Genomic DNA, 57551 nt, shown 5'->3' on the forward strand with positions numbered 1-57551 from the left:
GACCCCGCCTGGCCTGCCCTGACCACCACCCTCGCCCGCGCCGAAACTGCCGGCCACAACCCCCGCCACCTCCTCACCGAAGTAGCCGCCCGACGAGAACTCGACACAGCCGAGCGCCCCGCCGAAGTCCTCAACTGGCGCATCACCGCCCAGCCGAACAGGCGCGTACAGGCAGCACGCAGGCAAAGCGTCCGCAGCACCCGGCCCATCGCGCAGGCACCGCAGCTCGCGCCTACGACGGTGGGCGAACCGTCTGCGGAACGCGGCCGACGCCGATAGCGATCATGGGCCTGCTCAGCGCTGCCTGGTCGCGGACAGAGGCGTCACGAGCCTTCCCAGATCTCCGGTGTAGACGATCACTTCTTCGTCGTCTTCCGGAGGGTCGAAGCGGGCGAAGAAGTCGTCGAGGGCCTCCGGTGTAACAGTGAGGGCGTTGGCGTCCCCGCGCTGGTTGCGTTCGGCGAGGCGCCGCAACAGTTCCTCCCGGTCGACCGGTAGGTAGATCACGAGGGGGTGGCCGCCCGCTTCGCGGGCGGCCCGCCTCCAGGCGTCACGCTCGTCACGGCGCCACAGGCCGTGATCCAGAACGACGTCGTGTCCGGCTTCCAGCTCCTTGACGAACCGTTCCCGGATCGCCTCGACCACGGGGCGCTCGCGCTCGAAGTAGGTGTGCTCGGGATAGTCGACGCCGTAGCGGCCGTGGAGGCGGTGGACCTCCTCGTCCACAGAGAGGCGGATCATGCCGCGTGCGGCCAGGGCCTGGGCGACGGTGGTCTTGCCGGAGCCGGTGATGCCGACCAGCAGCACGGCCAGCGGTGCGGCGGTGTTCACGTTCGGTCCCTTCCTGCCGGTGCCCAGGTGCCCAGGTGCCCAGGTGCCCATTCTGTCCGATCTGGCGGAGCTACCGGTGGCTGGTTGCGGCATGAGGGCGCCAGCGGGTGGCGATGGTGCGGGCTTCGGCCGTCCAGCCGGTCGGCAGTCGGTCGAGGCTGACGCGGCGGAAGGCCAGGCGGGGGTCGGCCACGTCGATGCGGCCGTGGTGCCGGTCGATGTGATCGAGCAGGCGGTCGGCCTCCTCCCGCACGGCCGGGGTGTGCTCGGCCCAGTCGCCGGAGGTGAACTTCTCCACCCGCCGCTGGAGGTCGTCCAGGACGCCCATGCGCCACTTGAAGTGGTGGACGCAGGCCAGTGCGTCCGGGTCCGGCTTGTGGCTGGGAGCCCGGTGGTTGCCGGAGGCCACCGGCACCTCGGATCGGGCGAGGACGATCTTGCGGGGGTCGCCGTGCAGGAGGCGGTGGGTGAGGTGGCCGCCGAGCGGGAAGGCGCGGTCCAGGCCGGTCTCGGGCCGCCAGTGGGCCAGGCGGCCATCCGCGGCGACGCGGTCGAGCATCAACCCGCCCACCACCTGCCGCCCAGCCTCTTCGGCGGCCGCGATCACCTCCGGGAGCGGGGCGGGGTAACTGTGGAACTCGTCGGCGTCGGCGAGCAGGTGCCAGCCGGGCCCCGCCTGCTCCCGCAGGGCATCGCGGAGCTGGGTGTTGGTGTGCTCGTGCCAGGGGCCGGTGCTGATCTTCGCGGGGACGATGCCGAGGCCGCGGATAGTGGCCAGGAGCTGGTGCTGCCAGGCATAGGGGACGTGGTCGGGGAAGTGGAAGGCGAGGTGGAAGTCCTCGACGCCGAGTGCGCGGTAGTGAGTGGTCCAAGCGGTCAGCAGGGCCGGTTCCACGGGACCGACGATGGCGATCAGAGCAGGAGGCGTGCTCAGCATGGGGACTCCTTCGTATGCAGTGACGCGAAGGCGTGGGTGAGGAAGTCGGCTTGCCCGGCGGCGGTCCGCATTCCCAGCAGGCGGGGCGCCTCGGGACCGGGCTGTGGGGGTGGCTGACGGACGACGGCGTGCAGGGCGTCGGCGAGGCCGTCGGAGTCGCCGACGGGGAAGGAGATGGCCCAGGGCTGGCCGCGAAGACGGGCGGTGAGGGCGGGGTCGTGATCGGAGACGATCAGGGCGACGCCGAGGCGGGCGGCGTCCATCACGAGCCCGGATTCCTTGCCGACACCGGGCTGCCGGGCAACCAGGGCAGCGTCGGCGGCGGCGTACACCAGGCGCAGCACCGATTCGGCGACGGGACCGGGCACGGTATGCAGGCGGAGAGCTGGCAGTGCTTGCCACCGGTCCAGCACGGCCTCGTCGAGCGGGGCGCCTACGACTATGAGGTGCAGCGGCTCCTTCAAGCGGGCCAGGGCGGCGTCGACGGTGGCGATGTCCTTGTACGGCCACCAGCCGCCCACCAGGCACACCACGGCTTCGGCTGTGGGGATGCCGAAGGCCGCCCGGCCGCCTTCGCGTTCGGCGTCGGTGAGACGGTGGCCGTCGTCGACCGCGAAGGCACGTACCACCGCAGGCAGGTGAGGGAAGGCCGCGGCGAACTCATCGGCGACAGCCGGTGTCGGGTAGACCGCGAGGACGCGGCGCTCGCCCCGGCGGGCCAGTCGGCCGAGTAGCCGCACCACGGCGTCCTCGGTGGTGACCTGTTCGTGGATGAACCGTAGGTGCGGCTGGCCACCAAGGAGGGCGGCGGCCCCATGCAGGGCCTCGCTCGCGGTCAGGATCACCACCGCCTCGGCTCCGGGCTCCAGACGGCGGGCGGTCCGCAGCGCGGACGCCTCCGCAAGGCACCGGGCTACCAGGGTGACCTGGTGCGGCAGCCGCCGCAGGACGCGGGGCCAGCGGCCTGAGCGGAACACCAGCTGCCCGGCCCTGGAGAGTCCGGCCGCAAGGTGGGAGGCGGCCAGCAGCACGGCCCCCGGCCACCCGGACGGTGCGGTCACCAACCGGGCGCCGGCCTTGCGCAGCGCCGTTACCGTCTCGCGGGCGGCCCCGTGCGGGGTGATGACGAGACTGCCCGGCCGGGCCTGGGCGAGCGCGACCAGTGTTCGCTGGTGGTGCCCGCCCAAGCGGTCGGCATACGGCTCGATGAGCACGAGCGAGCCGGTCATCCGGACACCGCCTGATCGCCGTGGCTGGCGGTGAACCGGGCCCGCAGCCAGGACGGGTCGTTGAGATGGTCGAACCGCTTCGCATCGCGGGCTGCCTCGTGGGCGAAGGCGACGCCCTCACGGGCCCCGGCGGCGGCATACGGGGCGAACTCCCCGTCCCGGCTGGCTGTCCACGCCGCCACCCGCTGGCGGGCATCGTCGTCGGCCATCCCGTACTCGCTGCCGCGGGCGAGCATCGCGCACTCCCGAAAACCCGCCTTCCAGGCATGGAAGGGGCTCTGGTTGAAGCGCGTGATCCCGGCGGTCTGGTCGGCGAATTCGATGCGGCCGGGCAGTGCCGCGAGCATGTCCACGGCCTCGCCCATCTCGCGCAGAGCACTGCGGCGGATCAGCTTCAGCCCGCCGTAGCCGTAGGACAGGCCGTTGACTGGGTTGACCGCCCGCCACACCCGCATGGACACCCCCTCGTCCAGCGGTTCGACGGCGGCCGGGTCGAAGCCGGTGTCGATGGCGAAGTCGCCATCGGCGAGGAAGAACTGCTCGCGGTCGACGACCTCGGCGCACAGCCGGTAAGCCCGGCGCATCCCGTGCACGCCGTGCAGGCGCTTGACCGACCCGCCGAGCGTTCGCTGTGTGCGGGCGTGGAGGGAGTTGGCCATCGGCTCGTCGTAGGAGAGGAAGACCGCGTCGTACTCGGTCACGAGATGGCCTCCAGGTAGCGGGCCGCCACGAGGGCGGGGGCGAACTCGGCGGTGGAGGCATGGGCGCGCTTGGCGTGCACGGCGTGGAACTCGTCGTCCGTGGCCAGCCGCTCGGCCAAGGCCACGGCCTCGGCCGAGGTGGTGAAGCACAGCTCTGGATCGATGTGCTCGGCGAGCCAGCCCAGGCGCGGGGAGATGACCGGCAGGCCCATGCCCTGGCAGTCGATCACGCTCATGGACCAGGGGCAGCCGGGCCTGAACGGGGCGATGCCGAAGCGGGCGCCGACCAGCAGCTTCTTGTAGCGGACGCGGTCGCCTCGGTCGGAGACGACCTGGACGTGCGGCAGGGCGGCGAGCCGGTCGCGCATCTTCTCGGGGCTGTCGTCTAGGCCCGTGCGCTCGGCCCTGCGCGTGCCGAACAAGTCCATGACCCGCAGCCGGACAACGCTGGAGGCCACCAGCTCGCGGGCGAGATGCACGAACTGCTCGGTGCCGTAGTGCGCGTACAGCCGGTGGTTGTAGACCCCGATCGCCCCGGCCTCGGGCCCGCTGCGAACGGTGGCGGGGTCGCGCACTAGGCGCTCGTCCCGTGGGGCTGGCACCACGCGCAGACGGTCGCCGAACTCCACAGTCATGCGAGCGGCGGCAGCCGACACCCAGGAGGCGGCCGTGGAGGAGTGGACCATCACCCGGTCGCACGCAGCCAGCCCGGCAGCGAACGCCAGTAGCACCGGCCTCCCCAGCCCCGCGTCGTCAAGGGACGGGTCGAGCACGAGCTGACCGCCGTCAGCGAGCGAGAACGGCAGGTAGTGGCAGAACCCGGCCAGCAGCGCGTCCGATCCGGCCTCCAGCAAGGCGGTGCGGACAGCCGGAGCCTCCTCGATCTGATTGGCCACAACCGCGTCCGGCTGCTCGGCCTGGATCAGCGCCACCAGCTCGTCAATGTCCGTCGAGAACCGGGCCCGGTACTTCGTCCCCGGCACCTTCGTCCGGTGGAAGCCACAGCGGGCGTCCCTGGCCGGAGCCGGAGCCGCGATGGTCACCTCCGCCCCGGCGTCCGCCAAGGCCGGGGCGAGCAAGTCCGCGAAGATCCACCCGGAGTCCGCAGACAGCCGATCGGGGTTGGAGATGTTCAGCAGGTACAGCACCCGCATGGCGCGTCGCCTCCCTCATCTGCCCGGACGGGTCGATCCGGGTCGGTGAGGGAAGGAAAGCGGCGACGCCGACCGTGACGGGATGATGAACTGGGATCACTCACGGTTCATTCATGCTCACCAACGATGACGCGGGGCGGGGCTTCGATGGGCACGCAGGACGAGGAGATCACCGCCGAGCAGGCGGCAGAGCACTTCGCCGCCGAAGTGTCGCGGTGGCGGGAAGTACGCGGCATGTCCAAGCGCGCGCTGGCGCGAGCCATGGGCTTCGACCCGTCGTACGTCAGCCACATGGAGTCTGGCCGCCATAAGCCCAGCGAGGAGTTCGCACGGCTCGCCGACGATGCCCTGAACGCCGGGAAGGCGATCTGGCGACGCTGGTGCGACTACGAGCAAGCCAAGGCCAGGGAAACGCGGGTCCGGCGCCCTCCCGTAGCCCCGCCGACCCCGCGCAGGCCCGAACAGCCGTATGCGACCGGCTCCGCCCTCGTCGTCGAACACGACGCCGCCCGGCTCCAGTACGACGGCCGCTCGTACCGGCTCACCATGCGGCGGCTGCTGCGGAACACTGGCCAGGAGCCGGTGACCCGCTACCTGATCCGAATCTCCGTCGACCGCTACCCCGGCGACCCCGAGCGGTCCAACGCGCACTACCGGGCCCACCCGCTGACCTGGGCCGAACTCGACCTCACCGCCACCTGCCGGGGCGAGACAATGTGCTGGCAGGCCAAGCACGACCGCGACGCCTTCAAGGAAGTCTGGCTGCTGTTCGACAACGAACACGGACGCTTCCCGCTCTACCCGGGCGAGTCCGTGTGGATCGAGTACGCCTACACCGTCGGCGACGACAAGTGGGGCAACTGGTTCCAGCGGGCCGTCCGCCTGCCCACCGAACAACTGGAAGTCCAACTCGTCTTTCCCGCTGCCCTCGACCCGGTCGTGTGGGGAACCGAGACCTCCATGACCGCCGAAGCTTCTCCGCTGCGGACCCCTCCGGTACGCGGCGACGACGGCGAGCTCCGGCAATTCACGTGGATCACGACCACGCCCGCCCTGCACGCTCGGTACCGTCTGGAATGGCGGTTTCGAGCACGGCCCGAACGCGACACGGATCAAGAGGAGTTCAGGTGATTGACGTGCGGCCCAGCCAGCAGATGCGAGACCTTGGCGTCGTCCAGTACGGCGCCGGCATCCTCGCCGAACCCGCCCGTGCCTTCGACCTTCCCTCCGAACGCGACGAGGCCGAGCGCATCACGGACGAGCTGTTCGCCGCGATGGAGCGGATCGGCCAGGTCCACCCCTTCGCTAAGGGCATGGGCATCGCGGCCCCGCAGATCGGCATCGGGCGAGCCGCCGCCGTCGTCCAGCCGCCCGGCGATGCCCCCGCCATCATCCTGCTCAACCCGCGGATCACCACCAGCTCCGATGAGACCGACGAACAGTACGAGGGCTGCTTGAGCTTCTTCGACGTCCGCGGCGTCGTCCCCCGCCCGCTGAAGATCACGGTCGAGACGACGACCCCGACCGGCGAGACCGTGACCACCGTGTACGACCGCGGCCTCGCCCGCCTGATCCACCACGAGATCGACCACCTCGACGGGCTGCTTTACACCGCCCGCATGAGGACCGGCGTCGCACCGATCCCCGTGGAGGAGTATCGCCAGACTGGCAGCGTATGGGCATACGAGTAGGCACCGCAGTCTGTCCCGGGCACACCGGCAATGGACGTGATCCCGCGGTTGTTCGCTTGCGGTCCAGGCTATCCAAGGGGAAGGACTTCAACTAACTCCGTGAAGTCAGTGGGAGGTTAGCAAGCACCGCTCCCCAAGAGGGGGACATCAATCCAGTATGGATGCATCAACAGCGGGCTCGACGCCCGCCCCGGGAGGATCTCCACATGCTCGACGCAGCAGCCATAGCCATCACTACCGGCGCCGCCAGCAACGTCGTCGCCTACCTACTCCAAGGGCGTGCAGATGCCCTTCGCACCCGGCTCGGCGCGATCTTTCGGCGTGGAACCGCACAGCAGCAGTCCGACGCCCTGCGCACGCTGGACGAGGACGCTGCTGCACTGGCACAGCACACAGTCACCCAGGCAGACGTCACCGCACGGTGGACTGGCTTCCTGACCGCCTTCCTCGCAGCTTGTCCCGATGCTCGGGCAGATATAGAGGCCCTGGCCTCAGCGACGCCTTCTGGCACGAAGACGGTCAACATCGGTTCCCAGCACAACCATGGGTCCGGCACATTCATCGGCGGTGACAACCACGGCGGCGTTACTGTCAACGGCGGGGATAACTAGTGGCGGGTTCCGACTCCAAAGGGGAGACCCCTCGCGGGCAGCACAACCATGGGTCCGGGACATTCATCGGCGGCGACAACCATGGTGGCATCCACTTCGAGATGGTCGATGCCAAGACCAAAGCTCTGCTGGCGAAGATGACCAAACAGAACCCTGCCCTCGCGAGGCTGCTCACCAAGGCTCTCGAAGACGGCGTGATTTCCCCGGATGTCGCGGCCTCGCTCGGGAGGGCGGCCCGAAACATCAACGAGGACGTTGCCTATGAGCTGGGGCGCGCGGGCCGCAACATCAATGCGGATGTCGCCAGCTCGCTCATGTCTGCTGGCGAGAGCATCAACCCAACCGTCGCGCGCCAGCTGACTGATGCGGCCGAGACCCTGAGCGAAGCAGCCAAGCGGCTGGACTTTGATGATTTACGCAGACTTGTCGATCGGTTCGAGGGCGTCCATAGCTCCCTGGCGGGAGTGACTGGGCACATGGACCGGCTGCAGAGCAGGGGCCCCTTCAGCCGGTTGGACCACATCACAGACGCGCTGAACAGTGCAGCGGAGCGCGTCGAGCGCACAGTGGCACCGCCACCACCAAAGATCATTATTGACCGGAAGGCGCAGTGGCACTCGTTCCTGTGGGGAGCCGGAGCGGGAGCGGCACTTGTGGCCTACCTCGTGGGGCGCTAGGTCTGGAGCTCCGAACGGGATCGCGCTGCCCCGCCGCCTGCTCGCCGATCAGACAGCGCTCCTTCCCGAAGGGCATCATCGAGGGTGAGGGGACAGTTGCACCGCGCTGTTCTCCACCGAAGCAAGTACCTGACCGGCGGATCCGGGTAGGCGCCTGGACGCAACCTACGCCTGACGTCTCTTTACGGCGGCCCGGGCCGACTTTGCGTTGGAGTCTGCATTGAGACGGGCGATGCGAGCGCGCCGTGAGACTTCGCCTCCGAAAGAGCGCCAGCCGTAGAGAGATGCAAGTACCTCGGCAATGACGGCTACCGTGGCGGACAGAGTCGCCGCGGTCCTGGCCATGAGTGCGGGTGGCCGGGCGACCCATCGGCCTCTGCTCTGCGTGGCGGTAATGGCGCACTGCTCGGACCACAGTTCAAAGACCTGGGCGAGACGAGCGAAGAAAGTGGCTACGGCAGCCAAAAAGAGGTATAGGAAAATTAACCCACCGATGGCGCGTTCAGCAATACCTGGAGGCGATGCGCCGTCGGACCAGGGCCAGCCCATCGCTTCGTGCACAGTGGCTTGACCGCTCATAGCGGCGGCTAACGCAGAGCCGATCAGAGGGCTCTTGAGATCCTCGTAGTCATCCGTCTCCTCATCGCTCCGTGGAGGCTGTCGCTGGGTCGGCGGTTGATCACTGGACTGCTTCTTGCCGTAGGGCGGGAGAAAGATATGCCATATCCCGCCGTGGACGTTGCCACCCACGAACGTGCCGGACCCGTGGTTGTGCTGTTCCCGATTCTCAACGTCCACCATCTGGAGTCCCGCCGTAGTTAAAGGCTACGCCACTGTGAACGTCACCACCGATGAACGTCCTTGCACCGGTGGCGCCTTTGAGGTGCGTCTTCTCGGCGCTGCACGTGGTAATGGCGGCAACGAGCGTGCCAGCTGGGCCGGTTGTCACTGCCATGAGTTGGGTTACGTACATGATCGAGATGCTCTCCCCCGTTCGTGCCACACGCCCCAGCAGAGCCTACAGCCGCCACCAACACCCCGGGGTTTGTCCGACGAGCCACAGTCAGATGGATTCGACGCTGCCGTCGGCGTCGCGCCCAGAGCCGACCTGGCGGATTCGGCCTGGGCCCGCATCCGAAGCCATGACAATGTGCGCATGGTTGACGACTGGAAGCGACGTCTTGATGCCCTTCACGCAGAGTTGGTCCGCCGCGACGACCCTGTCGCTTGGGTGGTTGAGGCCGATGCGGTGAACGCCTCGCGACGGTACCCATATGTGGCCTTGCGGGGGCCCGTCTTCGGTGTCGCCGTGCAGGACCCCGCCGTCGGTCCGGACTGGCGTCTTCTGCTGCCGGTCGTGAACGGGACGCCTCAACAGGCGCGGGACGAGCTGAACTCGCACCTGTGGTTCAAGGCCAGGGGCGACACTGACGACCCCGCCGTACGGCGCGAGCTGTTGGCGGCCGTGGCCGTGCTGGAACGCGAGCCGGTCAACGAGGTGGAGGTCCTCGGCGTGCGCTACCGGGTGGTGCGCGGCGATGCGTTCGCGCGCAGCGGGGAGGGCGGGCTGGAGCCACCCCGCCCCAGTGACCGGGAACCGGCCGACAGAACATGGGGCGCGCACCACACGACGCCCTCGCCTGACGTGGGCTTCGTCCTCGACCCCGGCCAGGACGACGGCCTGTTCGCAGGCGCGATGAAGCTGGGCCTGCGCGATTTCGCCTACACCGGCTCCCACTTCCCCGTCGACGTACGCGCGGACTCGCAGCGGGCGGCAGCAGCCTGTCCGGAGATTGTCCTGCTCCCCGTCGGCTTCGGCGTTGTGGAAGGCAACGGGGAGGGGTGGCGGCCGCGTGGCGCCATGATGGCCACCCCGCACGATGCACGGGATCTGTTGCACGGCGCGATGACCGAGACCTGGTGGCCTGAGCTCCGCCAGCTCGATGAGCATGAGAAAGCCGCGTGCATCAAGGCGGCCGAGGAGTTCAAGGCCGCCGGTCACGCCAATGAAGTGCGCGTCGGCGACTACCTGTACCGAATCTGCCGTGTCGAACGGCTGGTCCGCTGCGGCCCGGATGGGCCGGAGCCGCCGCGTCGCACAGACGTTGACGAATACGGCCCTTCACAGATGCATCCGACGATGGACGAGGACGGCGGCCTCCACTACGACTGATCTCCCGGTCCGCAGGGGTCTTGCAGCGAATTCACAGGTCAGCCCACACCCTCCATCATTTGATCCTCTTGTGGTGGTCGATGAGCAGGGTGCTCGCCTCGGAGTGGATCAAGCCGTGAAGGCCACTACCCCGGATGCCGGGTAGTGGCCTTCACTGTCATTCCTGACATCAAGTCAGAGAATTGGCCGGCGGTGCACACGCGGTGCACAAGAGGGTGGAAAGTCAGTGGTAACAGCGAGAACTACTGAGACGAGTTTTCGCAGGTCACAGCCTGATTCCAGGGCTTCCGCCCAGGTCACCCGGCCCCGCTCTTTAGATGTCGAAGTACAGCTCGAACTCGTGCGGGTGCGGCCGCAGCTGGATTGGGGCGATCTCGTTCGTGCGCTTGTAGTCGATCCAGGTCTCGATCAGGTCGGAGGTGAAGACACCGCCGGCCTGGAGGTACTCGTTGTCCTCCTCCAGGGCGTCGAGCACCGAGGAGAGGTTGGTCGGGACCTGCGGGACGCCCGCGTGCTCCTCGGGGGCGAGCTCGTAGAGGTCCTTGTCGATCGGCTCGGCCGGCTCGATCTTGTTCTTGATGCCGTCGAGGCCCGCGAGGAGGAGGGCGGAGAAGGCGAGGTACGGGTTCGAGGACGGGTCCGGGGCGCGGAACTCGACGCGCTTGGCCTTCGGGTTGGAGCCCGTGATCGGGATGCGCATCGCGGCGGAGCGGTTGCGCTGCGAGTAGACCAGGTTGACCGGGGCCTCGAAGCCGGGGACCAGGCGGTGGTAGGAGTTCACCGTCGGGTTGGTGAAGGCCAGCAGCGACGGGGCGTGCTTGAGGATGCCGCCGATGTAGTAGCGGGCGGTGTCGGAGAGGCCCGCGTAGCCCTGCTCGTCGTAGAAGAGGGGCTCGCCGCCGGTCCACAGGGACTGGTGGACGTGCATGCCGGAGCCGTTGTCACCGAAGATCGGCTTGGGCATGAAGGTGGCGGTCTTGCCGTTGCGCCAGGCGACGTTCTTCACGATGTACTTGAAGAGCATCAGGTCGTCGGCCGCGGCCAGCAGGGTGTTGAACTTGTAGTTGATCTCCGCCTGGCCGGCGGTGCCGACCTCGTGGTGCTGGCGCTCGACCTTGAGGCCGGCCTTGTTCAGCTCCAGGGAGATCTCGGCGCGCAGGTCGGCGAAGTGGTCGACCGGCGGGGCCGGGAAGTAGCCGCCCTTGTAGCGGACCTTGTAACCGCGGTTGTCCTCCAGCGCGCCGGTGTTCCAGGCGCCGGCCTCGGAGTCGATCTCGTAGATCGAGCGGTTCGCGGTGGTCTCGAAGCGCACCGAGTCGAAGACGTAGAACTCCGCCTCGGGGCCGAAGTACGCGGTGTCCGCGATGCCGGTGGAGGCGAGGTAGGCCTCGGCCTTCTTGGCGATGTTCCGCGGGTCACGGCTGTACTGCTCGCCGGTGATCGGGTCGTGGATGAAGAAGTTGATGTTGAGCGTCTTGTCCCGGCGGAACGGGTCGACACGCGCGGTCGACATGTCCGCACGCAGCGCCATGTCCGACTCGTGGATGGCCTGGAAGCCGCGGATCGACGAGCCGTCGAAGGCCAGCTCCTCGTCCGGGTCGAATGCCTCCGCCGGAACCGTGAAGTGCTGCATGACGCCGGGAAGGTCGCAGAAACGGACGTCGACGAACTTGACGTCCTCGTCCTTGATGAACTTCCGAGCTTCGTCAGCGTTCTGGAACATCCAACTCCTCCTAGCCCGGCCGCAGGGGACGGGGATTGCTTCGGCGGCGCATTCCATCTGCGGGGGTCGCGCTGTCGCCGACCATAGGGAGCCGGGATTTCTCAAGCATGACCCATTTGTTTCGCCGAGGTTAACCGGCAGGCAGCAGATGTGTGACGTCTCCGTGAGGCTGTATGCAGGTCTTATGGGTAGGGGTGGGGACCCGGGCCGCTCCGGCGAGCGGTCCGGAGAGCTGGCTGGTTTCCGCCCTGGACGGACCCGCTGGGCCCGATGTGTCCCGGTTCCCCCGGGGCGTGCCGGCGGGCCGACGGCGCCCGGGCGAGAGCAACGCGTCCCGCGCCGTCCGCCCCGTCACACCTTCCAGGATGCCTCTGAACGCCCGCACCCACCCGCAGGGAAACGTATGCGGTCCCGTACCGTGGACGGGTGGATAAAAGGCAAGCAATCGGATCGTGGCTCTCCGGGCCGCGCGCGGCGGCCGAGGACATGGGCGTCGACTTCGGTTACCGGGGCGAGCGGCTCGGCCTGCCCGAGGAGGGGCCCGGGGCCGTGGCGCCCCCCGGGCGGCGCATCGGAGCCCTGCTCGTCGACTGGGGCCTGTGCATGCTCATCGCGTACGCGCTCCTGTCGGGCGGCAATGTGCAGACCGCCGGCAACTGGGCGCTCGTCGTCTTCTTCGTGATGAGCGCGCTCACCGTCGGCACCATCGGCTGCACCCCGGGCAAGCGGCTGATGCGGCTTCGCGTCATCAGCGAGACCGGATCCCGGCTCGGCTTCCCCTGGGTGCTCCTGCGCAGCCTGCTGCTCCTTCTCGTCATCCCCGCCGTCGTCTGGGACCGGGACTCCCGCGGGCTCCACGACCGGCTCTCCCGCGCCGTTCAGGTGCGGATGTGAGACGTGCGGATGTGAGATTCGCCTAGAGCTGCTTCAGCCCGAGGTAGAGCTGCTTCAGCCCGAGGCGCGAGGCGACCGACGAAAGAAGCGGCCCCGGGACCAGATCCACTCTGGTCCCGGGGCCGCTTCCGTTGCGTTTCTTACGCGCCGACCGCCGGCTCAGCGGCCCTTCGGCATCCGCATGCCCTTCGGCAGCGGACCCTTCGGGATCGGCATGTTCGCCATCAGGTCGCCCAGCGCCCGCAGCCGGTCGTTGGTCGCGGTCACCTGCGGGCCGGCGAGCACGCGCGGCAGCTTCAGCAGCGTGGTGCGCAGCTTCTTGATCGGAACCTGGCCCTCATCGGTGCCCACGACGATGTCGTGCACGGGGATGTCCGCGACGATGCGGTTCATGCGCTTCTTCTCGGCGGCCAGCAGGCCCTTGAGGCGGTTCGGGTTGCCCTCGGCGACGAGCACGATGCCGGCCTTGCCGACCGCCCGGTGGACGACGTCCTGGCTGCGGTTCATGGCCACCGCCGGGGTCACGGTCCAGCCGCGGCCGACGTTCTCCAGCACCGCGGCGGCGGCGCCCGGCTGGCCCTCCAGCTGGCCGAAAGCGGCCCGCTCGGCGCGCCGGCCGAAGACGATCGCCATCGCGAGGAAGGCCAGGACGAAGCCCAGGATGCCCAGGTAGATCGGGTGATCGATCCAGAAGCCGAACGCGAGGAAGGCACCCAGTACGACGATGCCCACAGCCGCGACGACAAGGCCGACCTTGGAGTCGACCCGCTTGGTCATCTTGTAGGTCAGAGCGATCTGCTTCAGTCGCCCCGGGTTCTCGGATGATTCCTGCCTCGCCATGTAGCGAAGTTTACGTGGCCTGCGGCGCCCTGGCGGACATGGCCTCCAGCACATGCTGGGCCTCCCGCCGGTCCTTCGCCCGCCGTCGGTCCTCCAGCACCGCGGCCCAGGCGTTACGTCGGGCGGTGCGCTGCCCGCCCCCCAGCAGCAGTCCTTCGAGCGTGAGTAGTGCTCCGGTCACGGAGAGTGGGCGTCCAGGCGCGGCCTGCATGGCGAAAACTCCCTCGAAAACGGCGGATGGGACACGGGTTGGTGCGTGGGGGACGGGTCGGCGGGCAAGGCGCGGAGCACGGGCGGGAACGTGGCGCGGGGGGTGTGGCCGACCGGTGTTCCTTAATCGTTATCCAAAGGTGTTACCAGTGCGTGACCGGGTGGTCAAACACTGATGAAACGTTTACGCAATCGGTGTCCCGGCCCCCGGTGACGGACACCGGGGGCCACCTGGGGCGACCTGACGCAACGGCGCTCGACCGGGGCCGAACGCTGTGCGCGTCCTCACACCGCCTAACGGGGCAGACCGCCTGGGTGCCCTCACACCGCCTGACGGGGCAGACCGCCTGACGGGCGCCCTCGGATCCGCCGAGGTCGGACCGGCTGACCCGGCCGGCCGGCAGGTGGGCTCACCCCGCCGGGCGCGGCCTCACACCGCCTGACGGGTGAGCGCCGCCTCTCGCCGCTCGATCGCCTGCTGGTAGAGCCGGCCGGCGCGGTACGAGGAGCGGACCAGCGGGCCCGACATCACGCCGGAGAAGCCGATCTCCTCGGCCTCCTCCTTCAGCTCCACGAACTCCTGCGGCTTCACCCAGCGCTCCACCGGGTGGTGCCGCACCGACGGCCGCAGGTACTGCGTGATGGTGATCAGCTCGCAGCCCGCGTCATGCAGGTGCTGCAGCGCCTCGCTGACCTCCTCGCGGGTCTCGCCCATGCCGAGGATCAGGTTGGACTTCGTCACCAGGCCGTCCTCGCGGGCCTTGGTGATGACCTCCAGCGAGCGCTCGTAGCGGAAGCCGGGGCGGATGCGCTTGAAGATGCGCGGCACGGTCTCGACGTTGTGCGCCAGCACCTCGGGGCGGGACGAGAAGACCTCGGCCAGCTGCTCCGGCACGGCGTTGAAGTCGGGGATCAGCAGCTCGACCTTGGTGTGGCCGCCCTCGCGCTCCGCCGTCATGGCGTGGATCTGCCGGACTGTCTCCGCGTACAGCCAGGCGCCGCCGTCCTCCAGGTCGTCGCGGGCGACGCCGGTGATGGTGGCGTAGTTCAGGTCCATGGTGACGACCGACTCGCCGACGCGGCGCGGCTCGTCACGGTCGAGCGCCTGCGGCTTGCCGGTGTCGATCTGGCAGAAGTCGCACCGCCGGGTGCACTGGTCGCCGCCGATGAGGAAGGTCGCCTCGCGGTCCTCCCAGCACTCGAAGATGTTGGGACAGCCGGCCTCCTGGCAGACGGTGTGCAGTCCCTCGCTCTTCACCAGCTTCTGCAGCTCGGTGTACTCGGGGCCCATCTTCGCCCGAGTCTTGATCCACTCAGGCTTGCGCTCGATGGGGGTCTGGCTGTTCCGGACCTCCAGGCGCAGCATCTTGCGTCCGTCGGGTGCGACAGCGGCCACGTCCGGCTCCCTACGACTTAGATTCTTCGGCGGACACCAGGGTACGCCCGTGTTTCATACGCTTTTACGTCCAGGGCAACCTGCGGGCCTACGGGTGCATTCCCGAGGGCTCGCCGCCCGGGGCTTCTTCAGACCGCGCGCGGCAGCGGCACCGACGACTCCAGCACGTCCTGGAGGTGCTTCTCGATCACCGGGGTCACCTCCGCCACGGTCACGTCCCTGCCCAGCTCGTTGGAGAGCGAGGTCACACCGGCGTCCCGGATGCCGCACGGCACGATGCGGTCGAACCAGGTGTTGTCCGGGTTGCAGTTGAGCGAGAAGCCGTGCATGGTCACGCCCTTGGCGATCCGTACGCCGATCGCGGCGAGCTTGCGGTCCTCGCGGCGCTGGCCGGCGTTGGACGGGGCGTACTCCGGGCCGTTCAGTCGCGGGTCGAACTCCTCGTCCTCCACCCGCGGGTCGAAGTCCAGGTTCAGCCCGGGGATGGCGGGCCGCTGCTCGACCGGGTCGCCCAGCACCCACACGCCGCTGCGGCCCTCCACCCGGGTGGTCTCCACGCCGAACTCCGCGCACGTGCGCAGCAGCGCCTCCTCCAGCCGCCGGACGTGGGCGATCACGTCCACCGGGCGCGGCAGCTTGAGGATCGGGTAGCCGACGAGCTGGCCCGGGCCGTGCCAGGTGATCTTCCCGCCGCGGTCCACGTCCACCACAGGTGTGCCATCGAGGGGGCGCTCGTTCTCCGCCGTGCGCCGTCCGGCCGTATACACCGCCGGGTGCTCCAGCAGGAGGCAGGTGTCCGGGATCTCGTCCGCGAACCGGGCCGCGTGCACCCGACGCTGCTCCTGCCACGCCTCCTGGTACTCGACGGCGTCCGCCCCGAAGCCCAGGTGGACAAAGCGCAGCTCACTCACGGCAGCTCCTTCGAACCTTGCTGTTCAGTGCCCTGTGTACGGGTGCACGGGCGCTCTTCGCACCCGTGCGGCGGCGCGCGCCCGGCTCCGGGCGCGCCCCCTGCGTGCCACTGTACGACCGTCGTACGCGCCACCCACAAGCGGCCGGGGTCGGCCGACTCTCGTACGTGCGGTCCCGGCCGCCGCCGGGTCCCGCCCGCGGACCGGTCCAGGTTCCGCCGCAGGCCCGAGCCGTCCCCGCTCCGGGCCTGTCCTCACACGATCGGATGAATACGGGTCATAGGTGGCGAGGAGATCGCCGATGACCGCTAAATTCACGCCGTTCCACAGAGCGATCAGGGAGACCGGCAGGCTGATGACGGAACGACCCCCCCAGCGAAACCCCAACCGTCAGCTCGCCGCGCTCATCGCCGAGGCGGGGTTCTCCAACGCCGGGCTGGCCCGGCGCGTCGACCAGCTCGGCTTGGAGCACGGCCTCGATCTTCGCTACGACAAGACGTCGGTGACCCGATGGCTGCGCGGGCAGCAGCCGCGCGGCACCACCCCCGCCCTCATCGCCGAGGTCTTCACCCGTCGACTGGGGCGCCGGCTGTCCGCGCAGGACCTGGGGCTCGACGCCTGTGCCCCCGTCTACGCCGGCCTGGAGTTCGCCGCGACGCCCGAGGAGGCGGTGGACATCGTCAGCGGGCTCTGGCGCAAGGACTCCGGCAACCACGTCGAGCTGCGCAAGATCGCCTTCACCCCGGCCGGGCTGGTGGTGCCCAGCCGCGACTGGCTCATCGGCCGGCCGGACGAGCGCGTCGCCCGCGGCGAGCCCGGCCCCGGCGAGGGCGGGCCCGCGGGCGCGGGGCCGGTCCTGGGCCGGGTGCCGGCGCAGGGCCGGCCCACCGTGCCCCGACAGCGTCAGATCATCACCGACACCGGCCCCGGCCACCGGGTCACCTCCGGTGACATCGCGGCGCTGCGCTCGGTCGGCGAGCTCTTCCGGGCGCTGGACCAGGCCTACGGCGGCGGCCACGCCCGCCAGGCGCTGGTGCGCTATCTGGAGCACGAGGGCGAGCCGATGCTGCGCGGCACCTACGGGGAGACGACCGGGCGGCGGCTGTTCGCCGCGGTGGCCGACCTGACCCGGCTGGCCGGCTGGACCTCGTACGACATCGCCGCCCACGGCCTCGCCCAGCGGTACTTCGTCCAGGCCCTGCGGCTCGCCCAGGCGGCCGGGGACCGGGCGTACGGCAGCTATGTGCTGGTCACCATGAGCCGGCAGGCGGTCTACCTGGGGCACGGGCGTGAGGCGGTGCAGCTCGCGCGGGTCGCCCAGCAGGGTGTGGGCACCGGCGCGCCCCCGGTGATGCAGTCCCTGCTGCACGCGGTGGAGGCCCGCGCGCACGGCGTGCTGGGCGACATGCGGGCCTGTACGGCCTCGCTGACCCGCGCGGAGCGGGCGCTGGAGACGGCACGGCCGGGCGACGACGTGCCGTACTGGGCCCGGTTCTTCGACGAGGCCCAGCTGGCCGACGAGTTCGGGCACTGCCACCGGGACCTTCAGCAGTACCGGGCCTCCGCCCAGCACGCGGAGCGCTCGCTCCAGCTGCGCGGCGCCGGCCACGCCCGCTCGCGGCTGTTCTGCCGGGTGGTGCTGGCCACCGCCCGGCTGGGCCTCGGCGAGCTGGAGCAGGCGTGCGCGCTGGGCGCGGAGGCCGCGCAGCAGGCGTCCGAGATGCGGTCCGCGCGGGCGCTGGAGTACGTGCGGGACTTCGAACGGCGACTGGAGCCCTACCGGGACGCGGCGCCGGTGCGCGGGTACCGGGAGCGGGTGGCGGCGCTGGGCTGAACGCGCCGCGCCGCCCCCCGGGCCTCAGCTCTCCCCCTCCCACCGCCCCGGTCGCATCCGCCGGGGCCGGGCCGGGGCGGGGCGATGTCCGCGGCGGGGGGCCGGCGCGGGGGTTGCCCGGCGACTGCCCGGGCGGAACGCCGTCCGGGCAGGTCCGTCCCATGCCCGCTCGGGCCGGCGGCGGCCGGCGGCTGCGCGCCGGCGCGCCCTCGATCGCGCTCGACCGCTCGCGTCGGCGCGCGCCGGCCCGTGTCGGTGCCCCGGCCGAGGACGGTGGGGCCGGCCAGGCCGGACGCCCGTCCTGGCCTTGTTCGTCCGCCTCGGCGCCCGCCGTGCTCGCGGGCGCCGGGCGCCGCGCCGCCGTGCTCGCGGTCGCCGGGCCCGCGTCGGCGCGCGCCGCCGGCGTGCCGGTCGCCCGTCGGCGACGGCCGGTCACCCGCTCAGCCGAGCCCGCCGTCCGGAACGGCGTCGGGCACGCCGTCCGGCACGGCGCCGGGCAACCCACGGCGCCCACCTCACGGGCGTAGATGGCGCACGGCACGCAGCGGGATGTACGGCTCCGCGACCTGGCCCATGGTGCTGGCGGTCTGGACGCGGGAGTCGGGCCTCGGGCACGGGGTCAGGCGGCCGACGGAAGGGCTCCCGGGGAGGTGTACATGCCGAAGTCCCGGAGGACCGCCCAGGCGGCGCGGCGGCCGGAGGAGAGGGCGCCCTGCACCGTGCTGGTGTCGCGGTGATCGCCGCACACGTAGAGGCCGCGCAGCAGTCGCACCGGCCGGCGCCGGTCGTGTGGGGCGGACATGGCCGGGACGGCGTGCGGGTCGTGGTGGGCGCCGAGCAGCTGCCAGGCGGCGGTGGAGGTGCCGTAGATCCCGGCCAGTTGGGCGCGGGCGGCACGGTCGAGCTCCGCGAGGGGGAGCGCGGTGGCGGCGCCGAGCACCGTCGAGGTGATCAGGGCCCGCCCGTGGGGGGCGCGCGAGGGGTCCACCTCGCTCGCGACGGTGGTGTGCGCGACCGGTCCCCGGCCGTCGGCGGCCAGAATCAGCGCCGGCTCGCGCAGCGGCGACGTGTCCGCGGTGTGGTGCAGCACGGTGACCGGGTGGAAGGTGGGCAGCCGCAGCCCGGGCAGCAGCTCGACGGCGGCCCGGGCTCCGGTCGCGACGAGCACCGAGCGACAGCGGAACTCACCGTGCCCGGCGGTGGCGACGGCGGTGGTGGCCGCGGCGACCGCGCGGACGCCGGTGCGGACCGTGCCCGGCGGCAGGCCGGCGGCCAGCAGCGCGGGCAGCGCGGCCGCGCCGCCCTGCGGCAGGCACAGCCGGCCTCGGGCGTAGCCGCGCAGCACCAGGTCGGCGCAGCGACTGGAGGTGGTCAGCTCCGGGTCGCTGAGCAGCGAGACCAGCAGCGGGCGCAGAAAGCCCTCGATGGTGCGGGCCGGGAGGCCGCGCGTGCCGAGGGTCTGCCCCACGGGCCGGTCCGGGCGGGCCAGCAGCCGGTCGGCGGGCACCGCGGCCAACCGACCCAGCGCGGCGCTCAGCCGCGCCTGGTCCAGCGCCCCGCCGAGCGGCGCCCGAGTGGCCGAGCCGAGTGGGGTGCGGGCGCCGCGGGGCGCGCGGGCCGCGGTGGCGAAGGCGCGCGCGGTGGTGAGGGCGCTGCCCCTCGCTCCGCCCTTCGCGGTCCCGCGGCCGCCGCGTGCGCCGCGGCCACCCCAGCCGGGCGGCGCGCCCACCCGTTGGGTGTGGCCGTCCCCGTGCACCAGCACCCCGGGCGAGAACGGGCGCAGCGTCAGCCCGTCCAGGCCCGGGGTCTGGCGCAGCTCGGGGAAGGAGGACATGAGCAACTGGCCGGTGAGGTCCAGCCGGAAGCCGTCGACCTCCTCGGTGGCCATCCGACCGCCCACCCGAGGCGCGGCCTCCAGCACGGTGACCGACACCCCTGCGCCGGTCAGTTGGTGGGCGGCGGCGAGCCCGGCGAGCCCGGCCCCCACGATGACGACGTCCGTCTTGCCCTGTGCGTGTTGCCCGCTGCTGAGCACGTGCCCTCCCCGGGGTCCGTGTGCTGAGGTCGGTGCGTTCGCTGGGGGCGTGATGCCCCCAACAGGCAGCCCGGATGCGTGACTTGCCGATGACCGTAGGGGGAAATCCAGACAATGACAGTCGCGCACCGACCGGGCACGGAGGCACGCGCGTCGCACATGCGCCCGTCATGGGACGGAGGCCCGCGGCCCGGTGGGAGGGGAGAGCCGGCCGCGGGACGTTCGGGGGAGGGTGTGGGTGTGGGGGGCGTGGCACGTCACGCCGCCGGACCCCGGCGTCCGCACCGGGACCGGCCCGCGCGGCCGCCGGAGCGGCACCCCAGGTGTCCTCGGCTGTCCCCGGGCGCCCCCGGGCGTCCCCAGATGGTCCCCGGGTGTCCTCAGACGTCTCCGGGTGCCTCCGGCCGTCCCGGGTCGTCCCGGGTTCCCACCGTCCCCGGGTGTGCGGGTGTCCTCAGGTGTAGAGGTACGGCATGGGTGAGGTGGCCGTGGCGCCGGTCGAGGTGGTGACGACGACGGCCGCGGGTCCGGGGGTGCCCGCCGGCGTGATGGCCTGGATCTTGGTGTCGCCCATGACCTTGAAGGTGACGGCGGGATTGCCCCCGAAGGTGGTGCTGACGACCTGGCTCAGCGACGTGCCGAAGATGTTGACGGAACGGAAGCCGGCACGGGAACCGGAGGTCGGGCTGATGCTGGTGATGGCCGGGGCGCTGATGTAGGTGTAGGAGGTGGAGTTGGAGACGCCTCCCCGGTTGGCGGTGTGGACGGAGACGGTGCGCGCCACGGCCGAGGGCGGGATGACGACGGTCATCACGGTGTCCGACACGACGGTGGGAACGACCGCGACGTTCCTGAACCACACCTGTCGGACGCCGACGAACCTCCGGCCGGTGATGGTGAGGGAGCTTCCTCCGCTCATCGGCCCCGAGGGCGACGAGAGGGTGTGGATGACGGGCAGGAGCCGGTAGTAGAAGCGGCCGATGACCGCTGATCCCCCGGCCGCGATCACTCTGACCGTGGCGCTTCCCGTACCCGAGGGGGTGACGAGGGTCATCGTGGTGTCGTCGACGACCACCACGTCGGTCGCGAGGCGATTGCCGAACCGCACGTATCTGGTGCCGGTGAAGCCCCGGCCGGTGAGGGTCACCGCCGTACCGCCGCCGAGGGAGCCCTGGTTGGGGGTGACGGCGGCCGGTCTGCTCAGCACCCGGACGGTCCCGGCGGCGTTGTTGACGACGTACAGACGACGGCCGTCCGGGGTGGTGGAGATCCCCTGCGGCCCGCTGAATCCGGGAAGGGTGGCGGTGACGGTGTCGGTGCTGGGGTTGATCACGGTGACCGAGCCGGCGTCCGTCATCGTGGCGTAGACGAGCGTCCCGTCCGGGGAGGCGGCCAGGCGGGCCGGATTGGCCGCGGTGGTGATACGGGTGACGGTGTTGGCGGTGGTGTCGATGACGCTGACGATTCCGGAGCCGGAGTTGGCGACGTAGGCGCGGGTTCCGTCGGGTGTGAGGGCCACTCCGCGGGGTGTGGTGCCGACGGTGACGGTCGCGGTGACGGTGTTGCTGGCGGTGCTGATGACGCTGACGGTTCCGGCGGTGGAGTTGGTGACGTAGGCGCGGGTTCCGTCGGGGTGGACCGCCACGCCCCAGGGGCCGGTGCCGACGGTGACGGTCGCGGTGACGGTGTTGGTGGCGGTGTTGATGACGCTGACGGTTCCGGAGCCGGAGTTGGCGACGTAGGCGCGGGTTCCGTCGGGGGTGAGGGCCACTCCGCGGGGTGTGGTGCCGACGGTGACGGTCGCGGTGACGGTGTTGGTGGCGGTGTTGATGACGCTGACGGTTCCGGCGGTGGAGTTGGTGACGTAGGCGCGGGTTCCGTCGGGGTGGACCGCCACGCCCCAGGGGCCGGTGCCGACGGTGACGGTCGCGCTGACGGTGTTGGTGGCCGGGTCGATGACGCTGACGGTTCCGGAGCCGGAGTTGGTGACGTAGGCGCGCAGGCCGTCCGGCCTGAAGGCGATGGAGGCGGGGCCGGTGCCGACGGTGACGGTGACGGGGTCCGCCATGAGTGAGAGACGGTTCACCGCGGCGTCCGTGTCGCGGATCGCAAGCGAGCGCGTCCCGGGGGTTTCGGCTGTGGACATGAGACTCCTCTCGCTCCGGCTCCGCGGGCTTCGATCGGCGCTCCGGTGCCGGAGGAGGTAGTGGCGTTCTCCCCCCGGGTTCCTCGCATGGTCCCAAGCCGCTGACGGTGACACGAGACGACATGGGAAGCACTCCGGTGTGACGGACCGGCACAAGCCGGATAGTGCGTATCGTCTGACTTACCCCTGAGTGATGCGGATACGCCCTTATGTGCGCCGTCGTCCTCTGCTCCCATGGCCGCAGAGGGCGATTCGTCGACGACGACCGCCTCTTTCAGCCGCGTGGTGGCCCAGGCGTCGCGGCCCCGTCCGTCTGTCCCGGCCCAGGAGTTCCCGCCGAGGCAGCCAGTAGCCCCGACACGCAGGGAGAAGAACAGTGGTCACTCTCACCCCCCACCAGGGCCCGACCTCGGGCGGCAACTCGGTGGTCATCACCGGTACCAACTTCACCGGCGCCACCCGTGTGGCGTTCGGAACCAAGTCGGCCAGCTTCACCGTCGACAGCGCCACCCAGATCACGGCGACCGCCCCCTCCGGCAACAGTGCCGTCCAGGTCGTGGTCACCACGCCGGGCGGGACCACCGCGCCGGTGTACTACTACTACATCCTGCCGCCGCTCAAATCGAGCCTCAGCCAGACCTCCGGGCCGCTGAGCGGCGCCACGACCACCCTCACCGGTGCCAACCTCGTCACCACCACAGGGGTGTCCTTCGGGAGCGACCCCGCCGCCGGCTTCACGGTGGTGAACGACACCACGGTCAACGTCACCGCTCCGACCGTGACGACGCCCGCGACCGTTCCGGTGAGCATCACCACCCAGGGCGGCAGCACCAACGGACTGACCTTCCGCTTCGTCGGCGCGCCGACCGTGACCAGCATGACTCCCACGTCCGGTCCGGACTACGGCGGCACCTCGTCCGTCATCACCGGCACCAACCTGAGTGATGTCATCGACATCTCGTACGGCCCGGAACAGGCCGCCTTCCAGATCGTCGACGACACGACGATCGTCTCCTACTCGCCCACCGGGACGGGCACCGTCACCGTCACCGTGACCAGCGTGGGTGGGAGCGACTCCTCGCGGTCCTTCACCTTCGTCGCCGAGCCGGGCTGAGGTCGCGGGTGGGGCGGCCCGGGCCGGTCGAACCGGCCGGCCCGGCCGCCCCGCCGGGGCGGGGTGGGGGAGGGGCGTCGGGCGGCCGGTTCCCGGGCGCGCCTCAGGCGGCCCGCGGGTCGTAGGGCGTCAGGGCGGCCCGTACCGCCTGCTCGATGCGTGGATGGGCGAAGGTGAAGCCGGTGTCCAGCAGCCGTCGGGGGAGCACCCGCTGACTGCCGAGCATGTCGTCGGTGACCTCGCCGAGCGCCAGCCGCAGCGCCGCGGCGGGCACCGGGAACGGGGTCGGGCGGCGCAGCACCCGGCCCATGGCGGAGGTGATCTCGCGGTTGGTGGCGGGCTCGGGGGCGGTCAGGTTCACCGGTCCGGAGAGCTCCTCGGTGTCGATGATGTGCCGCAGGGCGGCGATGTGGTCCCGCAGGGAGATGAAGCTCCAGTACTGCCGCCCGCTGCCAAGACGCCCCCCGACGCCCAGCCTGAACAGCGGGAAGAGCCGGCCCCAGGCGCCGCCTTCGTGCGCGACGACCAGACCGGTGCGGGCGTACGCGGTGCGGATCCCGGCCTCGACGGCCGGCTCGGCCGCCTCCTCCCACTCCTGGCAGACCCGGGCCAGGAAGCCGTCCCCCGGCGGTGCGTTCTCGTCGACCGGACGCTCTCCCGGGTAGCCGTAGACGCCGACCGCGCTGCCGCTCACCAGGACCCGGGGCGGGACGTCGAGCGTGGCCAGGGCCTCGGCCACGGCGGCGGTGCCCAGCACCCGGCTGTCCCGGATCCGCCGCTTGTAGTCGTCCGTCCAGCGCCGGTCGGCGATGCCCGCGCCGGCGAGGTGGACGACGGCGTCGCAGCCGATGAGACCGACCGTGTCGACCCACTGGCGGTCCGGGTCCCAGGCGACCTCGTCGGTCGCGCGGGCGTCCCGGCGGACCAGCCGCAGCACATGATGACCGTCCGCGCGGAGCGAGCGCACGAGAGCGGAGCCGATGAGCCCGGAGGAACCGGTGACGGCGATACGCAGAGGGGTACGCATGGCAGTCATCCTGCCCCGCCGAGCCCGACGAAGCGCATGCCGCGCCCGGTCCGGCGTGCCAGGCTGACGCGCATGACCGAACCGATCATCCGCCCCGCCACGCTCACCGACGACCCCGCCCTCGCCGACCTGGACCGGCGCACCTGGTCGCCGCTGCACGCGGTCACCGCCCGACCGCGGCCCGCCGGCCCCTTCTTCGACGACCGCAGCCGTCCGGACGGGCTGCTGCTGGCCGAGGTCGACGGCGCGGTGGCCGGCTACATACGGCTGGGCAATCCGACGCCCCTGCCGTCCAACGCGCACGTACGGCAGATCCAGGGGCTGGTCGTGGACGACCGGGTCCGGGGCAGGGGCGTGGCGCGGGCGCTCCTCGGGGCGGCCTACGAGGAGGCGCGGCGGCAGGGCGCGATCCGGATCACGCTGCGGGTGCTGGGCCACAACACCCCGGCGCGGCGGCTGTACGCGTCGGAGGGTTTCGCGGTGGAGGGGGTGCTGCCGGGTGAGTTCCTGCTGGCGGGGGAGTACGTGGACGACGTGCTGATGGGGCGGCCGCTGTAGGCGGGGGCGTCCTTCCCGAGGCGCCCCCGTAGGCACTCCTCCTGTAGGCACTCCTCGCGGAGACGCTCCGTCCTGGAAGCGCCCAGCCCTGAAAGTGCTCCGTCCCGGAGGTACTCCTCCCGGAGACGCTCAATCCCGGAAGCGCTCCCACAGCCTGGGGAATCGACCCGCCAGGGCCGCGTCGCTCTCGAAGTCGATGGTCAGGCCCTCCGGCTCGCGTGGCCGCGGCGGCAGCCCCAGGTCCGGCAGCTCCAGGCCGGTCAGCCGCTCGTACGCCTCGTCGGCCGCGTACCCCAGGTCCTCGCAGTCCCCGTCCCGCTCCTCGTCGAAGTCCTCCAGCAACTCGGCCAGGTCGTCCGGGTCGTGCAGCGCCCCCTCGAAGACCTCTCGGCCCTGCCCGATCAGCCAGGCGCGGAAGGCGTCGAAGGCGTCGTCGCTGGCGCCGTCCAGCAGCACCGCGGCCGCGCCCCACAGGTCCCAGCGGTAGGCGCGGTTGAAGCGCGCCTCGAAGTGCCGCGCGAAGTCCAGCACGGAGTCCGGGTCGAGCCCCGTCAACCGCTCGACCAGCAGGTCTGACTGGTCCTCGGGGTCGCCCTCGGCGTCCTCCCGGGTGCCGTCGATCAGCTCCCAGAACTCCGTCTCGTCCATCATCACGGGACCAGGATCGGGCCTGCTGCCGAGACCCGCACGCGGAGCGGTCAGATGCGCCCGTCTTGTTATCGATAGCAACAATCCCGATCGACGATCTCCGTAAAGCCCGACAGAAGGTGTCGGGTTTGGCTGCCAGGGTCGATGTCGTACGGCAGAGCACGACCGAGGAAGGGACGGATGCACGTGGCGACGACACAGGGCACGCGGTCGGGGGCGGACGGGCCGCTGGCGGGGAGGATCGCGCTGGTCGCGGGGGCGACGCGGGGCGCGGGCCGCGGCATCGCCGTGGAGCTGGGCGCGGCCGGGGCCACTGTCTACGTGACCGGCCGTACGACGCGCGAGCGGATCAGCGAGGTGGGTCGGTCGACCGAGACCATCGAGCAGACGGCCGAGCTGGTCACGGCGGCCGGCGGCACCGGCATCGCGGTGCGCGTCGACCACCTGGAGCGGGAGGAGGTGCGGGCGCTGGTGGAGCGGATCGACCGGGAGCAGGGGCGCCTGGACATCCTGGTCAACAACGTCTGGGGCGGCGAGCGCCTGATCGCGGCGGACCTGGGCAGCGGCAGGAAGTCCTGGGAGGTCGATCTGGAGAGCGGGCTGCGGATGCTCCGCCTCGGCGTCGAGACCCACCTGGTGACCAGCTACCACGCGCTGCCGCTGCTGACCCGACGGCCGGGCGGACTGGTGGTGGAGGTCACCGACGGCACGGCGGAGTTCAACCGCCGCTACCGCGAGCACCTGTTCTTCGACCTCACCAAGAACGCCCCCATCCGGATGGCCTTCGGCCTGGGGGAGGAGCTCAAGGACCTGGGCGGGACGGCCGTCTGCGTCACCCCCGGCTTCCTGCGCTCGGAGGAGATGCTCGACCACTTCGGGGTGCGGGAGGAGAACTGGCGCGACGCGGTGAAGGCGGTGCCGGACTTCGCGGTCGCCGAGTCGCCGCACTACGTCGGCCGGGCGGTCGCGGCGCTGGCGGGCGACCCGGACCGGGCGCGCTGGAACGGACAGTCCCTGTCCAGCGGCGCGCTGGCGAAGGTCTACGGCTTCACGGACCTCGACGGATCGCGGCCGGACGGGTTCGCGTACTTCGAGGAGGTGGTGTTCGGCGGGAAGCAGGCGGACGTCTCGGAGTACCGCTGACGTCCGAGCCCTCGCGTCGCGAAGGCGTCCGAGGGTCGGAGTACCGCTGACGTCCGAACCCTCGCGTCGCGAACGCCGTCCGAGCCGTCGCGTCGGGATTCCTCGCGTCCGGCTCCCGACGTCCGGTCAGCGGTAGAGCTCGTGGGCCCGCGCCGCCGCGTCGGCGAACCGCCGCCGCAGCTCCGCGGGCTCCAGCACCTCCGCCTCCGGCCCCAGGGCGAGCAGTTGCTCGTAGGCCACGTCGAGCGACTCCACGGGCAGGGTGACGGTGATCCGACCCTGTCCGTCGGGCTCGCCGGCCGCGGCGAGCGCCTCTCGCCCGGCGGTGCGGTCCGTCACGTACGGCAGCCGCCGCGCCCCCTCCGGCGTCAGCCGCAGCACCGCCTCGGTGCGCAGGATCGACCGCGCGAACTCCGCCGCCCGCTGCTCCCAGAAGGCCGGCAGGTCGAACTCCTCGTCCCGCGCGAAGCGTTCGTCGCCGACGGAGACCGCGGTGAACCGGTCGACCCGGTAGACCCGGAGCATGCCCTGGGCGCGAGCCGCCAGATACCAGGTCCCCGCCTTGAGGACGAGCCCGTACGGCTCCAGCTCCCGCTCCACGGTGCGCTCCCCGCGCCGGTAGCGGGCCGTGAGGCGCCGGTCGTCCCAGACCGCGTCCGCGACGGCGGGCAGCAAGGCGGGCGCCTCCGGCTCCTGCCACCACCCCGGCGCGTCCAGGTGGAACCGCTGCGCGGCCCCCTCGGCGGCGTCCCGCAGCTCCGGCAGCAGCGCCGCCGACACCTTCAGCCGCGCGGCGGAGGCCGCGTCCGCCAGGCCCAGCTCGCGTAGCGCGGACGGGACCCCGGAGAGGAACAGCGCCTCGGCCTCGGACCGGCCAAGACCGGTGAGGCGGGTGCGGTACCCGCCGATCAGCCGGTATCCGCCGGCCCGTCCACGGTCCGCGTACACCGGCACCCCCGCCTCGGACAGCGCCTGCGCGTCCCGGGTGACGGTCCGCTCGGACACCTCCAGCTCCCGCGCCAGCTCGGCCGCGGTCATCGAGCGCCGGGACTGGAGCAGCAGCACCATCTTGATGAGGCGGGCAGCGCGCAAGGCATCTCCTGAAGGGGGCGGCGGAGCCTGTCGACCCTATCGGCCGGCTGCGCGGGGGCCGCCGTCACGCGCCCCGGACGCCGGGCCGGCCACCAGGAGCAGGGCCGTCACCGCGTCGCGGTGCCCGCCGAGCGTGTCCACCACCGCGCGGTACGGCCCCTCCGCCAGCCCCCGGAACGACGTGGCGTAGCGGCCGCCGCCCAGGTGGCGCAGGGGCCGCCGGGGGCCGTCGCCGTTGGTCGCGGCCGCCGGGGTCAGCGTCGCCCGGAGGGCCAGCGCGTCGAAGCCGGGGAGCGTGTCGGGGACGGTCGCCTCGATCTCGTACGGCTCGCCCGGGGCCACGAGCTCGGGGGCGCGCACGGCGAGGTGGACCGCGTCGGCCTCCGGGCCGCGGTGGTAGCGGGGTTCGGGGGCGAGCCACCCCCACAGGGCGTCGCGGACGCCGCGGTTGTTCTGGAGGGAGCCGTGCTGTTCGCAGGGTGTGTGGGCGGCGGTCGACGGGGCGGCGGACAGCCGGGGGACACGGCCGTCACCCCCCTCGTCCGCGCCGTCGATGGTGTCCAGCGGGGTGAGCCGCTCGCCGGTGGTCGCGGCGGTGGTGGGGGTGGGCTGCCGCACGCCGACCACCGGCAGCAGCTCCCAGCCGATGCCGGCCGGGGTCGCGGAGGCGTGGCGCATCTCGGCGTGGAAGCGGCCGGCGTCGACGAGGAGTCTCGGGTCCACTCCCGGCAGCCCGGCGGTCTCCCGGGGGTGACGCAGACCGCGCGGGGAGGCCAGACAGGCGTAGTCGGGGGTGAGCTGGTGCAGGGAAGGGAGGCTGCGGGCGAAGGCGGTGAGGTCGGGGAGGAGCCGGGACCAGCCCGGACGCACCCCGTTGACCAGGGAGAGCAGGGCGTCCAGCGAGCCGCGGTGCGGGGTGCCCAGGGTGATCAGGCGGCGGGTGGTCTCGTGGCCGCGAAGGCAGGTGACGTAGTAGCGGGCGATCAGGCCGCCCATCGAGTGGCAGACGAAGACGACCTCGGCCGCGCGCCGCTCCGGCGCGGAGGCGCGCCAGCGGCCCAGCTCCTCGTCCACCCGGCGGGCCAGCAGCTCCGCGTTGTGGCGGCAGGAGAGCCGCCAGTCATAGGCGAACGGCACCAGGTTGGCCGGGGTGGTGGCCGGCTCCTTCGGCGCTCGACGGCGCAGCGTGAAGTGCTGTTCGAGTCAGTGCAGCAGCCCGGAGTAGCCGTCGACCAACGGGCCCACCCCGGGCAGCGCGTGCAGGTCGTGGAGGAGGCCGATCGGGCGGACGCCGTCGCCCGGGTGGTCGTCGCCGATGTCGTCGGGGAGCCGGAGGTCGCGCACCGAGCCGCCCAGGGTGCGGATGCCCCGCCACAGCGCGCCGCCCGACAGGCCCCAGACCTCCTTGCCGTCGCGATCGGCCAGTCGGCTGCCCAGGATGCCCGGAACCACCACGACCAGATCGCCCACGGGCTCACGCCGTCCCACCTGGGTGCCCCCCACCGTGCCGCGCGCCGACTCCCCCGCCGGTGCTGTCCCGCACCACCGTAGTGCGACGACATCGACTCGGAGCGTGATCGGGCGAAGCCGGGGCGGGTACGGCGCCTACGACGCGCGAAGGGGGCGCGCGGAATCACCGCACGCCCCCTTCGGGTCGTTCATCGGGTCCGTCACCGGACCCCGGCCGGGCGCCGGGCGGGCTCAGTGCCCGCCGGCCCGGCGGAGGGTCACAGCCCGTACCGGGCCGCCGCCTCCCGCACCGTCTCCGCCTTGACCTCGCCACGCCGCGCCAGCTGCGCCAGCACCGCGACGACGATCGACTGGGCGTCGACGCCGAAGTGGCGCCGGGCCGCGTCGCGGGTGTCGGACAGACCGAAGCCGTCGGTGCCGAGGGAGGACCAGTCCTGGTCCACCCACTGGCTGATCTGGTCCGGGACCTGCCGCATCCAGTCGCTGACCGCGAGCACCGGGCCGGGGGCGCCGGCCAGGGCACGGGTGACGTACGGGACGCGCTCCTCGCCGCGCAGCAGCGCCGCGTCGCACTCCAGCGCGTCGCGCCGCAGCTCGCTCCAGGAGGTCGCCGACCAGACGTCCGCGGTCACGCCCCAGTCGGCGGCCAGCAGCTCCTGCGCCTCCAGGGCCCAGTGGATCGCCGTGCCCGACGCCAGCAGCTGGGCGCGCGGGGCGTCGGCCGCCGGCGTGCCCTCCTTGAAGCGGTACAGGCCCTTGATGATGCCCTCTTCCACGCCCTCCGGCATGGCGGGCTGCGGCTTGGGCTCGTTGTAGACCGTCAGGTAGTAGAAGACGTCCGAGTCCTCGCCCGGGGCGGTCTCGCCGTACATCCGGCGCAGACCCTCCTTGACGATCACCGCGATCTCGTACGCGAAGGCCGGGTCGTAGTTGAGCGAGGCCGGGTTGGTGGCCGCGATCAGGTGCGAGTGGCCGTCGGCGTGCTGGAGGCCCTCACCGGTGAGGGTGGTGCGGCCCGCGGTGGCGCCCACGATGAAGCCCTTGCCGAGCTGGTCGGCGAGCTGCCACATCTGGTCGCCGGTCCGCTGCCAGCCGAACATCGAGTAGAAGATGTAGAAGGGGATCATCGTCTCGCCGTGCGTCGAGTACGACGTGGCGGCGGCGATGAAGTCGGCCATGGCGCCGGCCTCGGTGATCCCCTCGTTGAGGATCTGGCCGTCCTTGGCCTCCTTGTAGTACATCAGCTGGTCGCGGTCGACCGGCTCGTACGTCTGGCCCAGCGGCGAGTAGATGCCGGCCGAGGGGAAGAGCGACTCCATGCCGAAGGTGCGGGCCTCGTCGGGGACGATCGGCACCCAGCGCTTGCCGGACTCCTTGTCCCGCATCAGGTCCTTGACCAGGCGGACGAAGGCCATGGTGGTCGCCATCTCCTGCTTGCCGCTGCCCTTGAGCAGCGGGGCGAAGGAGCGGTCGGCGGGGGCCGGGAGGGCCGGGACGGCGTGCGTCCGGCGGGCCGGGGCCGGGCCGCCGAGGGCGGCGCGGCGCTCCTCCAGGTAGCGGACCTCGGGGGAGTCGGCGCCCGGGTGGCCGTAGGGCACCTGGCCGTCGGCGAAGGCGCTGTCGGCGATCGGGAGCCCGAGCAGGTCGCGCATGCCCTTGAACTCGTCGATCGTCAGCTTCTTCATCTGGTGGTTCGCGTTCTTCGACTCGAACCCGGCACCCAGGGTGTAGCCCTTCACCGTCTGGGCGAGGATCACCGTCGGGGCGCCCTTGAACTCCAGGGCGGCCTTGTAGGCGGCGTACACCTTGCGCGGCTCGTGGCCGCCGCGGGAGGTCTGGAAGCACTCCAGGATCTTGGCGTCGGTGAGCAGCGCGCCCAGCTGGGCCAGCTCGCGGTTGGCGCCGAAGAAGTGCTCGCGGATGTAGGCGGCGTCGCGGGTGGCGTAGGTCTGGAACTGGGCGTCCGGGACCTCGCGCAGCCGGCGGACCAGGGCACCGGTGGTGTCGAGCTGGAAGAGCTCGTCCCAGGCGTTGCCCCAGAGCGACTTCACGACGTTCCAGCCGGCGCCGCGGAACTGGGCCTCCAGCTCCTGAACGATCTTGAAGTTGGCGCGCACCGGACCGTCGAGCCGCTGCAGGTTGCAGTTGATGACGAAGGTCAGGTTGTCGAGGCGCTCGCGGGCGGCCAGGGCCAGGGCGGCGGTCGACTCCGGCTCGTCCATCTCGCCGTCGCCGAGGAAGGCCCAGACGTGGGAACCGGAGGTGTCCTTGATACCGCGGTTGGTCAGATAGCGGTTGAAGCGCGCCTGGTAGATCGCGGAGAGCGGGCCCAGACCCATGGAGACGGTCGGGAACTCCCACAGCCAGGGCAGCCGCCGCGGGTGCGGGTACGACGGCAGACCGGCGCCGCCCGCCTCCTGGCGGAAGTTGTCCAGGTGCTGCTCGGTGAGGCGGCCGTCGAGGAAGGCGCGCGCGTAGATGCCGGGCGAGGCGTGGCCCTGGACGTAGAGCTGGTCGCCCGAGCCGTCGGCCTCCTTGCCGCGGAAGAAGTGGTTGAAGCCGGTCTCGTAGAGCCAGGCGGCGGAGGCGAAGGTGGCGATGTGGCCGCCGACGCCCAGCTTGGAGCCGCGGGTGACCATCGCCGCCGCGTTCCAGCGGTTCCAGGCGGTGATCCGGCGCTCCATCTCCTCGTCACCGTCGAGCGCGGGCTCGGCGGCGGTCGGGATGGTGTTGACGTAGTCCGTCTCCAGCAGCTTGGGCAGCGCCAGGCCGGCGCGCTCGGCGTGCTGCAGGGTACGGCGCAGCAGGTACTCGGCGCGATGTGGGCCGGCGGCCCGAGCGACGGCGTCGAGGGAGTCCGCCCATTCGGCGGTCTCCTCGCGGTCGCGGTCCGGGAGCTGGTCGAGCTCGCTCGGAAGCTTGCCTACGGAGTCGGTCATGATCGCCGCCTTCCGGACTCGAAGGGGTGGCATAAGCCCTAGGGGGGTGGCATAAGCCCTGAAGTTGGCAGGACAGGGCGGAGAGGCTCGATGAAGCCCATCGCTGACTGTAAGTCCCTGATCGATGATCGATCAAAGCGTGGGGGCGAAAAAGTTCTCGATTCGGCGAAATTGGCATTCCGTGCCTCGAAAGTCGGCACGGAGTGCCGGAATAAACCGCCACGTAACGGGCACCTGGCCCGGCCGTCTCGCCCCCTGAAACCCTCGCGCAACCGGGGTAACCGACCCCGGTCTGGGGTGGACGGGCTCCTTGACTGCCGGGAAAGCCTGGAATGCCCGATGGCTGAGGTCGGGTGAAGATGCGGTCGATCCACGGCGCCGTGGTGGCTCCCCGTCGCGCGGGAGGGGGCGGCTGCCCCTGCCGACGGGCCCGGGGGGGATCACACCCCACCGCGACGGCGCGCGCCCCCGGTGTGTCCGGCGGGTGGGGGATCACATCCCGCCGCGATGGCGCGCGCCCCCGGTGTGTCCGGCGGGCGAGGAAGTAATTCCGCCGCGACGGCGCGCGCCCCCGGTGTGTCCGGCGGGTGAGGGTTCACATCCCGCCGCGACGGCGCGCAACCCAGGTGATGGAGCCCGGCGGTGCCGAGCCGGCCCGCGGCCCCGCAAGGGCAGGACGGCTGAGGCTCGGTGGGCCCAACAGGTCCGTGCCGTTGTGGTGGCTCGCCGTTGCGCCGCTGCCGCGGGAGGGGGCGGCTGCCCCTGACGACGGGCCGGGGGGATCACATCTTGCCGCGACGGCGCGCAACCCTCGTGGTGGCGCCCGGCGGTGCCGGGCCGGCCGTGGGGTCCGGTGGCACCTCGGGCGGGTGCCGGGGCGTCCCGGATTTCGGGGAGGGCGGGCGGGGAAGTCATTCCGCCGCGACGGCGCGCAACCCGGGCAATGGAGCCCGGCGGTGCCGAGCCGGCCGTCCATCGGGCTCTCGTAGGCGGCCCGAGGCGGAGTCCCGGGATCGGGAGGGCTTCCCGGGCTCGGGAGGGCTTCCCGGGGTCGGGAGGGCTGCCGCAGCTCAGCGCGGGGCCGGGGTGGAGCCCCGGGTGGAAGCCCCGGGGTGGGAGCCCGGGGTGGAAGGGGCTCTGCCCCTGACAGCGGGGCCCGGGGGCGCGCCCCGTTGAGAGGGAGGGGGCGGGACTACGCGTGCGGGGCGCAGCCCAGCACGTGTTCCTTCACCAACTGCCCGATCCCCGGATCGCGCCTCCGGAACGCCTCCACGAGCGCCTCGTGCTCCTCCGCGTACGACTGCTGACGGGTACCCAGCCAGCGGATCGACAGCGCCGTGAACACCTCGATTCCCAGCCCCTCCCAGGTGTGCAGCAGCACGCTGTTCCCGGCCGCCCGCACCAGCTCGCGGTGGAAGGCGACGGTGTGCCGCACCTGGGCCTCGCCGTCGGCCTTGCGGTCCGCCTCGTAGAGCGCCGCCACCGACGGCTCCAGCACGGAGACGTCGGCGGCCAGTCGGGGCGCCGCCAGCTCCGCCGCGATCTGCTCCAGCCCCGCCCGCACCGGGTAGATCTCCTCCAGGTCGGAAGCGGTCAGATTGCGCACCCGCACGCCCTTGTTGGGGGCCGACTCGATCAGCCGAAGCGCCTCCAGCTCGCGCAGCGCCTCCCGTACGGGGGTCTGACTGACCTCCAGTTCGGTGGCGATCCGCCGCTCCACGATCCGCTCGCCCGGCTTCCAGCGCCCGCTGACGATGCCCTCCACGATGTGCTCGCGGATCTGTTCGCGCAGCGAATGGACGGCGGGGACGGTCATGAAGGCTCCTTCGAGGAACAGGCGATGCCTAGACAATACGGCGGTGCCCCGCCCGGAGAGTTCCGGACGGGGCACCGCCGTGCTGTGGAGTGGCTTACAGGCGCGGGGCCCGCAGCCGCGCCTTACAGGCCGAGCTCGACCTCGAACTCGCCCGCCTCCAGGATCGCCTTGACCGCCGTCAGGTAGCGAGCGGCGTCGGCGCCGTCCACCAGACGGTGGTCGTAGGAGAGGGACAGGTAGGTCATGTCGCGGACCGCGATGACCGTGCCCTCCTCGGTCTCGACGACCACCGGGCGCTTGACGGTGGCGCCGATGCCCAGGATCGCGACCTGGTTCGGCGGCACGATGACCGTGTCGAACAGCGCACCGCGCGAGCCGGTGTTGCTGATCGTGAAGGTCGCGCCGGAGAGCTCGTCCGGGGTGATCTTGCTGGCCCGGACCTTGCCCGCCAGGTCGGCGGTCGCCTTGGCGATGCCGGCCAGGTTGAGGTTGCCCGCGCCCTTGATGACCGGCGTCATCAGACCCTTCTCGGAGTCCACGGCGATGCCGATGTTCTCCGAGTCGAAGTACGTGATGGTGCCCTCGTCCTCGTTGATCCGGGCGTTGATGACCGGGTGGGCCTTCAGCGCCTGGGCCGCCGCCTTGACGAAGAACGGCATCGGGGACAGCTTGACGCCCTCGCGGGCCAGGAAGGACTCCTTGGCCTTGCCGCGCAGCTTCATGACCTTGGTGATGTCCACCTCGACCACGCTGGTCAGCTGGGCCTGGCCGTGCAGGGCCTTCATCATGTTGTCGCCGATGACCTTGCGCATCCGGGTCATCTTGACGGTCTGGCCGCGCAGCGGCGACACCTCGGCCGCGGCGGCCTTCGGCGCTGCGGCGGCCGGGGCGGCGGCCGGAGCCGGAGCCTGCGCGGCGGCCTTGGCGGCCTCCGCGGCGGCGATGACGTCCTGCTTGCGGATGCGACCGCCGACGCCGCTGCCCTGGACGGAGCCCAGGTCCACGCCGCTCTCGGCGGCGAGCTTGCGCACCAGCGGGGTGACGTACGCGCCCTCGCCACCGGCGGCCGGGGCCGGGGTGACCGGGGCCGGCGCGGCCGGCGCCGGAGCGGCGGCCTGCGGGGCCGGGGCGGCCGGAGCCGGAGCCGGCGCGGGGGCGGCCGGAGCCGGGGCCGGGGCCTCGGCGACCGGGGCCGGAGCCGGGGTCGGCTCGGGCTGCGCGGCCGGGGCCGGGGCGGCCGGAGCAGGCGCGGCGGCCGGAGCGGCACCCGCGGCGCCGATCACGGCGAGCTTGGCGCCGACCTCGGCGGTCTCGTCCTCGCCGACCACGATCTCCAGCAGCACACCGGCGACCGGGGCGGGGATCTCGGTGTCGACCTTGTCGGTGGAGACCTCGAGCAGCGGCTCGTCGGCCTCGACGGACTCGCCGACCTCCTTGAGCCAGCGGGTCACGGTGCCCTCGGTGACGCTCTCGCCGAGCGCCGGCAGCACCACGTCGGTGCCGGCGGCACCGACGGCGGCGGGGGCCGGGGCCTCGGCGGCCGGGGCCGGGGTGGGCTCGGGCTGCGCGGCCGGGGCCTCGACGACCGTGGCAGCGGCCTCGGCGGCGGCCGGGGCCGGGGCCTCGGCGGGGGCGCCGCTGCCGTCGTCGATCAGGGCCAGCTCGGCGCCGACCTCGACCGTCTCGTCCTCGGCCACCTTGATGGAGGTGAGGATGCCCGACGCGGGCGCCGGGATCTCGGTGTCGACCTTGTCGGTCGAGACCTCAAGCAGCGGCTCGTCGGCCTCGACACGTTCGCCCTCGGCCTTCAGCCAGCGGGTGACGGTGCCCTCGGTGACGCTCTCGCCGAGCGCCGGCAGGGTTACGGAAACCGCCATGGTTTCGGTTGCTCCTAACGATCTGTGCGGATGGTTCGCGCCCGGACTGATTAGTCGTGGGAGTGCAGCGGCTTGCCGGCCAGGGCCAGGTGCGCCTCGCCGAGCGCCTCGTTCTGCGTCGGGTGCGCGTGGATGAGCTGCGCGACCTCGGCGGGCAGCGCCTCCCAGTTGTAGATCAGCTGCGCCTCGCCGACCTGCTCGCCCATACGGTCGCCGACCATGTGGACGCCGACGACGGCGCCGTCGCGGACCTGCACGAGCTTGATCTCGCCCGCGGTCTTGAGGATCTTGCTCTTGCCGTTGCCGGCCAGGTTGTACTTGAGGGCGACGACCTTGTCGGCGCCGTACAGCTCCTTGGCCTTGGCCTCGGTGATGCCGACCGAGGCGACCTCGGGGTGGCAGTAGGTGACGCGCGGCACGCCGTCGTAGTCGATCGGCACGGTCTTCAGACCGGCCAGCCGCTCCGCCACCAGGATGCCCTCGGCGAAGCCCACGTGCGCGAGCTGGAGGGTCGGGACGAGGTCACCGACGGCCGAGATGGTCGGCACGTTGGTGCGCATGTACTCGTCGACCAGGACGTAGCCGCGGTCCATGGCGACCCCGGCCTCCTCGTAGCCCAGGCCCTGGGAGACCGGGCCGCGGCCGATGGCGACGAGCAGCACCTCGGCCTCGAAGGTCTTGCCGTCGGCCAGCGTCACCTGGACGCCGTCGGCGGTGTACTCGGCCTTCTCGAAGAAGGTGCCCAGGTTGAACTTGATGCCGCGCTTGCGGAAGGCGCGCTCAAGAAGCTTCGAGCTGTTCTCGTCCTCGACCGGGACCAGGTGCTTCAGGCCCTCGACGACGGTGACGTCGGTGCCGAAGGACTTCCACGCGGAGGCGAACTCGACGCCGATGACGCCGCCGCCCAGGATGATCGCGGACTTCGGGACCCGGTCCAGCGTCAGCGCGTGGTCGGAGGAGATGATGCGGTTGCCGTCGATCTCCAGGCCCGGCAGCGACTTCGGCACGGAGCCGGTCGCCAGCAGGATGTGGCGGCCCTGGATGCGCTGGCCGTTCACGTCGACGGAGGTGGGGGAGGACAGCCGGCCCTCACCCTCGATGTAGGTCACCTTGCGGGAGGCGACCAGGCCCTGCAGGCCCTTGTAGAGGCCCGCGATCACGTCGTCCTTGTACTTGTGGACGGCGTTGATGTCGATGCCCTCGAAGGTGGCCTTGACACCGAACTGCTCGGCCTCGCGCGCCTGGTCGGCGACCTCGCCGGCGTGCAGCAGGGCCTTCGTGGGGATGCAGCCGTTGTGCAGGCAGGTGCCGCCGAGCTTGTTCTTCTCGATCAGTGCGACGTCCAGGCCCAGCTGAGCACCTCGCAGCGCGGCGGCGTAACCACCGCTTCCGCCACCGAGGATCACTAGGTCGAAAACGGTGCTGGCGTCGTTCGCCACGTCACGTCCTCCATGCATGGGTGCGCCGGGGCCGGTCGTCGGTGACCGGGCGGCGGCTGTGGTTCGGCCGCTGATTGCTTCGGCCCTGTGGGGGCCCTGTCCTGCCGGGACAACATCTTCGCACTTGTTGGCGGGCGGCGGGACGCGGGGCCCGTGGTGTGAGACATCCGTCGCGGGGCGCGCGGGGGTTACTCATGCGTATTACCGAGGTGGGGGTAACGACGGATTTCGTTGAGGGCGAAATCAGTCGTGGCTGCGGTAACGCGGTGGTGACCCCGGACATTCCAACGGGGTCGACGCGGTCCCGGGGGCGTGGTCCCGGGACCGCGTCGGGCCGTCAGCCCAGGTCGCCCGCGGCGGTGCGCTCGGCCAGCCGGACCAGGGTGCGCACGGCCGAGCCGGTGCCGCCCTTGGGGGTGTAGCCGAAGGGACCGGACTCGTTGAAGGCCGGGCCCGCGATGTCCAGGTGGGCCCAGGTGATCCCCTCGCCGATGAACTCCTTCAGGAACAGACCGGCCACCAGGCCGCCGCCCATCCGCTCGCCCATGTTGGCGATGTCCGCCACCGGCGAGTCCATGCCCTTGCGCAGCTCGGCGGGGAGCGGCATCGGCCAGGCCTGCTCGCCGACCTCCTCGGCGATCTCGTGGATCGCGGCGCGGAAGGCGTCGTCGTTGGCCATGATCCCGAAGGTGCGGTTGCCCAGCGCGAGCACCATCGCGCCGGTCAGGGTGGCGACGTCCACGATCGCGTCCGGCCGCTCCTCCGAGGCGCGGGTGAGCGCGTCGGCGAGCACCAGCCGGCCCTCGGCGTCGGTGTTCAGCACCTCCACGGTCTTGCCGCTGTACATGGTGAGGACGTCGCCCGGACGGGTGGCGGAGCCGGACGGCATGTTCTCGGCGAGCGCCAGCCAGCCGGTCACATTGACCTCGAGGCCCAGTCGGGCGGCGGCGACGACGGCGGAGAACACGGCGGCCGCGCCGCTCATGTCGCACTTCATCGTCTCGTTGTGGCCGGCCGGCTTGAGGGAGATGCCGCCCGAGTCGTAGGTGATGCCCTTGCCGACCAGGGCGAGCGTCTTGGCCGCCTTGGGGTGGGTGTAGGCGATCTTCACCAGGCGCGGCGGGGCCTCCGAGCCCTGGCCGACGCCGAGGATGCCTCCGTAGCCGCCCTTCTTCAGCGCCTTCTCGTCGAGCACCTCGACCTTCAGGCCGTGCTCCTTGGCGGCGGCCTGGGCCTCGGCGGCGAACGCCTTCGGGTCCAGCACGTTGGGGGCGGTGTTGATCAGGTCACGAGCCCGGTTGACCTCGGCGGCCAGCGTGGTGGCGCGCTCGGCGGCGGCCTTGAACGCCTTGTCGCGCGGCTTGGCGCCGAGCAGGGCGACCTCGGCGAGCGGGGCGCCGTTGGCCTTCTTCCTGTCGTCCCCGTTGCTGCGGTGCGTGGTGAACGCGTACGCGCCCAGCAGCGCGCCCTCGGCGACGGCGGCGGCGTCCTCCGCGTCCGCCAGCGGCAGCGCGAACGCGCCCTTCTTGGCGCCGGTCAGCGCGCGAGCGGCGGCGCCGGCCGCGCGGCGCAGCGTCTCGGCGTCGTACCGCCCGTCGGCGCCGTCCTCCCGGGTCGGGGCGTCGCCGAGACCGACCGCGACCACGACCGGGGCCTTGAAGCCGGCCGGGGCCGGCAGCTTGGTCACCTCGCCCTCGGCGCCGCTCGCGCCGAGGGTCTCCAGAACGCCGGCCAGCTTGCCGTCGAACGCGGAGTCCACGGCCTCGGCGCCGGGGGCGACGACGGGGCCCTTGGCTCCCTTCGCCACGCCGATGACGACGGCGTCTGCGCGCAGGGTCGCCGCGGAGGAGGTGCTGAGAGTGAGTGCAGTCACGGTGGTGGGGTCCCTCTTCCCTTGGTTCCTCGGCCGATGGGTGAGTCAGCCGCGCGGTTCCGCTTCCGCGGTGGCGTGGCTTTATGGGCCGTTGTGAGCCTAACCCCTTACCGGGTCGGTGGCGGTGGGCGGCCGTGCGTTGGCCACAACGCGAAGGGCGGTTGTCCGTACGGGAAAGACGCCGGATGCGGCGGACCCGTCCCCTCCGGTTCGCGCCGCCGCGGCGCGCGCCGTCACCGCGGCGCCAAGTGCCGCGTGGGGTAGGGATGTTCGAGCCGGGAGAGCGGGTGAACGCCGCGGGCGGGCGACGGCGGCCGGGAGCGCCGGGCGGGAAGGTCGGCCGGGGCGGCCGGCGAGTGGCCCGCGGCGGGGTGGTGGCCGGGCGGGCGCCCGGAGGGACCGTCAGCTGCGGTCGGCTGCGGTCAGCTGCCGAAGGTGAGGACGACGAGGGCCGTGGTCGCGGCGGCCTCGGCGAGCGCCCCGAAGACGTCGCCGGTGACGCCGCCGAAGCGACGGCGGCAGTGGCGGAGCAGGAGTTCGGCGGCGGCGAGCGCGGCGAGCGCGGCGAACGCGAACCGGACGGCCGCGTACGGGCCGAACAGGGCGCCGCAGCCGGCGCAGCCGACGACGACCAGCGTGACGGCGACCGCGGCGGACCGGACGGGGACGGCACCGGCGACGGCGGCGCCCAGACCCTCGGGGCGCGCGGCGGGCACCCCGGACCGGGCGGCCAGCGTGAGTGCGCAGCGGGCGGCGGTGCCCGCGACGGCGGCCGCGGCGGCGCCGAGCGCCCAGTGGTCCGCGTACAGCTCGTACCCCGCCGCGACCTGCGCGAGCAGCACGAGCAGCAGGGTGATGACGCCGAACGGGCCGATGTCCGACTGCTTCATGATGCGCAGCGCGTCCTCCGCCGGCTTGCCGCTGCCCAGTCCGTCCGCGGTGTCCGCGAGCCCGTCCAGGTGCAGCCCGCGGGTGAGCGCGGCGGGCACGGCGACCGTGGCCACCGCCGCGAGCAGCGGGCCGGAGCCGCACAGCATCAGCACGCCGCCGAGCGCGGCCGCGAAGAGCCCCACGACCAACCCGGTCAGCGGAGCGCACAGCATGCCCGCGTGCGCCGCGCCCCGGTCCCAGCGCGCGACCCGCACCGGAAGCACGGTCAGCGTGCCGAAGGCGAAGCGCGCCCCGTCGACCCAGGGCGCGCGCGGCACGCGCGGCGGCTCGGGCGGGCGTGCGGGCGACTGCTGCGGCGTGGTGTCCATCGCGCGGCAGGCTATCGCGCAGGCTGGGAGGCCGAAGGGCGGTCCTGGGAGTCGCGACGTGGGCAACTGGTGGTACCGGAACATCGTCGAGCCCGGCAAGCTGCCGCTGTTCCTCGCGCTGACCGCGTTCATCGTCTCCTTCGTGGTCATCCGGGTGATCACGCGGATGATCAAGGCCGGCAAGGGGCCCTTCCGCAACGTCACCCCGGGCGGGCTGCACATCCACCACGTCGTGCCCGGCGTCCTGCTCACCGTCGGCGGCGGCTTCGGCGCCGTCGCCAGCGGGGACCACGGCCTGGGCGCCTACCTCTCGGCGGTGATCTTCGGGGCGGGCGCGGGGCTGGTCCTGGACGAGTTCGCGCTGATCCTGCATCTGCACGACGTCTACTGGACCGAACAGGGCCGCAAGAGCGTGGAGGTCGTGGTGGTCACCGCGGCCATGGTCCTGCTGCTGCTCAGCGGGTTCCTGCCGTTCGGCGTCAACGACCTGTCCGACACCGAGCAGCAGGACCGCCTCGCCGTGGCGCTCAACGTGGCCCTCAACTTCCTCGTCGCGCTGCTCGCCCTCACCAAGGGCAAGCTGCGCATGGCGGTGATCGGCGTGCTGGTCCCCCCGGTCGCCCTGTTCGGCGCCGTCCGCCTGGCTCGCCCCGAATCCCCCTGGGCCCGCCGCTTCTACCGCCACCGCCCCCGCGCCCGCGCCACGGCGCGGGTCCGCGCCGACCGCCACGACGCCCGCTGGACCGCGGTGCGACGCAAGCTGGGCGACTGGGTGGGCGGCTTCAGCTGACGGGACCCGGGGGCGAGCGCAGGGCGCGCGCGGCCGCAGCCGGCCGTGCGGTGACGGGCGCTGCCCGGGGTACGGGGCGCCGTCACCGCGGACGCTCAGCGCCGGGACGCCCGCTGGGCGACCGGGCGGCGGCGGGCCCCCGAGCGGGCGGGTGGGCGGTGCGGGCCGGGACCGCGTCGTCGGCGTCCGCGCGGGTGCTCGCGCTGCCGTAGCCGGACGCGGGCCGCGCGGGCGCGGCCGCCGGCGCCGGCGGGTCCCGACCCGCCGGCGCCACGCCTCGCCCACGGCGCACACCACCAGCACCGCGGCGACGGCGGCCACGTGCTCCTTGCCCGCCAGGTTGGGCTTGAGCAGCGCCTCGACCACCATGGCACCCGCCACCACCGCGCAGGTGAACCGGGCGCGGTAGCGCCAGCAGACGTAGACCACCAGCCCCACGACCGCCGCCGAGGGCCCGGTGTCCTGCGCGTCCCGGGCGGGCAGCCCCAGGAGGCCGTCGGGCCCCACGGCGACGCCCAGCAAGGCGTACATCGTGCCCGCCAGCGTCGCGCCGTAGGCGATGAGCAGCGTGCGCGGCGGGCCCAGGCACAGCTCGGCCACACCGAAGACGATCAGCAGTTGGGCGAGCGCGCCCCACACCGGCAGGTCGAGCGCGGGCACGAACAGCGACAGCGGGGTGTGCGGCAGCGCCAGCCACCACGGTTGGGACGCCTCGACGACCCCGAGGCGCTGGATCGGCCCGTACCCCCAGGACTGGTTCTGCACCAGCTGGCACAGCCCGGTCAGGGCGACCGCGGTCAGCGCGAGCGGCACCGCGGCGAACCGCCTGCGCCACAGCGCGCTCCGTACGGCCGCGACCAGCGGGCCCCACTCGGCCCGCGCGGCGCGGCCGAGTGCCGCGACCGCGCGGTGCGCGGTGGGGTTCACGGCCTCGACCGAGTGGTCTGGGACGACTCCTGCCGGGGGTCGGCCGAGTCGGCGGCGCGCTCCAGGTGCTTGCGGTTGAGCCACTTCGGGAGTCCGGGCGCCTCCAGGAAGCCCTCCGCGCGGGCGGCGGCGATGGCGATGCGCGGCAGGTCGGTGCTCTTCTCGAAGAGCAGGTAGCGCGGTTCCCAGATGGGGCGGTACTTGGCGTTGGCGCGGTACAGCGACTCGATCTGCCACCAGCGGGAGAAGAAGCTCAGCAGGGAGCGCCACAGCCGCAGCACCGGGCCGGCGCCCAGCCGGGAGCCGCGCTCGAAGACGGAGCGGAACATCGCGAAGTTGAGCGAGATCTGGTCGACGCCCACCTCGCGCGAGCGCTGGATCAGCTCCAGCACCATGAACTCCATCAGACCGTTGTCGGAGTCGCGGTCACGCCGCATCAGGTCCAGCGACAGGCCCTTGGCGCCCCAGGGCGCGAAGCTCAGCAGCGCGCGCGGCCGTCCCTCGGCGTCCGCGCAGGTGAGCATCGCGCAGCGGCCGTCGCGCGGGTCGCCGAGACGGCCCAGCGCCATGGAGAAGCCGCGCTCGGTCTCGCCGTCCCGCCAGTCGTCCGCCAGCCGCAGCAGCTCGGCCATCTCCTCCTCGGGGATGTCCTCGTGGCGGCGGATGCGGACCGTGTAGCCGGCCCGCTTGACCCGGTTGTACGCCTGGCGGACGGTGCGCATCGCGCGGCCCTCCAGGGTGAACTCGTCGGTGTCGACGATCGCCTCGTCGCCCAGCTCCAGCGCGTCCATCCCGTGCCGGGCGTAGACCATGCCGGCCTCCTCGCCCGCGCCCATCACGGCCGGGATCCAGCCGTGCTCACGGGCCTCGGCCAACCAGGGATCGATGGCGCCCGGCCACGCCTCCGGGTCGCCGATGGGATCGCCGGAGGCGAGCGAGACGCCGCCGCCCACGCGGTAGGTGATGGCGGACTTGCCCGAGGGGGACCACAGCACGGACTTGTCGTGGCGCAGCGCGAAGTAGCCGAGCGAGTCGCGGTCGCCCCAGCGCTCCAGCAGCTCGCGCAGCCGGGCCTCGTCCTCCCCGGTGATCGGGTCGACGGCGCGGCGGGCCCGGAAGGCCGCGTACAGCACCAGCACCATCAGCGCCGTGCTCATCACGTTGATGGTGACGTTGACCCAGCCGGGCGTGGTGATGCCCTCGAAGCGGGTGTCGTCCGCGGCCAGCGAGACCATCCGCAGCACGCCGTAGTGCCAGCGCTCCAGGAAGGTGGAGCGCTCGTCGTCCGGGGCGGTGTTGGTGACCGTCACCAGGCCGGCCGCCAGCAGCGAGCCGACCAGCAGCCCGCCGGCTGCCACCGCCGCCGCCAGCCTCGGGTTCGAGCGGTCACCCTTGGCGTAGAACTCCCGCCGGCCCGCCAGCAGCGCGACCACGAACAGCGCGGTGAGGAGCAGGGAGATCCAGTTCTGGATGTGCCGCCGGTACTCCGACCACCCCATCGCCAGCACGATCACCGCCAGCAGCAGCGTCGCCAGCACCAGGTTGAGGATCCACGCGGCGCGCTTGCGGCGGCGCATGGTGACGGCCAGGAAGAGGGAGAGCGCTCCGGAGAAGAAGCCAGCGGTCAGCAGGTACGGCGTGAAGTACTCGTCCATGTTGTGGCGGCGGATGTCGTTGCCGAACGACACCCACACCGCCCCGAGCAGGTTGATGAACGTGACGACACGCAGGTACCAGACGGCGAACGCGGCACCGCGCCGCGGCCAGGTGTGGCCCTCATCCTTCGAACTCACGGGTGGGCTCAAGCGGACGTCTCCCATGAAAAGCGATCTTATGGCGAGGGAGCGTTTGCCAGTAAATCGGGCAAATTGCCGCGCGGTGCGCGCGCCACGGCCCGGAGCGCGGCGGGCTCGTGACCGCGCGGATCGCCGCACGGGGGCGGCGGGCGGCACGGGGGCGGCGGGCCGCACCGTCCGCGGTGCCGACCCGCCGCGCCGCGACCAGAAAGTCCGCCGGAACCGGCCTACCCGCTAGGTGCGCTACCCGCTGGGCGCGTCCGCCGGAACCGGCCTACCCCCTAGGCGCGCTCGGGCAGCTCCGCCGACAGGGCCGCGGCCGCCTGCACCATCGGCAGGGCCAGCAGCGCCCCCGCCCCCTCGCCCACGGTGACGCCGTGGTCGAGCAGGGGGTTGAGCGCGATCCGGTCCAGCGCCTTCGCCTGGGCCGGCTCACCACTCGTCTGTCCGGCCAGCCACCAGTCCGGGGCCCGGAACGCGACCCGCTGCGCCACCAGGGCGGCGGCCGCCGAGACGACCCCGTCCAGGATCACCGGGGTGCGGCGCACCGCGCTCTGCAGCAGGAAGCCGGTGATCGCGGCGAGGTCCGCGCCGCCGCAGGTCGCCAGCAGCTCCAGCTGGTCTCCCAGGACCGGCCGCGCCCGCCGCAGCGCGTCCCGGATCGCCGCGCACTTGCGCATCCAGGCCAGGTCGTCGATGCGCCCGCCACCGCGGCCGGTCACCACCGAGGCGTCGGTGCCGCACAGCGCCGCGATGAGGACACCGGCCGCGGTGGTGCCGCCCACGCTCAGGTCGCCCAGCACCAGCAGGTCCGTGCCGGCGTCGGCCTCCTCGTCGGCGATCGCCATGCCGGTGCGGAACGCCTGCTCGGCCTCCTCCGCCGTCAGCGCGTCCTCGACGTCGATCCGGCCCGAGCCGCGCCGCACCCGGTGCCGGGTGACCTCCTCGGGGAGCTCGGCCGGGTCGCAGTCCAGCGCCATGTCGACGACGCGGACGGGGGTGCCGAAGCGCCGGGCCAGGATGGCGACGGGGCTCTCGCCGTCCAGCACGGCGCGCACCAGGCGGTGCGCGGAGCCCGCCGGACGGGCCGACACGCCCAGCTCCGCCACCCCGTGGTCGCCCGCGAAGAGCACCACCCGCGGCTGCTCGATGGGCCGGGCGGGCACACCGCCCTGGGCGGCGCTCAGCCACTCGCCGAGTTCGTCCAGCCGCCCCAGTGATCCGGAGGGCACGACGAGCCGCTCCCGGCGTTCCTCGGCGTCACGCCGGATGGTGCCGTCGGGGCGCTCGATCAGGTCGACGAAGTCATCGAGATTCAGGCCGCTGTTCACGTGAGGCACCCTATCGGGCGACATCCACGACGGGCAGGGCACGGGACGCCGGCCGACCGGGCCGCCGACCGGCGGGGACGTGGACCGGGCTGGGATGTCGACAGGCCGAGAAGTCGACCGACGGGGCGTCGACCGACGGGGCATCGATCGGCGGGGCTCCACCGACGAGGCTCCACCGACGGGAGCGAGAGCCCGGCCGGCGCCGGCCGGGCCGGCAGCCGACCGGGGCGTCGACCGGCCGGGCCGGCAGTGGGCTCGACGCGGAGCGGCCGGGTGTCGGAGCGGCTGGGATGTCGACCGACGGGGCGCCGACGGGCCGGGCGGCCGACAGCCCGGGACGTCGACCGGCCGGTCGACGTCCCACGGCCGCAGGTCAGCCGCGCAGGCGGAGCGCCTGGCCGGCCACGACCAGAAGGACCTCCTCGCACTCCGCCGCGAACGCCGCGTTCAGTCGCCCCAGCTCGTCCCGGAAGCGGCGCCCCGCTGCCGTGGCGGGCACCACGCCCGACCCCACCTCGTTGCTGACGGCCACGACGGAGCGGCGGGTGTTCCGCACCGCGGCCACGAGCTCCGCCACCCGCTCCCGCAGCGCCCGTTCGCCGCCGTTGGCCCAGGCCTCGTCGGACCAGGCGTCGACCCCGTCCATCGCGTCGGTCAGCCACAGCGCCAGGCAGTCGACGAGCAGCGGCGGCCCGTCGGCGGCGAGCAGCGGCACCAGGTCGCAGCTCTCGACGGTGCGCCAGCTGACGGGGCGGCGCTCCCGGTGCAGGGCGACGCGGGCGGCCCACTCCGTGTCGCCGTCGCGGGTGCCCCCGGTGGCGACGTAGACCACGTCGGGGAAGGCGTCCAGGCGCCGCTCGGCCTCCACGGACTTGCCGGAGCGGGCCCCGCCCAGCACCAGCGTGCGGCGCGGCAGGTCGGGCACGGCGTGGTAGTCGCCGACGACCAGCGTCTGGCCGTCGGGCACCGCGCGGGCGCCGGCCGCGGCCAGTCGGCGGTGCAGCTCGGGGCCAGGCGGCACATCGTGGTCCAGGTGCACGGCGACCACGTCGGTGGTGGGCCCGACGGCACCGGCCGCGCGCAGCCGGGCCAGCGCGTCGGGCCGGCCCAGGACGTCCAGCAGCACCAGGGCGTACGGCTCGGGCCGCTCGGGCAGCCCGGACGCCGCCGCGCCGGGCGGCAGGTACAGCAGCCGGTCGCCGTCGAGCCCGGTCACCTCGTAGCCGGTGCCGGGCGCGTCCACCGCGAGCGCGCGTATCCGATGCCCGCTGATGAGGACCAGCTCCCGGCCGTCCGGCACCCGGCCGGGCACCGGGAGCCCCGCCGGGTACTCCAGCGCCGGGCCGCCGTGCGGGTGCGACAGCAGCACCTGCCGGACGCCGGCGAGGGAGAGCCCGGCCCGCGCGGCGGCGAAGGCCGGGCCGGGGGTGAGATCGAGCAGGAGCGCGCCGTCGACGAGGACGGCGGTCGCGGCGCGCGCCTCGTCGCCGATGGCGGTGGCGCAGGCCGCGCAGGGGCAGCCGTGGCGCGGCAGCCCGTCGGGGGCCCCGGTGCCCAGGAGAGTCAGTTCCACGCCCCGATCGTCTCGCGTCGTGCCACGTCAGGCGCGCGGGGCCACCCCGTACGGAGTCGTGCGACGTCCCGTCCCGAATCCGGTGGCGCGCCACTACGCTGCGGGGCAGGAGTGTGACGAGAGCAGGACGGGACGAGGAGGCGGCGTAGATGGCGTGGACGTGGCGGTTCGAGAAGGCCGACGGGACCCGTACGGAGCCGGCCGTGGAGCCGGAGGAGTTCAGCACGCAGGGGGACGCCGAGTCGTGGATCGGCCAGGTGTGGAAGGAACTGCTGGAGGGCGGGGTCGAGCAGGTGTGGCTCTTCGAGGACGGCACCGAGATCTACGGCCCGATGAGCCTGCACGCGGAGCAGTAGCCGGGCGCGCGTCGCTCACAGCTCGCCGAGGGTGACCCGCGCCGTGTTCGGGGCGCCGTTCCGCTCGTAGGTCACCGTGGTCCGGTCGTCGGGTCGGTGCGCGGCCAGCGCCTCGATCAGGGACAGCATGGTGGTGATCCGGGTGTCGCCGACGGCGGTGACGATGTCCCCCGACTTCAGGCCGGCCCGCGCGGCGGCCCCGTCGTCGGCGACGGAGACCACGGCCACCCCGGCCGGCCGGTAGCCGTCGCCGAGCACGGTGCGCCCGGTGATGCCGAGCGCCGCCTTGCCCGAGGAGGTGACCTCGCCGTCCTCGATGATCTGGTCGGCGATGTCGGTCACGGTGGAGGAGGGGATGGCGAACCCGATGCCGGCCGCCGCGTCGCCGAGCTCCGGGTCGGTGGCGGCGAGCGTGGGGATGCCGACCACCTCGTTGGCGAGGCTGACCAGCGCGCCGCCGCTGTTGCCGGGGTTGATGGGCGCGGAGGTCTGGATCAGGTTGCTGATGGTGGCGCCGGTGCCGCCGTCCTCCCGGGGCTCGCTGACGGTGCGTCCCACCGCCGAGACGATGCCCTGGGTGACGCTGCTGGACAGGCCCAGCGGGCTGCCCATCGCCAGCACGATGTGCCCCACCTCGATCTTCGACGAGTCGCCGAAGACGGCGGGCTTCAGCCCGCCCGGCACCTCGTCGAGCTTGATCACCGCGAGGTCCTGCGCCGGATAGCTGGAGACCAGCGACGCCTTGTGGGGCTTCTTGTCGGTGGCCAGGGTGACCTCGAAGTCCTCGGCCTCGCCGACCACATGGGCGTTGGTGACGATGTGCCCCCGGGCGTCGTAGACCACCCCGGAGCCGAGGCTGTCACCGGCGGTGATCTGTACGACGGACGGCAGCACGGCCGCCACCGCGTCCGCGTACCCCTTGCGCGGGTCGTCGGGCGGGGCCGTGGCGCGCGCCGACACCTTCGGTGCCGGCGCCGGCACCCGCGAACGCCCCGCCGTCTCCGTGCCGCCCGCGCTACAGGCCACCAGGAGCGCCGCGCAGCACAGCGACAGCGTGGCGGGCGGCGGCAGCCTGCGGCTCGCGGGAGTCTTCATGCCTCGCAGTCTTCCCGCCGCGGGCGGGACCGGCCACGGCTGACGTCCGTACGGGTCCCCGCCGCGTCTCAGCCGGTCGCCGTGGCCAGGAACTGGGTGGCCGCCAGCTCCCCGTAGAGCGGGTCCGCCGCGACCAGCTCGGCGTGGGTGCCCACGGCCCGCACCCGCCCCGCCTCCATGACGACGATGCGGTCGGCGAGCAGCACCGTGGAGAGCCGGTGGGCGACGACGAGCACGGTGGTGTGCCGGGCGGCCTCGGCGACCGTGTCCCGCAGCGCGAGCTCGTTGACGGCGTCGAGCTGCGAGGTCGCCTCGTCCAGGAGCAGCAGCCGGGGGCGCCGCAGCAGGGCGCGGGCGATGGCCACCCGCTGGCGTTCGCCGCCGGAGAGCCGGCTGCCGCGGTGGCCGACCCGGGTGTCCAGCCCCTCGGGCAGCCGATCCACCAGGGTGTCGAGGCGGGTGCGGACCAGCACCTCGCGGATGTCCTCGTCGGTGGCGTCGGGGGCGGCGAAGACCAGGTTCTCGCGCAGCGTCCCGGCCAGTACGGGGGCGTCCTGCTCGACGTAGCCGATCGCCGCCCGCAGCTCGGCCAGCGGCCAGTCGCGCACATCCCGCCCGTCCAGCGACACCCGGCCGCCGGTCGCGTCGTAGAACCGCTCGATGAGGCCGAAGACGGTGCTCTTGCCCGCCCCCGAGGGGCCGACGAAGGCGGTCATGCCGCCGCTGGGCACGGTGAAGCTCACGCCCTGATGCACCGGCGGCAGCTCCTCGCGGTAGCGGAAGGTGACGTCGTCGAACGCGACCGCGGCGGGCCCGTCCCCGACCGCCGGCTCCCCGGCCGTCGCCGGGTCCTTCCGCCCACCCTCCGAAGCGGCCTCCCGCGGCTCCGCCTCCGGCTCGGTCTCCAGACGCTCCGCCTCCGTGATGCGCGCGATCGCCGCCGCCCCCTCCTGGTACTGGGTGGCGGAGGAGACCAGTTGGGACACCGGCTCGATCAGATAGAAGAGGAGCAGCAGGAAGGCGATCAGGGTGGAGACCTCGATCGCCTCGGAGGCCACCCGGGCGCCGCCGATGCCGAGCACCGCGAGAAAGGAGACCTGGACCGAGAGCCCGACCGAGGAGGAGGCCAGGGACTGCCACTTGGCGGCCTGCACGCCGTACCGCCACGCCTTCCGCGTCGCGTTCCACACCGTCTCGGTCTCGCGCCGCTCCGCGCCCGACGCCTTGATGGTGCGGAACGCCCCGAAGGCCCGCTCCAGAACGGTGGAGATCTCGCCCACCGCCTCCTGCGACCGCTGGGTGGCGCGCGAGATCTTCGGCATCACCAGCGCCGTGGCGCCGCCGATCAGCACCATCACGCCGATCGTGACGCCCAGCAGCACCGGGTCCAGCACCCCCATCATCACGATGGTGGCGACCACGGTCAGCGCTCCGGTGACCCCTGCGACCATCGCCTGCGTGGTGACCGCCCGCAGCAGCGTGGTGTCCGAGGTGACCCGGGACATCAGATCGCCGGGCGGGATCCGGTCGGCCTCCGAGACCCGCAGCCGCAACAGCCGTCCGGTCAGCCGGCGCCGGGCGGCGAACACCACCGACTCGGCGGCGCGCTCCAGGACGTACTGGGCCACCGCCTCGATCGCCGTGCCGAGCAGCACCAGCGCGGTGAGGACCAGCAGGATGCCCGCGATGGGCTCGTCGTCGCCCAGCCGGTCCACCAGCGTCTTGGTGGCGATCGGCTGGGACAGCGCGCACGCCGAGCCGACGAGGGAGAGCAGCGCGCCGAGCGCGATGACCGGGCGGTGCGGGCGTATGTGCTCGTACAGCACCCGCCAGGTCTCGCGAGCGGAGAGTCTCGTACCCGGCGCGTCGTCGTCGGCGCCGGGGGGCGGGTTCGGGGGAAGGGAATCGGAGCTCACGCCGAACAGGACGCCGAACCGGGGGCGTCGACCTGAGCCCCAGCATGAAGAGGATCACCGAGCCGGGGCCCGGGGTGCGGGGGACGGAGGTGCCCCCCGATCCAGACCTTCCCCCGGAGGGACGTACGGAGAGAGCCCCCGTCAGCCGCCGCGCACGCCGCACAGGTGCAGCAGCGCCGCCACCGCGCGATACGGGTCGGTGCGCCCGGCCCGGTCCTCGGCGGCCAGCAGCCGCTCGAACTCCGCCGGCTCCGGCTCCGGCGCGCCGTCGGGCGCCAGGTCGGTGAAGACCCGCACGCCGTACCAGGCGTCCAGCGGCGCCCCGACCCCGGTGAGGGTGGTGGTCAGCTCGGCGAGCCGGTCGGCGCGCACCCGCAGTCCGATCCGGTTGGTGTAGGTGGCGGAGTCGAAGGCGGCCAGCGCCGTCTCCCAGTCCCCGGACAGCCCCGGCCGCATGGCCAGCGCGTCGGCGTTCCGCACCAGCAGCGACAGCAGGCCGCCGGGCGCCAGCACCCGGGCCAGCCCGGCCAGCATGGCCCCCGGCTCCGGCACGTACATCAGCACGCCGTGGCAGAGCACCAGGTCGAAGGCGCCGGGCGCGAAGTGCGCACCGGTGTCCCGGCCGTCGCCCTCGATCAGTCGCATCCGCTCCTGGATGCCCGCCGGCTCACCGGCCAGCGTCGACCGTACGGTCTCCAGCATCCGCGGATCGGACTCCAGCCCGGTGACCTCGTGGCCCGCGCGGGCCAGGCGAAGCGCCTGGGTGCCCTGGCCGAGGCCCACGTCCAGCACGCGCAGTCGCCGCCCCACCGGATAGCGGGCGGCGATCTGCTCGTCGAGCTGGCGGGCGACCATCTCCTGGCGCACCGTGTTCCGCAGGCCGGGCAGGCCGTTCAGCCAACCCTGCACACCTGGGGCGAAGTCCGACGGCGGCTGCTCGCTCAGGGTCGTTCCCCGCGCTTGACCTGCGGTTTGGGCAGCCGCAGGCGACGCATCTGGAGCGTACGCATCAGGGCGTACGGCACCGCGCCGCGCAGGTTCTCACCCGGGAAGCGTTGCTTGAGCTGGCGCTTCAGATGGAAGGCGATGACGAAGGAGTTGACCACGATCATCAGGATGACCAGCATCCACAGCAGCAGCACATAGCTCTGCATCGCGCCCGCGCGGATCATGCTCAGCACGAGGATGACCACCGCGAGCGGCAGGAAGAACTCGGCGATCACGAAGCGCGAGTCCACGAAGTCGCGCGCGAACTTGCGGATCGGGCCGCGGTCGCGCGGCGGCAGGTACCGCTCGTCGCCGCCGGCCAGCGCCTCGCGCTGCTTGACCAGGTCGGCCCGGCGGGCCTCGCGCGCTCGCTTCGCCGCCTCCTTGCGGGTGACCGGCGTCTTCGCCAGGCTGCGGCGCTGCGACTGGGCGTCGCTGCGCTTGGGGGTCGGGCGGCCCTTGGGCGCCTGCGGGTCACGGGGCTGCTGCGGCTGGTCCGCGGTCATCTTGGGCGCGGCCTGCTCATCCTTGGAACGGCTTCGGAACACAACACCCAAGGGTACGGGGTTCCGGGTGTGGACCCCAGCCTCTGCGGGAACGATCCGGCAACGGCGCACCACCCCGGTCGCCACCTACTCCCTGCGCCGGAGGCGCCCGGCGCCCGATCGTTCTGCAGGAGGAGCCCGAGGGGGCGCGAACAGTGCGGTAATGGAAGGAGGGCCCGTACGCTGGGTCTGTCAGGTGTGCCGGAGTCTCAAGTCCGTCAGAAGGGGGCGCGCGAGGCCCATGAGCGGTGTCATGAAGCGTATGGGGATGATCTTCCGCGCGAAGGCCAACAAAGCCCTGGACCGGGCCGAGGATCCGCGCGAGACCCTTGACTACTCGTACCAGAAGCAGCTGGAACTGCTGCAGAAGGTCCGCCGTGGTGTCGCCGACGTGGCGACCTCCCGCAAGCGCCTGGAGCTCCAGCTCAACCAACTGCGCAGCAAGTCCACCCAGCTCGAGGACCAGGGCCGCAAGGCGCTGGCGCTCGGCCGGGAGGACCTGGCGCGCGAGGCGCTCTCCCGCCGCGCCGCCCTCCAGCAGCAGGTCAGCGACCTGGAGGTGCAGCACCAGACGCTCCAGGGCGAGGAGGAGAAGCTGACCCTCGCCTCCCAGCGCCTCCAGGCCAAGGTCGACGCCTTCCGCACCAAGAAGGAGACCATCAAGGCCACCTACACCGCCGCCCAGGCGCAGACCCGCATCGGCGAGGCGTTCTCCGGCATCTCCGAGGAGATGGGCGACGTCGGCCTCGCCATCCAGCGCGCCGAGGACAAGACCGCCCAGATGCAGGCCCGGGCCGGCGCGCTCGACGAGCTGATGGCCTCCGGCGCCCTCGACGACCCGACCGGCATGGCCAAGGACGACATCACCGCCGAGCTGGAGCGGATCTCCGGCGGCGCCGACGTGGAGCTGGAGCTGCAGCGGATGAAGGCCGAACTGGCGGGCGGCGGCGGCACACAGCAGGCTATTGAGGGCGGCGCGCAGGGCCAGAACCAGCAGCAGTCGCAGGGACAGCACCGCTTCGACAAGCAGTGACGGGGCCGGCCGGCGGGAGACCCACCGGCGGCGGACGGAACCGGCCCCTCGCCACCGCGCGAGATCTCTCAAGGAGGCCGTCGTGATCGTGAGGATCATGGGGGAGGGGCAGGTGCGGCTGGACGACAGCCACCTGAGTGGGCTGAACGTGCTCGACGACGAGCTTCTCGCAGAGCTGGAGAACGGCGACGAGTCCGGCTTCCGGCGCACCTTCGACGCCCTTCTGGAGGCCGTGCGCACCCTGGGCGAGCCGCTCCCCGATGACTCCCTGGAATCCTCCGAGCTCATTCTGCCGGCACCCGACGCCACCCTCGACGAGGTCAAGTCGATGCTCCGCGACGACGGCCTCATCCCGGGCTGAAACGGCGACTCCCGACCCGCTTCCCTCGCTCCGTGACACCTGACTCCGTCCCACCGGCGAGTGAACCGAAGCGCGCGCCGCTGCCGAAAAGCAGAGCGCGCGGAGGCCGCGTCTCAGCACGACGGCCCTTCTGCCTCGCGGCCTCGTACGCACCCCCGCCCCGTACGGGCCGGCGAGTGAGCCGAAGGGCGCGCGGCTGCCGAGAGGGAGAGCGCGCGGAGGCCGCGTGGACCGAGCGGCCCGGCACGACGGCCCCTCTGCCTCGCGGCCTCGTACGCACCCCCGCCCCGTACGGGCCGGCGAGTGAGCCGAAGGGCGCGCGGCTGCCGAGAGGGAGAGCGCGCGGAGGCCGCGAGGAACGAGCGGTCGAGCACGGTCGACCGTCGGCAGTCGCTCACAGCGCCCGGAGGTGAACCGAGCCCTCAAACATAGGGGCGAACCGAGCCCTCAAACAAAAGGCGTGCCGAGCCCTCAGAATAGGTTGCCGTGACTCCCCTCGCCGTAGGACCGGGGCTGGCCCGGCCGCGCCGCTGGCTGTGCGAACACCCGCTGGCGCTGGACACCATGCTGGCCCTGGGTGTCTTCGTGCTGATCCTGATCGGTTCGGTGACCAACCCGCACTCTCCGAACACCCCCCTCGGGCCGCTCTTCGTGCTGCTCACCGGCTTGGCCTCGGCCTCCCTGGTGCTGCGCGGCCGGTTGCCGCGCAGCGTGCTGGCGTTCACCTGTGCCATGACGCTCACGGAGATCATCAGCAGTGGGGGCGAGCACGGGCCGCCGCGGCTGGCCATAGCGTTCAGCGTGGTCGTGGCGCTGTACACCGTCGCCTCCCGCACCGACCGCCCCACCACCTGGCGGATCGGCGTCCTCACCGTGGTCGTCATCACGGGCGCCGGCATCGTCTTCGGTGTCCGCCCCTGGTACGCGCAGGAGAACCTCGGGATCTTCGGCTGGACCGGCATGGCCGCCGCCGTCGGGGACGCGGTGCGCAGCCGTCGCGCCTTCGTGGCCGCCATCGAGGAGCGCGCGGTGCGCGCCGAGCAGAGCCGCGAACAGGAGGCCCGTCGTCGGGTCGCGGAGGAGCGGCTTCGCATCGCCCGCGAGCTGCACGACGTGGTCGCCCATCACATCGCGTTGGTCAACGTGCAGGCGGGAGTCGCCTCCCATGTCATGGACAGCCGCCCGGACCAGGCCAAGGAGGCGCTGGCGCATGTGCGGGAGGCGAGCCGGTCGGCGCTGGACGAGCTGCGGGCCACGGTGGGCCTGCTGCGCCAGCACGGCGACCCGGCGGCGCCGACCGAGCCGGCTCCCGGCCTGGGGGTGTTGGACCAGCTTGTCGACGGTTTCGTGCGGGCGGGGCTGCCGGTCGACGTCGCGATGGTCCCGGCGGACGGCCCCGGCGCGCTGCCCAAGAGCGTGGATCTGACCGCCTACCGCGTGGTGCAGGAGGCGCTCACCAATGTGCACAAGCACGCCGGTGCGGAGGCGCGGGCCGAGGTGCGGATCGTGCGTGAGCGGGGGGCGCTGGAGGTGACGGTCGTCGACGACGGGCCCGGTCATCCGGCCGAGGACGGCGACGAGAGCGGCGGGGGGCATGGGCTGCTCGGCATGCGGGAGCGGGTCGCGGCGCTGCGCGGCGACTGCGAAGCGGGACCCCGGCCGGAGGGGGGCTTCCGGGTAAGGGCCAGACTTCCCCTACAGACCCGTACGGGAGGGGACGACAGATGACGATCCGGGTGGTGCTCGCCGACGACCAGGCGCTGTTGCGGAGCGCGTTCCGCATACTGGTCGACTCCGAACCCGACATGGAGGTCGTGGGCGAGGCGTCGGACGGCGCGGAGGCGGTGGCCCTCGCCCGCGCGGAGGTCGCCGACGTGGTGCTGATGGACATCCGGATGCCCGGGCTCGACGGCCTCGCCGCCACCCGGATGATCACCGAGGACCCCCAGCTGTCCGGGGTGCGGGTGATCATGCTGACGACCTTCGAGGTCGACGAGTACGTCGTGGAGTCGCTGCGCGCCGGGGCCAGCGGGTTCCTCGGCAAGGGCGCCGAGCCGGAGGAACTGCTCGCCGCGATCCGGGTCGTCGTGGGCGGGGAGGCGCTGCTGTCGCCCGCCGCGACCAAGGGCCTGATCGCCCGCTTCCTCGCCCAGGGCGGCGGCGCCGACGAGCCCGGCGAGTACGACGCGGCCCGGCTCGACGCCCTCACCGGCCGTGAACGCGAGGTCCTGGTGCAGGTCGCCGGCGGGCTCTCCAACGACGAGATCGCCGAGCGTCTCCAGGTCAGCCCGCTCACCGTGAAGACCCATGTCAACCGGGCCATGGCCAAGCTCGGCGCCCGTGACCGCGCCCAGCTGGTCGTGATCTCGTACGAGACCGGCCTGGTCCACCCCCGCAACGGCTGAGCGCGCCCGCCCCGCCGGGCGGAGGCCGGCGTCATAAGGGCCCGTACGCACCGGAGCCCGGGCCCGTCCCCCCGAGGGGGACGGCGGGCCCGGGCTCGATGTTCGTGGTGTTCCCGCCGGCGGCGGGGCCATGCCTACGGCAGGGCGAGCATCCGCTCCAGGGCGAGCTTGGCGAAGCTCTCCGTCTCGCGGTCGACCTCGATCCGGTTGACCACCTTGCCCGCGGCGAGCGACTCCAGCGCCCAGACCAGGTGCGGCAGGTCGATGCGGTTCATGGTGGAGCAGAAGCAGACCGTGCGGTCGAGGAAGACGATCTCCTTGCCCTGGTCGGCGAATCGGTTCGCCAGCCGGCGCACGAGGTTGAGCTCGGTGCCGATCGCCCACTTGGAGCCGGCGGGGGCCGCCTCCAGGGTCTTGATGATGTACTCCGTGGAGCCGACGTAGTCCGCCGCCGCGACGACCTCGTGCTTGCACTCGGGGTGCACCAGCACGTTGACGCCGGGGATGCGCTCGCGGACCTCGTTCACGGAGTCCAGGGAGAAGCGGCCGTGCACCGAGCAGTGCCCGCGCCACAGGATCATCTTGGCGTCGCGCAGCTGCTCGGCGGTGAGCCCGCCGTTGGGCTTGTGCGGGTTGTAGACCACGCAGTCGTCGAGGGACATGCCCATGTCGCGGACCGCGGTGTTGCGCCCCAGGTGCTGGTCGGGCAGGAACAGCACCTTCTCGCCCTGCTCGAAGGCCCAGTCCAGGGCCCGCTTGGCGTTGGAGGAGGTGCAGATGGTGCCGCCGTGCTTGCCGGTGAACGCCTTGATGTCGGCCGAGGAGTTCATGTACGAGACGGGGACGGTGACCTCCGCCACGCCCGCCTCGGTGAGCACGTCCCAGCACTCGGCGACCTGCTCGGCCGTGGCCATGTCGGCCATGGAGCAGCCGGCGGCCAGGTCGGGGAGGATCACCTGCTGGCGGTCGCTGGTGAGGATGTCGGCCGACTCGGCCATGAAGTGCACACCGCAGAAGACGATGTACTCGGCATCCGGTCGGGCGGCCGCATCGCGGGCGAGCTTGAAGGAGTCGCCGGTGACGTCGGCGAACTCGATCACCTCGTCGCGCTGGTAGTGGTGGCCGAGGACGAAGACCTTCTCGCCGAGCTCGGCCTTGGCCGCGCGGGCCCGCTCCACCAGGTCCGGGTCGGAGGCCGCCGGCAGGTCGCCGGGGCACTCCACGCCGCGCTCGCTGCGGGGGTCGGCCTCGCGGCCCAGGAGGAGCAGGGCGAGCGGCGTCGGCTGCACATCCAGGGATTGGGCGGTGGTCACGACACGCACCCTTCTTTCTTCGTCTGCTGGGAGGGCCCTGGGTTGGCTTTCCAGGGTTGTCGTCAAAATGACGCTATCTATCATAACTGCTTCGTGTCACTTTGACGATGGCCATCGCGTCGATGTGACGCATTCCTGCGGCGCATTCCTGGTCGCCCGGCGATGTGCGAGCATGAATGGCGAGAGAAATTCGCCGTTCCCGGAATGAATCCGGGGTGCCGCCGGTTGGAGCCGACGGCAAGCAGTCCGTACAACCCGGGAGAGAAGCAGATGACCGTTCAGGACGAGACCACCAATGCCGAGGGCATCATCCTGACCGACGCCGCCGCGTCGAAGGTCAAGGGCCTGCTGGAGCAGGAAGGCCGTGACGACCTCGCGCTGCGCGTCGCCGTCCAGCCTGGCGGCTGCTCCGGCCTGCGCTACCAGCTCTTCTTCGACGAGCGTTCGCTCGACGGCGACGTGGTCAAGGACTTCGGCGGTGTGAAGGTCGTCACCGACCGGATGAGCGCCCCGTACCTGGGCGGTGCCTCCATCGACTTCGTGGACACCATCGAGAAGCAGGGCTTCACGATCGACAACCCGAACGCCACGGGCTCCTGCGCCTGCGGCGACTCCTTCAGCTAGGCCCGGCGTACCCGCGCACCGGCGAACAGGCCGCGTCGCGGAGCCATGCGACAGCGGCGATGGCGGTGGTCCCAGTCGGGACCACCGCCATCGCCGTGTTCGGCGCCGCGTGGCGCCGTAACGAGCGCCACGCGCCGTGACGAGCGCCACGCGCCGCGGCTAGTCGCGCGGAACCGCCTTGCCGTTCGAGGCGTCGACCACCTTGCGGTCACCCAGCGCCTTGTCGAGCTCCACCGTCACCTCGGCCTCCT

General features: G+C 72.3%; 50 protein-coding genes and 2 pseudogenes (2 of these 52 running past the window's edge). 18 read left to right on the top strand and 34 right to left on the bottom strand.

The annotated features are described in order from the left end of the window. On the top strand, positions 1–279 hold the 3' end of the coding sequence (locus tag LRS74_RS24900) for a mobilization protein (protein ID WP_277743094.1). It extends 1398 nt beyond the left edge of the window; only the last 279 of its 1677 coding nucleotides appear in the window; its start codon lies off the left edge, out of view; it ends in the stop codon at positions 277–279. Positions 280–294: 15 nt separating this feature from the next. On the opposite strand, the gene LRS74_RS24905 is transcribed toward LRS74_RS24900, so the two are convergent. The 5 genes from LRS74_RS24905 to LRS74_RS24925 form a co-directional block, all read right to left on the bottom strand. Next, positions 295–831: an ATP-binding protein gene (locus LRS74_RS24905; protein ID WP_277743095.1), complete on the bottom strand. Its 537-nt coding sequence runs from the start codon at positions 829–831 to the stop codon at positions 295–297. A gap of 70 nt (positions 832–901) precedes the next feature. Beyond that, a complete protein-coding gene (locus LRS74_RS24910) occupies positions 902–1768 on the bottom strand; it encodes a glycosyltransferase family 2 protein (protein WP_277743096.1) in 867 nt (288 codons plus the stop codon). Continuing rightward, a complete protein-coding gene (locus tag LRS74_RS24915) occupies positions 1762–2997 on the bottom strand; it encodes a hypothetical protein (protein WP_277743097.1) in 1236 nt (411 codons plus the stop codon). The genes LRS74_RS24910 and LRS74_RS24915 overlap by 7 nt, the downstream gene beginning before the upstream one ends. Beyond that, positions 2994–3698 (bottom strand): hypothetical protein, encoded by a 705-nt coding sequence (locus LRS74_RS24920; RefSeq protein ID WP_277743098.1) that lies wholly within the window; start codon positions 3696–3698, stop codon positions 2994–2996. The genes LRS74_RS24915 and LRS74_RS24920 overlap by 4 nt, the downstream gene beginning before the upstream one ends. Then, entirely contained in the window at positions 3695–4852 is a 1158-nt protein-coding gene (locus LRS74_RS24925) for a glycosyltransferase family 1 protein (protein WP_277743099.1), read from the bottom strand. The genes LRS74_RS24920 and LRS74_RS24925 overlap by 4 nt, the downstream gene beginning before the upstream one ends. 147 nt (positions 4853–4999) lie before the next feature. Here LRS74_RS24925 and LRS74_RS24930 point away from each other — a divergent pair, with 147 nt between their 5' ends. The 5 genes from LRS74_RS24930 to LRS74_RS24950 all read left to right on the top strand — a co-directional run bounded on the left by LRS74_RS24930 (position 5000) and on the right by LRS74_RS24950 (position 10004). Then, a complete protein-coding gene (locus tag LRS74_RS24930) occupies positions 5000–5983 on the top strand; it encodes a helix-turn-helix transcriptional regulator (RefSeq protein ID WP_277743100.1) in 984 nt (327 codons plus the stop codon). Beyond that, the gene (locus LRS74_RS24935) at positions 5980–6543 is read left to right on the top strand and encodes a peptide deformylase (RefSeq protein ID WP_277743101.1); all 564 of its coding nucleotides are present in this window, start codon (positions 5980–5982) and stop codon (positions 6541–6543) included. The genes LRS74_RS24930 and LRS74_RS24935 overlap by 4 nt, the downstream gene beginning before the upstream one ends. Positions 6544–6749: 206 nt before the next feature. Next, entirely contained in the window at positions 6750–7154 is a 405-nt protein-coding gene (locus LRS74_RS24940; RefSeq protein ID WP_277743102.1) for a hypothetical protein, read from the top strand. 101 nt (positions 7155–7255) lie between these two features. Beyond that, positions 7256–7831: a hypothetical protein gene (locus LRS74_RS24945; protein ID WP_277743103.1), complete on the top strand. Its 576-nt coding sequence runs from the start codon at positions 7256–7258 to the stop codon at positions 7829–7831. Between the two features lie 1156 nt (positions 7832–8987). Next, a complete protein-coding gene (locus LRS74_RS24950; RefSeq protein WP_277743104.1) occupies positions 8988–10004 on the top strand; it encodes a DUF5954 family protein in 1017 nt (338 codons plus the stop codon). A gap of 313 nt (positions 10005–10317) precedes the next feature. On the opposite strand, the gene glnA is transcribed toward LRS74_RS24950, so the two are convergent. Further along, a complete protein-coding gene (gene glnA, locus LRS74_RS24955) occupies positions 10318–11727 on the bottom strand; it encodes a type I glutamate--ammonia ligase (protein WP_277743105.1) in 1410 nt (469 codons plus the stop codon). 426 nt (positions 11728–12153) lie between these two features. Here glnA and LRS74_RS24960 point away from each other — a divergent pair, with 426 nt between their 5' ends. After that, positions 12154–12621: an RDD family protein gene (locus tag LRS74_RS24960; RefSeq protein ID WP_277743106.1), complete on the top strand. Its 468-nt coding sequence runs from the start codon at positions 12154–12156 to the stop codon at positions 12619–12621. Positions 12622–12780: 159 nt separating this feature from the next. Here LRS74_RS24960 and LRS74_RS24965 read toward each other — a convergent pair whose 3' ends face one another. From LRS74_RS24965 to lipB, 4 genes are all read right to left on the bottom strand, one after another. Beyond that, a complete protein-coding gene (locus LRS74_RS24965) occupies positions 12781–13461 on the bottom strand; it encodes a DUF4191 domain-containing protein (RefSeq protein WP_144385480.1) in 681 nt (226 codons plus the stop codon). A gap of 10 nt (positions 13462–13471) precedes the next feature. Continuing rightward, a complete protein-coding gene (locus LRS74_RS24970; RefSeq protein ID WP_144385479.1) occupies positions 13472–13672 on the bottom strand; it encodes a hypothetical protein in 201 nt (66 codons plus the stop codon). Between the two features lie 429 nt (positions 13673–14101). Continuing rightward, positions 14102–15067, bottom strand: a complete 966-nt coding sequence (gene lipA, locus LRS74_RS24975) for a lipoyl synthase (protein ID WP_277743107.1) — start codon at positions 15065–15067, stop codon at positions 14102–14104. A 128-nt stretch (positions 15068–15195) separates the two neighbouring features. Then, positions 15196–15978, bottom strand: coding sequence for a lipoyl(octanoyl) transferase LipB (gene lipB / locus LRS74_RS24980; protein WP_277743108.1), 783 nt, complete (start codon positions 15976–15978; stop codon positions 15196–15198). 355 nt (positions 15979–16333) lie between these two features. Here lipB and LRS74_RS24985 point away from each other — a divergent pair, with 355 nt between their 5' ends. Then, a complete protein-coding gene (locus LRS74_RS24985; RefSeq protein ID WP_144385612.1) occupies positions 16334–17812 on the top strand; it encodes a regulator in 1479 nt (492 codons plus the stop codon). 524 nt (positions 17813–18336) lie between these two features. Here LRS74_RS24985 and LRS74_RS24990 read toward each other — a convergent pair. The 3 genes and pseudogenes from LRS74_RS24990 to LRS74_RS25000 form a co-directional block, all read right to left on the bottom strand. Continuing rightward, positions 18337–18414, bottom strand: a pseudogene (locus LRS74_RS24990) (UMP kinase); the annotation flags it as partial. Between the two features lie 17 nt (positions 18415–18431). Further along, positions 18432–19847: an FAD-dependent oxidoreductase gene (locus LRS74_RS24995; RefSeq protein ID WP_277743109.1), complete on the bottom strand. Its 1416-nt coding sequence runs from the start codon at positions 19845–19847 to the stop codon at positions 18432–18434. A gap of 454 nt (positions 19848–20301) precedes the next feature. Continuing rightward, entirely contained in the window at positions 20302–21993 is a 1692-nt protein-coding gene (locus LRS74_RS25000; protein WP_277743110.1) for a beta-propeller fold lactonase family protein, read from the bottom strand. 376 nt (positions 21994–22369) lie between these two features. Here LRS74_RS25000 and LRS74_RS25005 point away from each other — a divergent pair, with 376 nt between their 5' ends. Beyond that, positions 22370–23107, top strand: a complete 738-nt coding sequence (locus tag LRS74_RS25005) for an IPT/TIG domain-containing protein (protein WP_277743111.1) — start codon at positions 22370–22372, stop codon at positions 23105–23107. 103 nt (positions 23108–23210) lie between these two features. Here the strand turns inward: LRS74_RS25005 and LRS74_RS25010 are convergent, their stop codons facing one another. Further along, positions 23211–24134: a TIGR01777 family oxidoreductase gene (locus LRS74_RS25010; protein WP_277743112.1), complete on the bottom strand. Its 924-nt coding sequence runs from the start codon at positions 24132–24134 to the stop codon at positions 23211–23213. Between the two features lie 72 nt (positions 24135–24206). Here LRS74_RS25010 and LRS74_RS25015 point away from each other — a divergent pair, with 72 nt between their 5' ends. Further along, positions 24207–24692, top strand: a complete 486-nt coding sequence (locus LRS74_RS25015; protein WP_277743113.1) for a GNAT family N-acetyltransferase — start codon at positions 24207–24209, stop codon at positions 24690–24692. Positions 24693–24821: 129 nt separating this feature from the next. Here the strand turns inward: LRS74_RS25015 and LRS74_RS25020 are convergent, their stop codons facing one another. Beyond that, positions 24822–25340, bottom strand: coding sequence for a DUF4240 domain-containing protein (locus LRS74_RS25020; RefSeq protein ID WP_277744921.1), 519 nt, complete (start codon positions 25338–25340; stop codon positions 24822–24824). A 186-nt stretch (positions 25341–25526) separates the two neighbouring features. Here LRS74_RS25020 and LRS74_RS25025 point away from each other — a divergent pair, with 186 nt between their 5' ends. Further along, entirely contained in the window at positions 25527–26483 is a 957-nt protein-coding gene (locus tag LRS74_RS25025; RefSeq protein WP_277743114.1) for an SDR family oxidoreductase, read from the top strand. Positions 26484–26609: 126 nt separating this feature from the next. On the opposite strand, the gene LRS74_RS25030 is transcribed toward LRS74_RS25025, so the two are convergent. The 9 genes from LRS74_RS25030 to LRS74_RS25070 all read right to left on the bottom strand — a co-directional run bounded on the left by LRS74_RS25030 (position 26610) and on the right by LRS74_RS25070 (position 40248). Then, the gene (locus tag LRS74_RS25030; RefSeq protein ID WP_277743115.1) at positions 26610–27575 is read right to left on the bottom strand and encodes a WYL domain-containing protein; all 966 of its coding nucleotides are present in this window, start codon (positions 27573–27575) and stop codon (positions 26610–26612) included. A 36-nt stretch (positions 27576–27611) separates the two neighbouring features. Further along, positions 27612–28712, bottom strand: a complete 1101-nt coding sequence (locus tag LRS74_RS25035) for a hypothetical protein (RefSeq protein WP_277743116.1) — start codon at positions 28710–28712, stop codon at positions 27612–27614. A 66-nt stretch (positions 28713–28778) separates the two neighbouring features. Then, a complete protein-coding gene (locus tag LRS74_RS25040; RefSeq protein ID WP_277743117.1) occupies positions 28779–29045 on the bottom strand; it encodes a hypothetical protein in 267 nt (88 codons plus the stop codon). 257 nt (positions 29046–29302) lie between these two features. Continuing rightward, positions 29303–31984: a pyruvate dehydrogenase (acetyl-transferring), homodimeric type gene (gene aceE / locus LRS74_RS25045; RefSeq protein ID WP_277743118.1), complete on the bottom strand. Its 2682-nt coding sequence runs from the start codon at positions 31982–31984 to the stop codon at positions 29303–29305. A gap of 1192 nt (positions 31985–33176) precedes the next feature. Beyond that, positions 33177–33800 carry a GntR family transcriptional regulator gene (locus LRS74_RS25050; protein WP_277743119.1) on the bottom strand — a complete coding sequence of 208 codons (624 nt, stop codon included), beginning with the start codon at positions 33798–33800 and terminating at the stop codon, positions 33177–33179. Between the two features lie 122 nt (positions 33801–33922). Next, a complete protein-coding gene (sucB, locus tag LRS74_RS25055) occupies positions 33923–35677 on the bottom strand; it encodes a 2-oxoglutarate dehydrogenase, E2 component, dihydrolipoamide succinyltransferase (RefSeq protein ID WP_277743120.1) in 1755 nt (584 codons plus the stop codon). Between the two features lie 50 nt (positions 35678–35727). After that, positions 35728–37116, bottom strand: coding sequence for a dihydrolipoyl dehydrogenase (lpdA, locus tag LRS74_RS25060; protein WP_277743121.1), 1389 nt, complete (start codon positions 37114–37116; stop codon positions 35728–35730). Positions 37117–37453: 337 nt separating this feature from the next. Continuing rightward, on the bottom strand, positions 37454–38989 hold the full coding sequence (locus LRS74_RS25065; RefSeq protein WP_277743122.1) for a leucyl aminopeptidase: 1536 nt from the start codon (positions 38987–38989) through the stop codon (positions 37454–37456). A gap of 422 nt (positions 38990–39411) precedes the next feature. Next, positions 39412–40248 (bottom strand): adenosylcobinamide-GDP ribazoletransferase, encoded by an 837-nt coding sequence (locus tag LRS74_RS25070; protein WP_277743123.1) that lies wholly within the window; start codon positions 40246–40248, stop codon positions 39412–39414. Positions 40249–40306: 58 nt separating this feature from the next. Between LRS74_RS25070 and LRS74_RS25075 the strand changes: the two genes are divergently transcribed. Then, a complete protein-coding gene (locus tag LRS74_RS25075) occupies positions 40307–41038 on the top strand; it encodes a hypothetical protein (protein ID WP_277743124.1) in 732 nt (243 codons plus the stop codon). 276 nt (positions 41039–41314) lie between these two features. On the opposite strand, the pseudogene LRS74_RS25080 reads toward LRS74_RS25075, so the two are convergent. The 4 genes and pseudogenes from LRS74_RS25080 to LRS74_RS25095 form a co-directional block, all read right to left on the bottom strand. Further along, a pseudogene (locus LRS74_RS25080) lies at positions 41315–41965 on the bottom strand (hypothetical protein); the annotation flags it as partial. Then, on the bottom strand, positions 41962–43785 hold the full coding sequence (locus tag LRS74_RS25085) for a phosphatidylglycerol lysyltransferase domain-containing protein (protein ID WP_277743125.1): 1824 nt from the start codon (positions 43783–43785) through the stop codon (positions 41962–41964). The gene LRS74_RS25085 and the pseudogene LRS74_RS25080, both read right to left, overlap by 4 nt. A gap of 257 nt (positions 43786–44042) precedes the next feature. After that, the gene (gene cobT / locus LRS74_RS25090; protein WP_277744922.1) at positions 44043–45080 is read right to left on the bottom strand and encodes a nicotinate-nucleotide--dimethylbenzimidazole phosphoribosyltransferase; all 1038 of its coding nucleotides are present in this window, start codon (positions 45078–45080) and stop codon (positions 44043–44045) included. A 385-nt stretch (positions 45081–45465) separates the two neighbouring features. Further along, positions 45466–46665, bottom strand: a complete 1200-nt coding sequence (locus tag LRS74_RS25095; RefSeq protein ID WP_277743126.1) for a bifunctional adenosylcobinamide kinase/adenosylcobinamide-phosphate guanylyltransferase — start codon at positions 46663–46665, stop codon at positions 45466–45468. Positions 46666–46814: 149 nt separating this feature from the next. On the opposite strand from LRS74_RS25095, the gene LRS74_RS25100 reads away from it, so the two are divergent. Beyond that, positions 46815–47021 (top strand): hypothetical protein, encoded by a 207-nt coding sequence (locus LRS74_RS25100; RefSeq protein WP_144384831.1) that lies wholly within the window; start codon positions 46815–46817, stop codon positions 47019–47021. A gap of 15 nt (positions 47022–47036) precedes the next feature. On the opposite strand, the gene LRS74_RS25105 is transcribed toward LRS74_RS25100, so the two are convergent. The 4 genes from LRS74_RS25105 to LRS74_RS25120 all read right to left on the bottom strand — a co-directional run bounded on the left by LRS74_RS25105 (position 47037) and on the right by LRS74_RS25120 (position 51567). Beyond that, entirely contained in the window at positions 47037–48116 is a 1080-nt protein-coding gene (locus tag LRS74_RS25105) for a trypsin-like peptidase domain-containing protein (protein ID WP_277743127.1), read from the bottom strand. A gap of 68 nt (positions 48117–48184) precedes the next feature. After that, entirely contained in the window at positions 48185–49942 is a 1758-nt protein-coding gene (locus LRS74_RS25110; protein WP_277744923.1) for an ABC transporter ATP-binding protein, read from the bottom strand. Positions 49943–50173: 231 nt separating this feature from the next. Beyond that, the gene (locus tag LRS74_RS25115) at positions 50174–50887 is read right to left on the bottom strand and encodes a methyltransferase domain-containing protein (RefSeq protein ID WP_277744924.1); all 714 of its coding nucleotides are present in this window, start codon (positions 50885–50887) and stop codon (positions 50174–50176) included. 86 nt (positions 50888–50973) lie between these two features. Further along, complete coding sequence (locus tag LRS74_RS25120; protein ID WP_277743128.1) at positions 50974–51567, bottom strand: DUF3043 domain-containing protein; 594 nt, start codon at positions 51565–51567, stop codon at positions 50974–50976. A 238-nt stretch (positions 51568–51805) separates the two neighbouring features. Here LRS74_RS25120 and LRS74_RS25125 point away from each other — a divergent pair, with 238 nt between their 5' ends. The 4 genes from LRS74_RS25125 to LRS74_RS25140 all read left to right on the top strand — a co-directional run bounded on the left by LRS74_RS25125 (position 51806) and on the right by LRS74_RS25140 (position 55363). Further along, entirely contained in the window at positions 51806–52597 is a 792-nt protein-coding gene (locus LRS74_RS25125) for a PspA/IM30 family protein (protein WP_277743129.1), read from the top strand. 82 nt (positions 52598–52679) lie between these two features. Next, on the top strand, positions 52680–52958 hold the full coding sequence (locus tag LRS74_RS25130; protein WP_277743130.1) for a hypothetical protein: 279 nt from the start codon (positions 52680–52682) through the stop codon (positions 52956–52958). Between the two features lie 486 nt (positions 52959–53444). Beyond that, positions 53445–54686 (top strand): sensor histidine kinase, encoded by a 1242-nt coding sequence (locus LRS74_RS25135; RefSeq protein ID WP_277743131.1) that lies wholly within the window; start codon positions 53445–53447, stop codon positions 54684–54686. Beyond that, a complete protein-coding gene (locus tag LRS74_RS25140; protein WP_277743132.1) occupies positions 54683–55363 on the top strand; it encodes a response regulator transcription factor in 681 nt (226 codons plus the stop codon). Before LRS74_RS25135 ends, LRS74_RS25140 begins: the two co-directional genes overlap by 4 nt. 134 nt (positions 55364–55497) lie before the next feature. Here the strand turns inward: LRS74_RS25140 and nadA are convergent, their stop codons facing one another. Then, entirely contained in the window at positions 55498–56676 is a 1179-nt protein-coding gene (nadA, locus tag LRS74_RS25145) for a quinolinate synthase NadA (protein WP_277743133.1), read from the bottom strand. Between the two features lie 270 nt (positions 56677–56946). Between nadA and LRS74_RS25150 the strand changes: the two genes are divergently transcribed. Then, positions 56947–57300: an iron-sulfur cluster assembly accessory protein gene (locus LRS74_RS25150; RefSeq protein WP_277743134.1), complete on the top strand. Its 354-nt coding sequence runs from the start codon at positions 56947–56949 to the stop codon at positions 57298–57300. Between the two features lie 159 nt (positions 57301–57459). Here LRS74_RS25150 and LRS74_RS25155 read toward each other — a convergent pair whose 3' ends face one another. Next, positions 57460–57551: the final stretch of a hypothetical protein gene (locus LRS74_RS25155; protein WP_277743135.1), read on the bottom strand. It continues 1546 nt past the right edge of the window; 92 of the gene's 1638 nt are visible here — the last part of the coding sequence; the start codon falls outside the window, past its right edge; it ends in the stop codon at positions 57460–57462.

It is taken from the genome of Streptomyces sp. LX-29, assembly GCF_029541745.1.
In the GTDB taxonomy this organism is placed as follows: domain Bacteria; phylum Actinomycetota; class Actinomycetes; order Streptomycetales; family Streptomycetaceae; genus Streptomyces.

Bases quoted from the DNA above. Each gene is read 5' to 3' on its own strand.
- LRS74_RS24910 (WP_277743096.1), bottom strand. From the start codon at position 1,768: ATGCTGAGCACGCCTCCTGCTCTGATCGCCATCGTCGGTCCCGTGGAA.
- LRS74_RS24915 (WP_277743097.1), bottom strand. From the start codon at position 2,997: ATGACCGGCTCGCTCGTGCTCATCGAGCCGTATGCCGACCGCTTGGGC.
- LRS74_RS24925 (WP_277743099.1), bottom strand. From the start codon at position 4,852: ATGCGGGTGCTGTACCTGCTGAACATCTCCAACCCCGATCGGCTGTCT.
- LRS74_RS24930 (WP_277743100.1), top strand. From the start codon at position 5,000: ATGGGCACGCAGGACGAGGAGATCACCGCCGAGCAGGCGGCAGAGCAC.
- LRS74_RS24940 (WP_277743102.1), top strand. From the start codon at position 6,750: ATGCTCGACGCAGCAGCCATAGCCATCACTACCGGCGCCGCCAGCAAC.
- LRS74_RS24945 (WP_277743103.1), top strand. From the start codon at position 7,256: ATGGTCGATGCCAAGACCAAAGCTCTGCTGGCGAAGATGACCAAACAG.
- LRS74_RS24950 (WP_277743104.1), top strand. From the start codon at position 8,988: ATGGTTGACGACTGGAAGCGACGTCTTGATGCCCTTCACGCAGAGTTG.
- glnA (WP_277743105.1), bottom strand. From the start codon at position 11,727: ATGTTCCAGAACGCTGACGAAGCTCGGAAGTTCATCAAGGACGAGGAC.
- LRS74_RS24965 (WP_144385480.1), bottom strand. From the start codon at position 13,461: ATGGCGAGGCAGGAATCATCCGAGAACCCGGGGCGACTGAAGCAGATC.
- LRS74_RS24970 (WP_144385479.1), bottom strand. From the start codon at position 13,672: ATGCAGGCCGCGCCTGGACGCCCACTCTCCGTGACCGGAGCACTACTC.
- LRS74_RS24985 (WP_144385612.1), top strand. From the start codon at position 16,334: ATGACGGAACGACCCCCCCAGCGAAACCCCAACCGTCAGCTCGCCGCG.
- LRS74_RS25000 (WP_277743110.1), bottom strand. From the start codon at position 21,993: ATGTCCACAGCCGAAACCCCCGGGACGCGCTCGCTTGCGATCCGCGAC.
- LRS74_RS25010 (WP_277743112.1), bottom strand. From the start codon at position 24,134: ATGCGTACCCCTCTGCGTATCGCCGTCACCGGTTCCTCCGGGCTCATC.
- LRS74_RS25015 (WP_277743113.1), top strand. From the start codon at position 24,207: ATGACCGAACCGATCATCCGCCCCGCCACGCTCACCGACGACCCCGCC.
- LRS74_RS25020 (WP_277744921.1), bottom strand. From the start codon at position 25,340: ATGGACGAGACGGAGTTCTGGGAGCTGATCGACGGCACCCGGGAGGAC.
- aceE (WP_277743118.1), bottom strand. From the start codon at position 31,984: ATGACCGACTCCGTAGGCAAGCTTCCGAGCGAGCTCGACCAGCTCCCG.
- LRS74_RS25050 (WP_277743119.1), bottom strand. From the start codon at position 33,800: ATGACCGTCCCCGCCGTCCATTCGCTGCGCGAACAGATCCGCGAGCAC.
- sucB (WP_277743120.1), bottom strand. From the start codon at position 35,677: ATGGCGGTTTCCGTAACCCTGCCGGCGCTCGGCGAGAGCGTCACCGAG.
- LRS74_RS25070 (WP_277743123.1), bottom strand. From the start codon at position 40,248: ATGGACACCACGCCGCAGCAGTCGCCCGCACGCCCGCCCGAGCCGCCG.
- LRS74_RS25085 (WP_277743125.1), bottom strand. From the start codon at position 43,785: ATGGGAGACGTCCGCTTGAGCCCACCCGTGAGTTCGAAGGATGAGGGC.
- LRS74_RS25100 (WP_144384831.1), top strand. From the start codon at position 46,815: ATGGCGTGGACGTGGCGGTTCGAGAAGGCCGACGGGACCCGTACGGAG.
- LRS74_RS25105 (WP_277743127.1), bottom strand. From the start codon at position 48,116: ATGAAGACTCCCGCGAGCCGCAGGCTGCCGCCGCCCGCCACGCTGTCG.
- LRS74_RS25115 (WP_277744924.1), bottom strand. From the start codon at position 50,887: ATGGTCGCCCGCCAGCTCGACGAGCAGATCGCCGCCCGCTATCCGGTG.
- LRS74_RS25125 (WP_277743129.1), top strand. From the start codon at position 51,806: ATGAGCGGTGTCATGAAGCGTATGGGGATGATCTTCCGCGCGAAGGCC.
- LRS74_RS25140 (WP_277743132.1), top strand. From the start codon at position 54,683: ATGACGATCCGGGTGGTGCTCGCCGACGACCAGGCGCTGTTGCGGAGC.
- LRS74_RS25150 (WP_277743134.1), top strand. From the start codon at position 56,947: ATGACCGTTCAGGACGAGACCACCAATGCCGAGGGCATCATCCTGACC.